The following is a 57,671-nucleotide window of genomic DNA, read 5'->3' on the forward strand; positions in this document are numbered from 1 at the left end:
AATTGGCTTTGAAAAGCAGCGTCAGTCAAAAGCATATATCCAATATTGAAAATGAAAAAGTGATACCAACGATTGAAACGTTAGAAAAGCTGGCTAAGGCATTAGGCTTTGAGATTGCCCTGCAGGTAAAAGTCCGCAGGCCATAAACTAAAAATTAAAATCGGAAAATTCTGTTAAATAAAGGAGGTGGTGTGGAATTCGGGGATGTTTGAGAGTTTGGAAAATCAACGGAAGGAGGTGAACAACGTGATTGGTATTATAATTGCGACACATGCGGATTTAGGACAGGAACTGATTCAGGCAATTACACTGATTCTTGGTAAACAGTCGAATTTAAAAGCCATTGGTTTAAAACACGGGGACAGCATTGAGACATTTGAACAGAAACTGCTTGGCTTATTCGATGAAATCGATACAGGGAATGGTGTATTGGGATTCTGTGATTTTCTGGGTGGTACGCCAGCTAATACGCTGATGCGGTGTATGAAAAAGAAATATTTCCCCTGCATCACGGGCGTTAATATGCCAATGCTGATTGAAGCTCTTACAAATCGAGAGTCTATTTCAGTAGAAGAATTAAAGGATCGCTGCATCATCATCGGCACCAATAGTATTTTGAGCTTGAAAAATGTAATCGAAGAAGCTGAGCAACAAAATACGGAAGAAGAATTTTAAGGAGGTCTTTTAGCATGTATATAAGCGGAATTGTCTTGGTGCGGATTGATGATAGACTCATTCACGGACAGGTTATGACTTCGTGGTTAAATTATACGGGAGCTAATAAAATCATGATTATTGATGATGAATCTGCCGTTGATCCGTTTATGAAAAGTGTATTTAAAACGTGTGTGCCGGATGATGTTAAGGTAGCAGCCTTCACGGTTGCAAAAGCGATTCCTCGTTTGAAAAAAGGTTTTCAAAAAGATAAGTGCATTATACTGGTTAAATTTCCGAAAACTTTGTATGAGTTAATGGAAGCTGGAATTATTTTTGAACATATTAATATAGGTGGTATGGGAATTCGCGGTACGAGAAAGAAATTTTATAAGAATATTTCAGCTTCGGAGGAAGAACGCGGCATGTTAAAAGCATTAATAGAAAAAGGTTCAAAAGTTTCTGTGCGAATTGTCGCGGATGATACGGAAACAGATGTTGCTACGCTGGTATAGTTTTCGGGAAAGCTTCGTTTAGCGAAACATATTTTATTAAAATGGAGTGATAAAAATGACAATTGAATTTTGGCAGGCAGCCTTAATTGGCGTATTCTATTATTTAAGTCAAACTGGATCACTGTTTTTTGGCTGCATCGGCAGTTTATCCATTCTTTATAAACCACTGGTAGCTGGTACAATCGTAGGATTTATTCTGGGTGATCCAGTTAGCGGCTGTATCATTGGGGCAGCGATTCAACTGCCGTATATCGCCTTTATATCTGCCGGAGGCTCTCAGCCGATGGACCCAGGACTTGCTGGATATGTCGGGACGGCCTGGGCTATGGTTGCCGGCGTATCTCCGGCTGCGGCAGTAACCATTGCCTTGCCCTTGGGATTGTTGGGAACTATGATTTGGATCGCCCATATGACGTTAGATGTTACGTTTGTGCATATGGCAGATAAAGCGGCTGAAAAAGGGGATTTGGATAAAATTTGCTTTTTGCATGTTTGGCCGCCACAGATTTTACTGTTCTTTCTTAGTGTGATTCCAGCGACGATTGCTGTTTATTATGGCGCGGATGCAGTCGCTGATATTATTGCTAGTTTATCAAGTACGCCTTTGCATGTTTTAGAGGTTATTGGTGGTTTACTGCCAGCACTTGGTATTGCGATGAATCTTAGGGCTATTGGACGTACGGGAACAATACCGTTTTTCATTTTAGGGTTTATTTTTATCATTTATTTCAAATTGCCTATTACGGCAGTTGCTGTTATAGCGGCAATTATCGCTTTTTTCTATACGCAATTAAGTCATCCGGCAGAAGAAGCTTTGGCCAGTGCCGGGGATAGCACGGAAGAGGAGGACTTTTAAAATGATAGAACAGAAAAGTTTATCCAAAAAGGATTTAGTGATTGCTTATTGGAGATGGATACTTTTTTCAAATTGCAATTATAATTATGAAAGATTAATGGCAACAGCGGTTGTGTTTTCATTTAAGAATGTATTCAAAAAACTGTATGGGGATAACAAAGTGGAATATAAAGCCGCATTGAAACGGCACATGCAGTTTTTTAATACGGAACCGCATTTTGGCAGTATTATACACGGCATTGTTTTAGCGATGGAAGAACAGCGTGCGCAGGGGAAACCTGTTACGGATGAGGCTATTAATGGTATAAAAACAGGGTTAATGGGGCCGTTTGCCGGAATCGGTGATACGTTGTGGCAGGGAACTTTGACGCCAATTCTTTTGGCATTTGGTCTTAGTATGGGGTCACAGGGGAATTTGATGGGACCACTTGTTTATTCCGTTTTGATGGCGTGTATTATGTTTCCAATCGGTTACATGTGTTTTATGAAAGGTTATGGACTTGGTCGTGAAGGAATTGAAAAAGTACTGGGTGGTAATCAGATCAAAAAAGTTATTACGGGGGCTTCGTGTATGGGGGCTGTTGTTTTAGGTGCATTAGCCGCGCAATTTGTTACCGTATCTTGTCCGCAGACCATTCAAATGGGTGCGTTAAGCATGGGCATGCAAAAAGAAGTGTTTGATAAATTATTTTTGGGAATTTTGCCATTAGGTGCTACTTTATTGACTTTGTACATGTTGAAAAATCGTCAAATGAAGCCGACTCTTGTTACCGGAATCATGGTTCTGGTTGGTATGGTTGGCGGTGTATTCTGGATTTTGTAATTTTATAGAGGGTAGAAAAAGAAATAGAAGGTGTTTTTTATGATACAAATATCACCATCCATACTGGCGGCAGATTTTTCCTGTTTGTCGCATGAGGTGAAACGGACAGCAGAGGCTGGTGCAGATTCAATTCATATTGATGTGATGGACGGACATTTTGTTCCCAGTATCACGATTGGGGCAATGGTTACCGCTTCTTTGCGGGATAAGGTGAATATTCCCTTTGATGTCCATTTACAAGTGACGGCACCGGAACGGCAAATTGCAGCATTCGCCGAAGCAGGTGCTGGTATATGCACATTTCAGGCAGAAACAGCATCAAATATGTATCAAATCATCGAAAATATAAAAAAATTGGGTATGAAGGCAGGCATTGCTCTTGCACCGGGAACGTCGTTAGCTTTTATCGAAGAAGTATTGCCGACCGTAGATCGTGTATTGTTATTGTCGGTAAATCCGGGTTACGGTGGACAAAAATTTTTACCATTTGTACTTGCAAAAATTCGCATGCTGCGATCACTGCTGACTGCGCAGTCTTTAGCGACGGAGATTGAAGTGGATGGCGGCATTGATTTTGTGACAGCCAGACAAGCGATTCAAGCAGGTGCAACTATTTTGGCAGTAGGAACAACCGTGTATGAAGCACCGGATATGAAAGAAGCAATTCAAAAATTGAAACGGGCGCAAGATTTACAATGAAAGAAATAGGGAGATGCATGGAACAATGCTTACAGGTTCAAAAGAATTTTTACTTCAAGCGAAACAAAACAAATATGCGATACCAGCGACTGATTTTGTGGATCAGTTGTCGGCGGAGGCTTACACGGAAGTTAGCAGTGAACTGCAATTGCCATTGATTTTATCATGGGCAGAGTCGCATTCGACGTATTTATCATTAGAGGAAGCAGCTATGCTGGGAAAATTTTATGCACAAAAAACAAATACTCCCATTATATTGCATTTGGATCATGGTGTGACTTTTGAGACGATCACAAAATCGATTGATTATGGATTTACGTCGGTTATGATTGACGCATCTACCCAGCCATTCGGGCAAAATATAGAAACCACTAAAAATGTTGTGGAATATGCACATCATAAGGGGGTCACGGTAGAAGGTGAAATTGGTCATGTGGGAGTTGGACTCAGTAAAACGGATGAATCTTTCTATACATCGGTGGAAGAAGCTGTGGAATTTGCACAAAAAACGCAGGTTGACTCGCTGGCAATTTCTATCGGAACCTCTCATGGCGTTTATAAAGGCAGCCCCAAACTTAACTTTTTACGATTAAGTGAAATCGCGGCAAAAGTCGATATCCCTCTGGTTTTGCATGGCGGGTCGTCTTCTGGTGATGAAAACCTGGAAAAATGTGCGCAAAATGGGATTAGTAAGATCAATATTTATACAGATTTTATTTTAGCGGCGAATTCGGCAATGAAAATGGGTCAGCTAAAGGATTATTTTGCTGTAAAATCTTTAGCAAAACAAGGGATGAAGAGTGTACTCAGACGCTATTATAAGGTTTTTCATACACAAGCAATAAAATAGTAAAGGAGCGGTTTACATGAAACCAATCAGAAAACCTTTTTTTATGGTGAATCCTAAATCCTATTTATGTGGTAAAAAATTGTTGAATTTGGCACTTACTGCGGATGCTGCGGCAATGGGAAAAGATTTTGATGTTTTTTTTACGGCGCCCTTTGTTGATCTTACAAGGATCGCGGAAAACACACAAAATCTTATCGTGACGGCACAGCATATGGAGAGTATAAAAATGGGGCGCGGCATGGGCCATATTGTTCCAGAAATGTTAGCGGAAGCCGGAGCGAGAGCGGTATTTTTGAATCATGCCGAAAATTCCTTGAAATTGGTCGATTTGGTTCAAACAATGGAACGGGCAAAAGAGGTTGGTTTATATACCATCGTGTGTGCAGATTCTATCGATGAAGCGAAAGCAATCGCGGTGCTGAATCCAGATATTTTACTATGTGAACCAACCGATCTTATCGGGAAAGCGACGATCAGCCCGACGAGTTATATCCAGCAGACAATTCAGCAGATAAAAGCAATTAATCCGGATATTCTGGTGATGCAGGCGGCTGGTATTCGCACGGGCGAGGATGTTTATCATGTGATTATGGAAGGTGCCGAAGGCACTGGTTGTACGAGTGGTATCGTATGTGCTGACGATCCGCAGGCGATGTTAAGGGAAATGATCGATGCTGTAGAAAAGGCAGGAAAGGCTGGAGGAAAATAAAAAATGGCAGTTTATCAGGAAGAGATTGAAGTGGTGTCTAATGGTAATCGGGTTTCGTATCATGAAGTCACCAAAGAGGTTCGTGAAGCTGTAGTAAAAAGTAAGATTCAAAATGGAATTGTCGTTATTACAACGCCGCATACCACTTGTTCGGTGATATATGAGGAATACTCACATGATCGTGATTTTTGTGGTGATGAGTATCTACAGGTTGATTTAAATGAAACGTTGGAAAAAATATTACCACGCTGTGTTACGGAAGGGCAATACCATCATCCAGGACCAGAACATGTTGCTTTTGGTGAAAAAGATTGTGATGCCGCCCTGGTACCAGATAGAAGATCCTTGCTTAATACCGAAGCGCATTTAAAAGGGTCGTTATTAGGCGAAAGTGTGACTTGCGCAGTGAAAGAGGGGGGCATTCAAATCAATCAGGTTACGGGTTATTTTTATTTTGTTGATTGGGATCAGAATCGTCCACGTACCAGAAAATGCAATATCGTCGTTATGGGTGAATAATTCATAGGCATAGAAGCAACCGTCCTGAAGCCATTGTTTAGGGGAATCAGGACTGATTCATGAAAAAATGAATACAGAAAGAAAATAGCCAAAAGTGCAATCTGGAAAAATAGGATTGCACTTTTGGCTATTTTTGCCCTTTTAGAGTAAATGTATCCTCTTCTACGGAAGAGGTGTTTTTTATGGTATTCGAATAACAAGTATGGTTGTCTGTAAAAAACATGTCTGGAATACCGTCCGGGACATTGTAGCAGCTATGTAAGGTCACTTGTGTATCAAAGCGGCAGCAATCGTATATAGAATCACCAATTGCAATACATTTTGTGCTTTTGTGCTTCTGGCAGACCGTACAATATAGTATAATAAAAGTTGGACATCCATCGTATAAAGTAATAAAATTACAAGAATATCACGGATGCTTTTGCCAGACAAGCATCTATTATTAAAGAAAAGCAGGCGGTATAGTGAAGAAGTTACGACAATTTGATATGGAAAGTTATCGTATTTTAGCAGAATTAAGTAAGGCTATTATGTTTGAATGGGATATTGCTACCGATCGTTTTTATGTGTCATCAAATTGGAAATTGAAATTTGGTACTGAGCCATCATCGGAAAAATTTAGTCATCATATTCCTCAAATTTTTGGTATGCATCCTGAGGATACGGATGAACTCACCTCATATATTGAAAATATTCAAAACAATAATGCAATTATCGAACACACAAAATATTACAAAAAAATCGAAGTGCGGCTTTTAACAAAAAAACATGCCTATAGCTGGTTCCAGCTTCGTCTCCTTTTGCGTTGTAATGCAAAAGGTCTGCCGGAACGGGTTTTTTGCATGATCACCGATATTAATTTGCAAAAAAAAGAATATGAAAAGTTGCTTTATCGAGCACAGATCGATGTCTTGACTGGTCTTTATAATAAAGCAACGGTACAAGCAATGATTATTGATTATTTAAGAAAATCCCGTTTGCAAAATAAGAATCAAGCTTTGTTTATTATTGACATTGACGGCTTTAAAGAAGTCAACGATCACTTTGGTCATCTGTTTGGCGATGCCGTTATATCAGATTTAGCACACTGCATTCAAAATTCATTTCGAAAATCGGATATCGTGGGACGAATCGGTGGGGACGAATTCATTGTACTTTTTAAGAATATAACGACAGAAGAACTTATTGTCAAAAAAGCGCAGGAACTTATAAAGCTGTTGCAACGAACATATAATAGCAACGGCACGAATTATAAAGTTTCCGCTAGTATTGGCATTGTAATATCTCCGTTATATGGGACTCATTTTGATGATTTATTCCAAAAAGCGGATCATGCACTTTATTATGTGAAAGAACATGGGAAAAATAATTTTCATTTTTTTCATGAAAATTTACCAGATCCACAATATATTAGTACACGAACACTTGAAATTACCAATGCAAAAAACAGACCAAATCAAAAAGCTTTTCATGAAAATGTCATTGAATACATTTTTAAAATTTTATATCGTAGTCAAGATGCCAATGTAGCCATTAATCTTATTCTGGAAATGATTGGCCGGAAATATAATATAAGTCGAACGTTTATTCTTGAAAAAAATGCTCGGGAAGAATATTGTAATACGTTTGAATGGTGTAATGAAGGAATCGTTTCTTTGCAAAGTGAACTACAAAATATCGATAAAGCCATGGCTGAGAAATTTTTTGCCCACTTTGATGAAAATGGCATATTCAGTTGTGATAATACCAATCTTCTTCCAGCAGAGTTAAAGATCTATTTCAAGAAAAGTCCAGTCAAGGCATTGCTGGAATGTGCTATGTTAAATGACGGCATAACAGCTGGTGTCATTGGCTTTGAGTGCCATCACCATCCTCGTTTATGGAAAAATGAAGAAATCGAAGTTTTATCCTTTACAGCGGAAATTCTGAGTGTATTTTTGCTAAAAAAAAGAGCTTTTGATAAAATGAAACGGTCCCATATGCAGGCATTAGAAATTTTGGACTATATTGATTCTTTTATTTTTGTTATTGACAAGAATACCCATGAAATTCTTTTTGCAAACAAAAAATCTCTTGATGTTTTTGGTACATATCAACTTGGTAAATCTTGCTATGACTTCATTAGCTGTGAAAAGAAACCCTGCGATTATTGCCCTATGCTTTTACTCACGGAATCGATAGAACAAGCACAGAAAGACATATACTTTCCGAAACGCGATTTATGGGTGCATGCTGTAGCTTCCCAAATACATTGGGACAATACCAGGGAAGTTTGCTTATTGCACTGTCATGATATTCGTAAATCTGACATACATTCGTAAAATAGGTCGTATTGTTTAATACATACTATCTCATACGACACGAACGGTTGATTACATGTCAGGGGAGGCACTTACGTGATTAAAATGAATATTGATAATTGACAGAAGTTACAATAGGTGGTACGTTATAAAAAATAAATAAAATTGTGGGGGGACTCTTTGGAGTTGAGAAGGTAAAACCTGACCCTTTGAACCTGTTAGTTAATACTGACGTAGGGAAGCAGCCATGTGACGCAAAAGATGCTTGCCGATTCGGCAAGCATCTTTTTTAATACGTGTTTACAGGTTTGTGTTCGCTGGGAATGTAAATATAAGATAGAGGGAACGATGTGCAAATGATCGATAAAGAACAAATTCAAAAACAAATGATACAGGCAGTTGAAATGGTAAAACAGACAAACCCCATGGCGGGATCTATCACAAATAGTGTAACGATCAATCTTGTCGCCAATGCACAACTTGCTGTTGGCGGTTCGGCAGCTATGGTTTATTTACCGGATGAAGGGGAGTTTTTAGCCAAAGCTGGTGGTGCTGCCTATATTAATGTAGGTACGCTTTTTCCCATTTACGAAGAGACTTTGCCGCGGACGGTCAAAGCTTTGCAGGAGGCAGGAAAACCGTGGGTGCTTGATCCGGTTGCGATTGGTATTGGTGAACTTCGTACGAAGTTATTGCTCCAGTTAAAGCAATATAAACCAAGTGTAATCCGTGGAAATGCATCCGAAGTCATCGCCTTGGCTGGTCTGTGGGATTTGGCAGGCGGAGTGATCCAATCTAACGTGCGTGGTGTTGATTCGACGGATTCGGTTCTTGCGGCGAAAGATGCTGCCGTAGCGCTGGCAAAATGGACTGGCGGGGCTGTTGCGGTATCGGGGGAAAGGGATTTAATAACGGATGGTTCAGTGATTGCTGTGGCGCATGGCGGGTCGCATTTTTTTGAAAGAATTACGGGAGCGGGCTGCTCGCTGGGGGGCGTGGCTGCCGTTTATTTGAGTGCAGCCTCTCCTTTCATCGCTGCTTTGACGGCTGCAGCTGTTTATAATTTGGCGGGACAGCGGGCAGAACGTAAAGTCGATGGACCGGGGCATTTTCAAACGCAGTTTCTGGATGAACTCTATAAAGCTACAGGAAAAGAGATTGCGGATACTTTATTTGAACTTGAGGAGGTTACGCTATGAATACATTGGTTGCAGTTGCGATTTCTCCGTGTGGCACAGGCGAAGAGCTGTCGGCTGAAGTTGCAGAAGTGGTAAAAGTGATTCGTGAATCAGGCTTACCCAATCACACAACATCGATGTTTACGGAGATTGAGGGGGAATGGGATGAAGTGATGCGTGTCGTCAAAGCGGCAACGTTTGTCCTGGCAGAAAAGGGGATTCGTACGGAAGTTGTTTTAAAAGCGGATATACGTCCTGGGTTTACGAATATGATCCATTCAAAAGTTGAGAAAGTGAATACGATTTTGGAGAAGGTAAAATGAGTATAAAAAAAATTTTAGATATTTCGGCATATCTTGTAATTGGTCCTGAAAATACAAAGGGACGTCCGGTTGGAGAAATTATTAAAGCGGCTATTGTGGCGGGCTTTACATGCATCCAAATTCGTTCCAAGGTGGCTTCGGCGATTGAACTAATTGAGCTGACTCGTGAGGCGGCTGCTGTTATTGCTAGTCTAGGTAAATCTGACAAAGTTGCTCTACTAGTAAATGATCGGTTGGATGTTATTTTAGCGGCAAGGAAAATGGGTATCAAGGTAGATGGAATTCATGTCGGGCAAACCGATATTCCCGTGGATATTTGCCGTGACTATTTGGGGGAAGATTCTATTGTGGGTTTATCGGCAAGAACGGATGAACTGCTCGAATATATTAAAACGGTGGATGTCCGTTCCATTGACTATTTTGGTGCCGGACCTTTACATAAGACTCTGACGAAGCCAAATTGTGGACTGGATTCGACGGGTGCTATCATTACCCGAAGTTTCGCGGAGCTTACCGAGCTGCGAAAACTTAGTCCGATTCCGGTGGTAGTTGGCGGGGGTGTGAAGCTTCTCGATATACCACCACTGGCAAAAACGAAAGTTGCTGGCTTTTTTGTTGTATCTGCCGTAACGGAAGCAGAGCAGCCCGGTATCGCGTCTGCTGAGCTGGTTGAAGCATGGAAAGCGGCGATTGACATATAACATTTCATATCAACTGATATCGTTACTGCATCATCATTCTGCTGTATTGTGAAAATATGGCAGGATGGTGATTTTTTTTGTTTAGGCGGGGTAGTGGTTGATGATTGCTGCTTTTAAAACACCTTGACCACTATTGTGATAGGTATGTTCTGCCGAAGCGATGAAACTGATCGTATCATCCGCCACTAAGGTGAATTGTTCTTCTTTGATGGTTAAGGTTAACGTTCCTTCTAAAATCATAATATATTCGAGTGATTTTTCGGAATGTCCGACCGAGGTATAGGTTTGATTTTCATCCAATTCCATTTGAAAGAGTTCAAAATTCCGGGAGGCATTATTCGCATAATAGCAATAAACACGATAGTGGTGATCGGTCACGTCTTGCATTTTTGTATCGATTTTTTTAATGATGCGATTGTCAGATTGTTGCTGTTCTAAAAGGGATGTATAAGAAACTTTCAAACCTTTGGCGATTTTCCAGACGGTATTGATTGTTGGGTTTGTATCACCTTTTTCAATTTGAGAAAGCATAACTTTACTAACTTCACAGCTTTTGGCAAGCTGCCCTAAGCTCAGATTTCTCTCTAAACGAAGTCGTTTTAAATTTTCAGCAATAACATGGTTGATTTCCATAGTTTATCCTCCACTATCTTTATATTGACAATTATAATGAACGATTGTAAAATATAAAGTGTAAATTATATTTTGTGTTTGTTAAGTATATTATATAAAATTGTAAGATTAAACGCAAGATATGATTCGAACCTTGCCAATAGACAGGGTAACGTTTTAAATAGGAAGGAATAAAGGATACATGAAGAAATCATATTTAAAATACATATTGTCATTGCTTATTTTTGGTTCCAATGGCATCGTTGCCAGTTATATAGCACTCAGTAGTTCGGAAATCGTGTTGTCTAGAACCATTATTGGAAGCTTGTTTTTAGGACTTATTTTTATAATTGGCAGAAAAGACCTGCACATGGAGCAGATAAAGAAACAATGGTTTTATTTACTGGGCGCAGGTGTTTCGATGGGAGCAAGCTGGATTTGTTTATTTCAAGGCTATCAGCTCGCGAGTGTGAGTACGGCAACACTCGCCTATTATTGTGGTCCTGTTCTCGTAATCGCTGCCGCACCGTTCTTATTTCAGGAAAGCATGACAGCAAGCAAAATAATTGGCATTCTTATGGTCATTTGTGGCATGGTATTTGTAAATGGTTCAGATTTTTTGGCAGCCGGGTGGTCCATGGGACTTCTCTATGGATTGCTTTCGGCCCTATTTTATGCGGGAATGATCATTTTTATAAAAAAAGTAACAAAACTTTCGGGGTTGGAAAGTACGTTTATTCAATTGATTATAGCTGGCTTGGTGATCGCTTTATATATGCTCTGTGTACAGCATGGCGCTATGGATATATCCGGCAAAGAAATTATCCCGATTCTGTTTTTGGGGATCGTTAATACAGGAGTCGCCTGCTATTTGTATTTTTCGTCAATGCAAGCGCTTCCCGCACAGTCCGTGGCGATTTGCAGCTATGTTGATCCTTTATCCGCGCTGCTGTTTTCCGCAGTTATTCTCAATGAGCATCTTAGCTTGCTTCAAGTTGTTGGTGCAAGTTTGGTTTTGGGCGGTGCGGCCTTTAGCGAGCTATATCCATTTCGGAAAAATGAAATTTAATGATACAGTACGCCATATAAAATGTTTAATGCGTTCTAATAGCATCGTCTGGACTTATGTTTAGACGATTTTTTTTTGCGCTATGACGCAGCTGTTTTTGCTCGTAAATTCTAAAATATTCTTGACATATTCTTGCCTAATCGTATATCATATAAACAATATATGAATTATATGATATAAACTATAGGAGATGGAAGACCATGTATATTAAGAATTTACAAAAAACAAAACCAGCTGCTACACCAGACAGTTTGACGACCGACCAAATTCCTGTATCGGTACAGTGGCTTTTGGGTGAACCGGAAGGCGCACCGAATTTTGAACTGCGTTATATCACTTTTCCCGTAGGTGCAGCTACCGTCTATCATGAACATGCCTGGGAACATGAAGTTTTTGTTGTGAAAGGCTCGGGGAAGATTAAAACGGAAGCGGGAGAACAAGCCGTCACAGCTAATGATGCTGTTTTGCTCTTACCGAATGAAGGTCATCAACTCATCAATACTTCAACAGATGAAACATTTGATATTATTTGTGTCGTTCCAAAAGGAACACGGACCTTTTCTTGTCAATGCGGCTGATCTGATATGAAAAGAAAATAAAATTTAAGGAGAATCAATCATGAAGCGAAGCAAAGTATTACTCACATTTCTTTTTAGCATTTTGACGGCAGCTGCTGTTTTTGCCGGTTGTGGTTCCTCACCTGCGGACACACAAGCTGCCAAGCCTATAAAAATTGGTGCAACAGCTGGACCAAATGCAGAAATATTGGAAGAGGTTCAGAAAGAGGCGAAGAAGGAAGGCATCAATATTGAAATTGTAGAATTTAATGAATATATTCAACCCAATGTTGCCTTGGCAAATAAAGATTTGGCTATGAATGTGTACCAGCACGAACAATTTCTAAAGAATTCCATTAAAAACAACAATTATGAGTTTACATCGATTGGTGCTACTTATCTGCTGCCGTATGGATTGTTTTCGAATCGTTACAAGTCTTTTACGGAAGTACCAGACGGTTCTAAAGTGGCTATTCCGAATGATCCAACCAATGGTGGACGTGGTTTGGCTCTACTAGAAAAAGCAGGGCTCATTCGTTTGAAACCTGGTGTTGGCGCAGCTGCTGGTATTAACGATGTTATTGAAAACAAGCATAATTTGCAAATCATTGAACTGGAAGCGGCTCAACTGCCACGTGCATTAAATGATTTGGATCTAGTTGCGATACCAGGAAATTATGTTTTAAGTGCCGGTTTGAATTTGAAAGATGCACTTTTAGTAGAGGATAATAAATCACCATTTACGATTGTAGCCGTCGTTCGCAGTGAAGACAAAGACAATGCTGTATATAAGAAGATTGTGCAGATTTATCAATCAGATGCAGTTCGTCAGTTTGTAACGAATAAATACGGTGGGAATGTTGTACCTGGATTTTAAAATATTTGATTTAAAAGTATATAAAACAGAACAAAACCCTTGGAGCAAGTCTTCAAGGGTTTTGTAGTTTTAAGCTGATTTTCGCATGGACTTGCCAAGTTCTTTTAAATAATGGTACACTTTTTAGAGAATGAAAAACGGTAACGTATAGAAGAACGGGAGCAGTACAATATGGAAAAAGCAACAAATGCGCCGCCTTCGTCGGAAGAGAAAATTATTATTCATGGTACGGTTGAACGTATTACCTATCATAACGAGGAAAATGGTTTTTGTGTGCTTCGCATTAAGACCAAAGGCTTTCGTGAACTGGTAACGGTAGTTGGCTTTGCTTCGCTAATTGCCAGTGGCGAATTTGTTGAAGCAATTGGTGTCTGGAAAAATGATGTGCAATACGGCTTGCAATTGGCGGCCACTTCGCTCAAAATTACGCCGCCAACAACGCTTGCGGGGGTGCAGAAATATTTATCATCGGGACTAATCAAAGGGATTGGAGCTGTTTACGGAGAACGGCTGGTAGCTGCTTTTGGAATGGATGTCTTTAAAATCATTGAAACAGAGCCACAGCGTTTACAGGATGTGGAGGGCATTGGCAAAGTGCGCAGCAGCAAAATTACGAAAGGCTGGGAAACGCAGAAAAAGGTCAAAGAAATTATGCTGTTTTTATATGATAATGGTGTCGGTACATCGAAGGCCGTTCGAATCTATAAAACATATGGTGATCGGGCCATTGAGATCATCCAGGAGAATCCTTATCGACTTGCCAAAGATATTTATGGAATCGGCTTTCTTACGGCTGATATCATTGCACAAAAAATGGGGATTGATAAAAATTCCTTGATTCGGGCTAAGGCTGGACTTAGCCATGCTTTGTTTGAGGAGGTTGGCAATGGACATTGCGGGTATCCCAAAGATCTATTGCTGCCAAAGGTAATCGAATTATTAAATATATCGGAAGAAATTCTTGAAACTGCCCTTAACGAAGAGCTTCAACAGGAAAATCTAAGAAAAGACTTTATAGCGGCAGAAGAATGTTTGTTTATTCCTAGTCTTTATTATTATGAAAAAATAATTGCCCAAAGACTTCGGGAACTTTCGGCTGGTAAGGCGGTTTGGAGTGCAATTGATTATAAAGCGGCCGTTTCCTGGGTGGAAGAAAAATTGAAAATTACATTGGCTGAAAGTCAAAAAAAAGCAGTGATGATGGCACTTCAGTCTAAATTCATGGTGATTACAGGTGGACCGGGTGTAGGCAAAACTACGATTGTCAATTCCATCCTGAAGATATTGGAAGCCAAAAACTTACGGATTTTACTTGCGGCGCCGACGGGCCGGGCCGCTAAACGGTTACTTGAATCGACTGGCTTGGAAGCCAAAACACTGCATCGTCTTTTGGAATTTGATCCAATGGAACGGGGCTTTAAACGGGATCAGACGAATCCACTTGAGTGTGATTTGCTCGTGATCGATGAAAGTTCTATGGTGGATGCACAATTAATGTATTCTTTGTTAAAAGCTGTCCCTTTGGCAGCTTCTGTTATTTTAGTTGGTGATGTAAATCAGCTGCCTTCCGTGGGGGCCGGGCAGGTTTTATCAGATATTATTGATTCACAAACGATTCCTGTTGTTATCTTGAATGAAATTTTTCGTCAAGCAAAAACGAGTAAGATTATTACAAATGCACATGCCATTAACAATGGCAGTATGCCAGATCTTTCAAATGATTTAGCGGGTGATTTCTTTTTTGTGAATGCAGAAACGCCAGAAGATGCCCGTCAGAAAATCATAGAAATCGTTAAATATAGAATTCCTAAGCGATGGAAGTATCAGCCAATTACCGATGTTCAAGTTCTCTGTCCAGCCAATGTTGGGGGAATTGGTGCTAAATCTTTAAATATTGAACTACAAAAAGCACTGAATCCATCGGCACTGGAAAAAGTAGAGCGTTTTGGTATAACCTTTGCAACTGGGGACAAAGTGATGCAGGTGCAAAATAATTATGATAAAGAAGTTTTTAATGGTGATATTGGTTTTATAAAAGACATTCAGTCAGAGGATAAAGAACTTGTTATTTCTTTTGATGATCGGGATGTTGTGTATGATTTTGATGAACTGGATGAAGTGGCGCTCGCTTATGCATGCAGCATTCATAAGAGTCAAGGTTCAGAATATACGGCAGTTGTTATTCCTGTCATGGTACAGCATTTTATGATGTTACAGCGTAATCTTATTTATACGGGTGTAACCAGGGGCAAAAAACTGGTTATCCTCGTTGGGCAAAGAAAAGCTTTGAGTATTGCGCTGAAAGGAAAAAGACAAAATCAAGCGCGTTATTCTAAACTGAAAGAATGGCTCGTAAACAATCAAGCGAAAGAGGCAGAATCTTCTTTATTGAGTGTATAAATATGGAAAATAAATCATCGCAAGATTTAGTAATATATTGTAAAAGAGCAGGAGAATCAACCGACAAGCGAGAAATGGAAAATATAAACAAAATTGATGAGGAAAAGGTTTATATATGGAAGGCTAATGAAGTATTTGGCTGAAACTTCGCTTTATAAATATCTAACCGAGGTTAAGTAGAGTTTGCTTCTAATTTGTTCTTTAAAATAAAAAAAAGAAGTATAGGTTTGCTAAACTATACTTCTTCACTGCTTAATTTTTCTACGGTTGTGATATCGGCAGGTGCCCAGTTTAAAGAGAGTAGATTTTCTCTTTTGAGCCAAATAAGTTTCGAGTGCTCTATGGATATTGGCGTACCGACTAAAATATGGCATTTTAGTGTGATCAGATTTATCGTAAATGTATCATATTCATATGTAATATCATGAAATAATTCCTTGCATTCAATCGTGCAATGTAATTCCTCTTGAATTTCTCGTATGATAGCTGTGGGGAGATCTTCACCTTTTTCTACTTTCCCACCGGGAAATTCCCAATAGTTTGGTAAACTCATATGGGGAGAGCGGAGCGCGCAAAGAATTTCATTCTTGTCATTTTCAATAATAGCTCCAACAACTTTAATAAATTTCTTCAAATAAATCACCTCTAGAGGTAGCGTAACATATTGTCACGTATAATTCAAATTAATGTAATCATTATAGAAAGTTTCAGAGTGAGTCAATTGGTTTGGTGTATTTTTGGGATATGTTTCTTAGTATTTCTTTGTTGATAGTCAGGTAATATTAAATAATAGACGGAATATTTAAATAAATTATATTTTAGAATAATTTAAGGTTAATTGTTTAATTGTATTTTAATTAAAAAGATTTTTTCCTATTTGACTTTTATATTTATGTTATTTACAATAAAGGTAAAAATATATAGTTTTGGTAAATAAAAACAAGGAAGCTGTTTTTGCAGCTGCGGGTATTGTGTGATGAAGTTATGTGACTTTGTACCAAATACGTATTTATATCCTTATATCAGCCGATATTGGATTTGGGAAAATGAAGGCTGTTTGCCAAAAGTTTTTGCGGGTACGGGTGCAGAATTGATGTTTACCTATGGAAATCCACTGATTGTCATTCGTGCCGACGGTTCACAAATAAAATTACCAGAGAGTTATTTGATGATGCCTCGTTTTGGTTCTTATAAATTGCAACAGCAAGAGCCTTACGGATTTATTTCGATTCGTTTTCGGGCGGGGGCCTTTCGCCATTTTTGTAAAAATTCGAGTGTGGATTTTATTGATTCTTTTGTCGATATTGAAGATTTATGGGGTTATATAGGAGCAGAGTTTCGGGAACGGGTTGTTTCAGCGAAAACGATTGCTGCGAAGATTCAAATTATTGAGCATTATTTATTTTATTTTTTGGAAAAAAATCGAAAAATGGATGCTGAACTGGATTTAATGACGCGTTTATTATTATATGATTACAATAAAATCAATGTCAGTATGCTGTGCAAGGACTCTTGCTTGAGTCAACGGCAAATTGAACGTAAGCTGAAGGAAGCGGTAGGAGTCAGCCCAAAAACCTTTCAACGAATTTCGCGTTTTGAAGCGCTCATAAAGGAACTTCTTTTGAATCATCAACAAAAATATTTAGAGATCGCTATGGACTATGGCTATTATGACCAGTCACATTTTCTTAAGGAATTTAAAAAATATGTAGGTGAATATCCAAGTGCTTTTTTGCAGGAAAAAAATTTCATGTCGAATTTTTACAATAAAAAACTCCATATATGATGTATAATTTTCATTTGAATTGATATCACGAGATCTCAATTCAGATGAAATTCACAAAATTATAGTATAGTTATAGAAAGTAGTATAGTTATAAAAATTCGTACTATATAAGTGCATTGTTAATAAGGGGATATGTAGATGAAATGGTTTGACCGTTTGCAAGTGAAGCAAAAGTTATGGGTTTTGATTTTGGTTTTTGTTTTTGCCATTATAGGTGTGTCTTTCGTGGGTAGTTTTGATTTACAGCAGAGTAATAATCGAATGGATCAACTTTACACAAGTAATGTGCAGCAAATTCGCTTAGCTTATAAGAATAAAGTAATTATAAATCAATTGGAATCCGATGTTTATGCACTGATGGCTGCTACGGATGCAAGCGACAATCAGAGACTCAGTAAGGATATTATCGCAAAAAGAAAAGAGATGGATGACAATTTTTCACTTTATGAAACCTTGTCATTAAATAAAGAACAGATAGAAGAAATGAATGTTTTGAAGGCTGGTCTGAAGGACCTTCGCAAGGCAGATGATGCTGTAGTTGCTTTGGCAATGCAGAATAAAAATCAAGAAGCATATGCTTTATATCAAAAAGAAGCCGTACCACTCGTTCAAAAAACATTAGCTACGTTAGATAAAATTGCTGATAGCTCAGATCAGGGCGGTCAGGAGATGAATGAGTTTGCAAAAGGTGAAATGCATTCATCGATAAGGGATTATATTATTATTGCTGTAATAGCGATCCTGCTAGGTATGGGGATTGGTGTTTTAACTATCAGGCAGATTGGTAGGCGGTTGCGTATGACGGTGGATTTCCTGATCCGTATAGCGGAAGGGGACTTTGCCCATAATGTTCCAGAAGAAAGCCTGCAAGATAGAAGTGAATTTGGTATATTGTCACGTTCTGTGGATAAAATGAATCGTAGTGTACGTGAGCTCATTCAACAAATACAGGGAGCCTCACAACAGATGGCTTCATCGTCACAAGAGCTTACCGCAAGTGCTGAACAGTCAGCACAAGCTGCTACACAAGTTGCTGAGTCAACGATGCATGTAGCCGATAGTGGTAAAGAACAACTTAAACTTGTTGGCTATACAATGCAAGTTATTGAAGAAATGGGAAAGGGACTTGATGAAGTCAATCAACATACAAAAGCACTAAATGAATCCAGTCAAAAAACTTCGGCCACTACAGCTGACGGTACGAAAGCCATTAAAACGACGGTTGATCAAATGGAACGTATTGGTAAGCGGACCGAAGATGTGGCAGGCGTTATTAACACGTTGGATAATTATTCACAAGAAATTGGGAAAATTGTCGAAATAATTTCGGGTATTGCAGCACAGACCAACCTTTTAGCGTTGAATGCGGCAATTGAAGCGGCCCGTGCCGGTGAAGCTGGACGAGGTTTTGCCGTTGTTGCAGAAGAGGTTCGTAAGCTGGCGGAAGGATCTTCCAAAGCTACGGGTGAAATTACAGAACTTATTAAAAATATTCAAGAGAAAACAACGATGGCAGTTTCGACGATGAACGAAAATAAGAAAGAAGTTAAAGCTGGTAAGGATATTGTGGATATAGCTGGTCAGAAATTTGATCAGATTTTTGCGATGATTACGGAAATACATAACAGAATCAATGAAATTTCAACATCAACACAGAAATTGGATACGGGTGCTAAACGTGTTGTTACATCAGCAGAAAATATCGATAAAGAATCACGTAAAGCAGCCGATGAAACACAAACAATTTCAGCGGCTACACAAGAACAATCCGCATCAATGGAAGAAATTGCAAGCGCAAGTACTCATTTATCGAATATGGCTGAAGATTTGCAAGCTGCTATACAGAAATTCAAGGTATAATCTAGGCCATAACTTAAATATCTAAGCTTTTTTGCTGGCAAAAAAATTCATGTCGAATTTTTACAATAAAAAGTTCCCTATTTGATTTATAATAATAATGTAGTAGGAGATATAAGTTCAATATATAAGGAGGCTTGTGCCTTTTTATGGGTACATTCATTTTTATTGTTCCAGAGACAGATTATGCTTACATATGGTTTTTGTTCAAAGTCTGATAATTGAGTTGCATGAGATTGACGTCAGAAATTATGACGGAGCTGTTTTTGCTGCTGCTAATTTAGCCGCGGAAGGTCTTATCGCTTTTGAACTGTGCCGGTTTTGGTATAAATAGTGCAACACAGATCCAAGCCGTTATTGGAACAGCCTTGGTAGGGGCTGTGGGATTTGATGCACCTCTGGGGTTAAACAATAAAAGTGGCGATGAATTTTATAATTCAAACGCACTCCGCGATACAGGGGAATTAGTCTAGACTTTTCTAGACAACAGCTGATTACACTTTGTCAGCTGTTATTTTTTTGAAATAAGAATGCGTTTGTACTTGACAATATGTCTGTTTCCTGATAAATTAGAAGAATAATTTAATAATGCGATATGGGACTGACGGAAAAATGTGGAGTTAACCACGTGGACCATATTGTTAAAAAGCCGACCGTCTGGGCAAAGATCAATCTACTTTGTTCGGATGGTCTATTTTTATTGCTTTTTTTGATAAAGATAACGGACCGAACTGCTTTTTGGTTTTTATGACAAGAGAAGGAGTGCTGGGAAAATGAAAAATCGGTGGCTTATTGTATTGGCGGCAATTGGAATTCATATCTGCATTGGCAGTGTTTATGCATGGAGTGTTTTAACGAAACCTATTATGCAGGAAATGGGATTTACCTTGAAAGAAACGACGTGGACATTTTCGATTGCAATTTTGTTTTTAGGTCTTTCAGCGGGTTTTTTGGGGAGCTTTGTAGAAAAATATGGTCCTCGTAAAGCGGGTCTTGTTTCTATGGTGTTTTTTGTTTTAGGCATGTTTGGCACAGCTTTTGCTTTGCACATGCATAGTTTGATACTTTTGTATATCTTTTATGGCGTTGTTGGCGGTATTGGTCTTGGTGTTGGTTATATCACACCCGTTTCGACGCTTGTGAAATGGTTTCCGGATAAACGTGGTTTAGCTACGGGGCTCGCTATTATGGGATTTGGGTTTGCTAGTCTCATTGCTGGTCCGGTTATGCAGCTTTTGGTTCGTGAATTTGGTCTTGTAACCAATTTTCTTATTTTGGGATTCGTCTATATGCTGGTTATGGCATCAGCCGCATTTTATTTGGCACCACCGCCTAAAACTGGAACTGAAACAGCGGTGAAAAGCAAAACGATCAAGGCAAATTTGTATCGTCAATTTACGGCGAATGAAGCGATGCATACCTGGCAGTTTTATGCATTGTGGTGGGTGTTTTTTACGAATATTACCTGTGGCATTGGTTTGCTTAGTGTAGCATCGCCGATGGCACAAGAAATCGTAAAAATGTCGCCGGCAGCAGCAGCTTCCATGGTGGGGGTTATTGGACTCTTGAATGGTTTGGGTCGTATTGTCTGGGCATCACTTTCGGATTATTGGGGGCGCGCTTTTACCTACATTCTATTCTTCATTCTTGAAGTTGCAGCGTTTTTTCAACTGGCGGATACGGCGGATGCTTTTCGTTTTCAGATTCTCGTATTTCTTATCATTACCTGTTATGGTGGTGGGTTTTCGTGTATGCCGGCCTATTTGAGCGATTTGTTTGGCACAAAACAATTGAGTGCGATTCATGGCAGGATACTCACGGCGTGGGGGGCAGCTGGTGTTGCAGGTCCAGTGCTTCTTACATGGATTCGTGAAACGACAAATAGTTATGCTGCTACGTTATACTTTTTTTCGGCTTGTTTCGTTTTATCCTTACTCGTTGCTATTATTTTGAAAGTTAAGACAAAGCGTGGAGTGCTTGTTCGTCCACAATAGAAGATACAAAAAAGGCCATCAACTCTTAATTGAGATGATGGCCTTTTTGTATAGATGAGCAGCTTATTTTTCAGATTGCTCAACTGGGGTGGGCGCTGTGTCAGGCATCAGTAAATTTTCGATGTCAGCTTTTAAAAGTGTGACAGCTGTTGCGATTTCGCCTTTTTCCAAATAGTCAACCAATGCTAAATGTAAATCCATCGTTATAGAATTCTTTTTTTGCACGAAAAATATCGTTTGAATATTTAATGCGTCTTCTAAAAGTTTATAGGCATAATGATTGCCGTAGATAGAAAATAATTTTAGATGAAACTGGCAGTTGTATTGCCAGTGTGCCATGAAGTCGTTATCGGGACAATTCATATAGTCTACGCAGGTGGATCGTAGTTCTTTGATCCAAGCTTGGTCAATATAAATACAATAACTTTGTAGAAAAGAAGATTCGAGAGCGGATCGGAATTTTATAATTTCTAATAGCTGCTGTCGGCTGGGCTGCAATATTTTATAGCCTTGACGAGGAATACTGGAGAGAAGCGAAGTTCCTGTCAGCTGGGTAAGTGCTTCTCTTATGGGGGCACGACTGATGTTGTATTTTTCCATCAGGCCTTTTTCTGTTAAAATTGTATCGGCGGGATATATGCCGTTGATGATATCAGAGAACAAAGCATCATATACTTTATTTTTTAAAGAAGCAGAGTGTTTCGTCATAAAAATGTCTCCTTAGATATAGTTGCTTAAGCTATTATGATATAGTAAAAATCAAGGATAGTCAATGTCTTGCGCCGCAGAGCTTATGGTGATTAGACGATTTTAATAAAATTTGTAATCATATTACAATTGTACTTGATTTATGAAATATGGCATAAATTTAATGTTTTTTTTGGATTTATGTCGATAAATAATAATATTGTATACAATTGTTAGAATATATTGTCTTTATTTTAATATCGTGATATGATTAGGTAGAAATTAATCAAGGAAATAAAAACTTTTTAAGATTGATTTTATAGGTACAAGCTAGAAAAAAATGATGATTCTGTGGTCATATTAAAAAGCGGGGAGAGATGATTATGATTGATAACAAAATTACGATCAAAGATGACGAACTCGTAAATGTGCAGCGAGGAGCAATTGGACATCGGGCAATCTGGACTGGGCTAACTTATACCAAGGCAAGAGATGCCGGTATGGCAGATCCCGCGGAGGCTTTTATTCGCGCAGCGATTGCTGAAACAGGTCAGCTGCAGGGAGCCGAAATCAAAGAACAATGTAAAGATCCAAATAGTGTGCGTTCTTTTGCAGATACGTTCTTAACACCAAATGTAGTAAAAACTTTTGAAGTTGAATTTAAAATGAAAAATGAAGATCGCATGGATATGGAATTTCATCATTGTCCACTTTTAAAAGGATGGCAAGACGCTGGGCTTGATGACAAAACTTGCGAGAAATTATGTGATATGGCGATGGATGGCGATCGAAATATTGCCAAGGCTATGGGGTTTGAATTTCATTTAGGTGATACCATTGCCAATGGGGATAAAACTTGTAAGATTTCTTTCTATAAAACTGGTAAATGAGTAAGGCGTTTTAAAAGGAGGAAATTTAATGGATACAATTCAATATGATAATTATATTAAAATATTAAAAGAAGAACTGATTACGGCTATGGGCTGTACGGAGCCGATTGCGATTGCTTTTGCCGCAGCGAAGGCCCGGGCGGTTTTGGGTCAGATGCCGGAGAAAATGCTTGTTCGCTGCAGTGGCAATATTATTAAAAATGTCAAGGGTGTCATAGTGCCAAATTCTGGCGGGCAAAAAGGTGTTGAAGCAGCGGCGATTTTAGGTGCTGTTGCCGGGAATGCGGAACTTGAACTTCAGGTTATCAGCCAAGTGAGTCCAACTGAAATTGAACAGACGCGTGTTTTATATAGTCAGGGTTTGTGTCAATGTGAATTGGAAGAAGGCACTGAAAATCTTTTTATTCGCGTCGAACTTAGTGCAGGTAAAGAAACAGCTGCTGTAGAAATTAGGACGAAACATAATCATATTGCCAGAATTGAGAGAAATGGTCAGATTTTATTTGAACAGCCGGATGTTGTCCTAAAAGGTGCTGGTGATAAATCTAAGCTCAATATACAAGATATCCTGGATTTCGCTAAGATCGTTAATTTGGATGATATAAGAGAAATCATTGGCAGGCAGATTACGTATAATTCTGCTATATCCGCAGAAGGTTTGGCTCATAAATGGAGCTCACAAGTAGGTCAAATGCTTATCCAATCGGGTGGCAATGATGTGCGGACAAGAGCTAGAGCTGCTGCTGCTGCCGGGTCAGATGCACGGATGAATGGCTGCGCGCTTCCAGTTGTTATCAATTCAGGGAGCGGCAATCAAGGGATTACCTGCACCATGCCAGTTGTTGTTTATGCAAAAGAGCGGGGCTGCGATGACGATACATTGTATCGGGCACTTGTTCTTACCAATTTATTATCTTTGCATCAGAAGCGTTATATTGGCAACTTATCTGCTTATTGTGGTGCGGTATCTGCAGGGGCCGCTGCGGCCTGTGGCATTGCTTACCTCGATGGTGCAGATTATGATGTTATCGGCAAAACGCTGATTAATACGTTAGGGAATGTTGGCGGTATTGTGTGTGATGGAGCAAAGGCTTCTTGTGCCGCAAAAATTTCTAGTGCTGTTGATGCCGGAATTATGGGCTATGAGATGGCAAGGCGCGATTTGTTTTTTCCTTTTGGTGAGGGCCTTGTTGAAAAAGACTATGAAACAACAATTCAAAATATCGGGCGCGTTGGTCGTTTGGGTATGAAATCCACGGATGTGGAAGTTCTTAATATCATGATCGGCAAATAAGCGCTTGGTTATGAATATGGGTATAAAAAAGAATAAAGCTGTCGATGAAATAGTTGTCTTCAAAGGAGAAGCCGCTAGGATAAAATTTGTTTTACAACGAATTGCAGCCTAGCGGATCTATATAATTAGATAAAGTCTGAATTTTTAGTTAAATTAAAGAAGAGTAAAACCCCTTACATTCGATTGTTTAAAAATATAAGGAGTGATAATAATGGAAAAAGAATCAATTCGTATAAAAAAAGTAGTGTTGTTGGCAGGCGCGTTGTCCGCCTATTGGATTGGGTCTGGATTTGCAACAGGACAAGAAGTTTTGCAATTTTTTACGACAAGCGGGACAAATGGAATTATAGCAGCTTTGATTTTCCTTGTGTTAATGAGTTTCTTATCCTATGGTTTGTATGGAATCGGTCAAAAAAAGAAATTTGAAAATCCATATGATGTTTTTGAGTATTATTGTGGGAAGTTTTTAGGCTCGATTTATGTATGGTATAGTGTCATACTCGTTTATGCAATTTTTGTTGTTATGCTTGCGGGTGGCGGTGCCACAATTGAACAATATTATGGAGTACCAACGTATATCGGGACTGGCGCTATTGCTATTTTGGCACTGGGAACAACGCTTTTAGGTGTGGAAAAATTAATAGATATTATCGGTGTTATTGGGCCGATCAAAATTGTTTTTGTGGCGATTGTTGGGATCGCCGGAATTGTTACTCTTTTTGGTCAACCAACTTTATTGACAGAAGCAAACACGCTTATGCCAACACTGGGCTTTAAAGCCGCTTCATCGAATTGGGCCTGGTCCGGTGCGCTTTATGCATTTCTTGCTTTGATGGTCAGTATACCATTTCAAGTTGACTGTGGCGCATCGGCAGCAAATTTAAAAGAAGCAAGAACGGCCGGACTGGTTGGAACTTTTGCTTTTACAATTGCCATTATCTCTTTGGTTATTGGTGAACTTGTTTATTATGAATTGATTGTTGGGCAGCAGGTTCCTACGTTAGCCATTGCAAATCATATCTCACCAATGCTGGGATTGATCTTTTCAGTGCTGATTGTTTTATCAATCTATTCAGCGGTAGCTTCCTTCCTTTTAATGACGGTTCGGAAATTTGCGGCTGATAAAACGAAGAAATTTAAGATTATTGCAATCGTTCTTACAGCGATCGGTATGTTCTTTGGCGGTATCATTCCATTTGATAAATTAGTTAATATTTTGTATCCAATAGCCGGATATTCCGCCATTGTGTTTGCTTGTTTCATGCTTTATAAAGAATTGACAGAAAAAACTGTCGTGGAAAAAGAAAAAGCTACCGTTGAAACGAGTAAATAATTCATTTCTATGAAAGAACGCATTAAAAAAATTACATCGGCCTATCAGGGGGAGAGGGCATCGTTTACTTCCTACATAAACGATGTCCTACCCCAGTCTTGACGATTGCCATATAAAATGTTTAATACCATATATATAGGTGCAAAAAACCGCTTAAAAATTTTAGGCGGTTTTTTTGTCTTTGCTATTTGATACTTTATGAATCAAAGACGTTTCAAAGATGTTTTTGCTATATTATTATTAGGTATATAGAGGAGGCAGTTTATATGAAAGAGTTAATAAAAAAAGCCATAGTATGCTCATTGGTAGCAGGTTTTTTACAATATGGATTGGGTACGTCTTTGGTCAAGGCTGCATCACATGATGATCAGCAATTGCAAAATCAGCAGGATCAGCAGCAACAGGACAAAAAACGTCGCGAAGAGCAGGATCGAAAAAATCCACAACATCAAGGGCAGCAACGACCTGATCAGCAACGTCAGGATCAACAACGACCTGATCAACAGCACCAAGACCAGCAACGTCAAGATCGACAACGAAATGATCAACAGCATCAGGATCAGCAACGTCAGGATCAGCAACGTCAAGATCGACAACGACCTGATCAGCAACGCCAAGACCAGCAGCGCCAAGACCAGCAGCGTCAAGATCAGCAGCGCCGAGATCAGCAACAGCAAGATCGACAACATCAGCAGCAACAGCAAGATCAGCAGCGCCAGGATCAACAATTCCAGCAGCAACAACAGCACCGAGATCAACAACGCCAGCAACAGCGGGATCAGCGAAGACATGATTGGTCACAGGATGCTTATCGCAACGATAATTGGCACGGAACATCACGGCAATATAATGAATCGTCACCTTTTAAATGGCATGAATCGCGTTCTTCCATGAATGATCGTTTCTCATCAGATTATCGTATGGACCGGATTGATGATGATGCTTGGAATAATCGTTTCCCGGGATTGCATTCTTATCGCTGGCATGATAGTGATCGTTATAACCAAGGCGATTTTTGGTATCGTGGGGTACGTGTACGCGATGCTGTTTTATTCTATGATGATTCGGATGAATTGGTTGGCACAGGTTTTATGTTTAATAATGAGTTTGTGTTCATCAGGGATGACCAAGAAGTATATCAACGTAATGACTCTTTGCTATTGAGAACGATCAGCCTGTTGCTAAAGCTTTAATCTTCATAAAGGCTATCAATATATATGCATAATAGCATGCTTGTTTTTGTATATTCGTATTTTTAAAACTCACATGCAGTCTAATTTGATTTTTTTCGTAAAATTTGCTAGCTTATGATATATTAGTAGTAAATATCATAAGCTACTTTTTATGGGAAAATCAAATTAAAGGAATCGAGAGGAAAAGATGTCGGATATACAATTGGTGCGAAATGAAAAACAGCTTCAAGTGATTGAGGAATTGAATCGTAATATTCTATTGACTGCTGGTGCGGGAACAGGGAAAACAGATACCTTATCGGATCGGGTAGCCTATATTATCGATCAGGGGCAAGCGATACCAGAAGAGATTTTATGTATGACTTTTACGAATAAAGCTTGTCTTGAATTAAAAGAGCGAATTATTTCGGCTGTTAAAGAAAAAGGTTTGTTTGTTACTGTGAAAACATTCCATAGTTTTTGTTATGATGTCGTAAAAACGGAAGCAAAAAAAAATTCGGATTTGTTTACGGATTTCATTATTTTTGATGAAGATGATTGTAAAGAACTAGTGAGAGCTGTCAGCCCATATCGGGGGCTTGCGAGTTCTTTACAAAATTTTGTGAATCTAGTGAAACAGTATCGGGCTATTTATGATATCTATTCAGAAAGTTCTTTACGTGATTATGGACTGGTTATAGATCGGTTATTCGCTGAAAAAGAAGTTGTGCTGAATGGAGTGTGCCGAAGGTCTGATTATTCGACGGATCAAGTCATGCAGGAAGTGATGCAAAAGAATGGGGCTTCTTTTATTGAAGTATATAATCAGCAGCTGAAGGATATGCATGGTTTGGATTTTAATGATTTGACAACCAATGTATACCAGCTATTTAAAGATGTAAATGTTCGCGATACTTGGCGGGGGAAATATAAGTATATTAATATAGATGAAATGCAAGATACAAGCGAGGTCGAGTATAAGATTTTATCACAGTTATTTACAGGCAATAATATTTTGCTTTGCGGTGATTATTTCCAGACAATCTACGAATGGCGAGGTTCAAGGCCGGCTTCTATTTTACCGCGTTATATTGAAGAATTTCAGCCGCTTACAATTGCTTTTGAAGAAAATTATCGTTCTACAAATATGCTGCTCAATGCATCATACTCCTGTTTACAAAACATGTTTGGTGAACAAGTGCAAATGCTCTATCCAAAGGAAATTAAGTCGGCGGCTAAAACGGTCGGTGAAAAAATCATAGTGAAGCAGGCGGAAACAATCGAACTGGAGGCACGCTGGATCTTTGGTGAAATTAAAAAATTAAAATTGGAAGATATTTCTAGAGCCTGTATCCTTACTAGAAATAATGGCTATAATCAAGAATTGAGTCATTATTTTACGGCACTTAATGATAAACAACCACTGGCGGAACGATTGGATTTTATTTTAGTGGATGAGTTTAAGTTTTTCCGCAGGCAGGAAATTAAGGACGTGCTGTCTTTCTTGAAACTAATTGTCAATCGAAATGATGTGACAAGTCTTAAACGTATTTTGAAACGGTTTGCCAGTGGCATTGGTGAGAAGACAATTGAAACGATCGAGTCGACTGAATTTAGGGAGGCGGGCGTGAAGTTAACCGATTTTATTGACCCGAAAACGCAAGTTGATTGGGATTCATTCTATTGCTTGTTGACGGAATTGGATAAAGGGAATATCGTTGTTTTTGATGTTGAAAGTACGGGAATCAATACAACAGAAGATGAGATCATCCAAATTGCGGCGGTACGCTTGGATCGTTATGGTAAGGTTCAGGCGAAATTTGATCGCTTGCTGCAAACTACGAAACCCGTAGGAAATTCTTATTTTGTACATGGATTTTCTGATGAAATTTTAGCAGAAAAAGGCGAAGATCCGGTTGCGGTGTTGAAAGACTTTTTGTCATTTTCAAATGGAGCGGTGATTGTGGGGCATAATGTTAACTATGATATCAGTATTCTTACCAGCCAATTGAGTCGATTTAACTTAGAACACCCGAAGTTTTTGGCTTCTTATGATACGCTCGATATCTTTAGAAGATTTTATCCTAATTTAGCAAATCACAAGCTTGCTTTTTTGAGTGAGCATTTTGCGCTGTACAACAAACCAACACATAATGCGTTTGATGATATATTGGCTACGGCTGATTTACTGCTCTTGGCAATCGAAAAGAATATTCGGCCAACAGCAATGGTCCGTATGGCTTATATCGAAAAATATCTAAAACAATTCAGTTCTATGGCAGATATTATAGGAAAGCTGACTTCACAAAGTTATCAGAGCAGACCTTGCGAATTGCTTGCTGAAATCGTAAAGGCGGCTCAGATCAAAGAGTTTTATGAAAAAAATGGCGAAGAGCAGAGAATTATTCGCATTCGCGAATTTTATTTAATTGCGAAAGACTATGATGATTTGAGACTGAATCCACGTGATGCTTTATTTGAGCTTTTAAAAATGACGGCTTTATCCAATAGTGAAATGGATCGTATTTTGGTGAAACGACCGAGAATACCAATTATTACGGTTCATCAAGCCAAAGGTACGGAATTTGATTATGAATTTTTAGCAGGCATGCAGGACAATACCTTTCCCTCTTATCAGGCACTGAAAAACGGGAATCTTGAAGAAGAAAAACGATTGTTTTATGTTGCAATCACCAGGGCGAAAAAGAAACTTTATATAAGTTCAAGCAAGAAGGTAAAAGGCAGAATGCAGGCCGTTAGTCAATTTATAAAAAACATTCCGGCAAAGTTTATCGAAGTCGTTTAAGGATGTTTGTTGGCAATCGTTATTTTTGCAAGAAAAAAGAGGCCGTATGATAGAGAAAAATCTTCATCATACGGCTTCTTTAATTTTAAATTTATTATAAATGGCGAAATCTTTCTAACCGATTCTTGTAGGAGAAAAACCATGGTCAGTGGTATTTCGGTAGATTGATTTGCCAGTGTTTTATTTATACTTTAAATTTTTCTACGGAATGACGTAGTGTCATTGCTAAATTTGCCAAAGCTTGACTTGAGGAGGCGATTTCTTCCATGGAAGCGGACTGTTCTTGTGTGGCAGCCGATACGGTTTGTGTTTCTCCCGCTGCATTCCGGCTCGTTTCGTCGATTTGTTTTACGGAGTCAACGATTTTTTGACTGCCAGCGGACATGTTTTGAATTTGAACAGACATGGTTTTGATTTGATCGGATACTTGAGAGATTTTATCGGTGATTTCTTCAAATGCTTTGCCTGAACGATTGACAACTTCCGTACCCGATTTTACTTCTTTGGTACCTTCGGTCATGGCGAGTACAGCTTTGTCTGTTTCAGCTTGAATCTGGCCGATAAGCCCGGCGATTTGCTTGGCAGCTTCTTGTGATTGTTCGGCCAGTTTGCGGACTTCTTCTGCCACAACAGCAAACCCACGACCTTGTTCACCGGCACGGGCAGCTTCAATTGCTGCATTTAAAGCCAACAAATTTGTTTGTCCGGCAATCCCGGATATCGTATCGATGATTTGACCAATTTCTTTCGAACGTTCACCGAGTGTTGCAACGACTTGAGCAGATGAGTTTACCGTTTTTTCGATGGCGTTCATTTGATATACAGCCTGACTTACACTGGTATTTCCTTCCACTGCTTTTGCCGATGCCTGATTAGATTGTTCGACAACTCGATCGGCATTGGCGGAAATGCCCTGAATGGTATTTGTCATTTCGTCCACAATTGCCGATGTGGAGTGCGCAGTGGTAAGCTGCTGTTCCATACCTTGCGCTACACCTGTAATGGCTTGTGCGACTTGTGTGGAGGCTTGAGCGGACTGCTCAGCACTGGCAGTCAGCTGTTCAGAGGAGGCTGCTACTTGTTCAGCCGAGTCGGTAACATTTTTCATTAAAGTACGGATATGATCACGCATTTTGATGAGGGTATCGGACAAACGACCAAATTCATCCTTTTGATTGATAGTTTTTATACTTTTCTGGAAATCTCCCGTTGCTAATTTTTCGCAGAAGGCAACCATAGTATTTAATGGACCAGTAATTCCTTTGGTGATGATTGATCCTGTAATTGCAAGTAAAATGAAAGCAAGTAGAATGATTATAAACATTATTTTTGCCGCTTCAGTAAAGTTGTCATGATTATCCTGATTCATTTTATCGGACAAGGCAGTAAAGTAATCCATAAGTTCACGTAAACTGCCAGTGAGGTTTTTGGTTAAGGGTTCTACTTCTTTGGTATAGACCGTATAGGCTTCGGTGTTTTTCTTTTCCGAAGCTAACTGCACGACTTTATTTCTTGCTGCTTGCTGCTTGGCAAATGCAGTTTTTACATTTTCTGATAATTGTTTACCTTCGGCATTAGGCGATACTTTTTCGATATGATCTAGTGCTTCAGTTATTTTTTGAGAGCGGCTGTCAAGATCTTTCAGCAAAGCTTTTTTCTTTGTATCGTCTTGCGTTACCATGAGTTCCATAATAGAGGCTAGAGATCCTCTTACATTCGTTGCACATTCATTTACTTCTTTAACAGGAAGTAATCTTTCATTATACATGGTATTCATTTTTTGATCGGAATCATTTAAATAATGATAGCCAGTATAACCAATGATACTCATGCAAAAAATGCTGAAGCAAAGTAATGAAATTAATTTTGTACGGACGTTGATATTTTTTATGAAATCCAAGATAAAACGCTCCTTATAATATTGATTTTCTAGAGTGGGGTTATTGATAAATGGCAAAGATGATAATGCTGCCGACGACTGATGCAGTTAAACAAAGCGGAACCGCGCGAAATAATAACTTGGGGAATAAATCCGTGCGATCTTCATCACTTGAGCAAGAGCCTAAAACAAGGCTTCCACCCGATGAAAATGGAGAAATAGCGGTAGCTTGAGCACCGATTACGACACAAACAAATAAAATGATTGCCGGAATCTCGCTGGCAGCAGCAATTGAAGGGATGATTGGAAATAAAGCGGGACATACAACACCCAGGGTACTGCTGAAAAAAGACATGATGCCGCCAACCAGGCATAATGCAATCGGTATCAATAATGTAGGGATGTTTGAGCCGATCCAGCCAGCTAAAAGAGTTATCGTACCAGCTTTAATAGCAACGGAAATCAGCATGCCTACGCCACAGATCATAATCAGTGTATTCCAGGGAACCTTGGCAATGACTTGTTTTTCATCGGCTAATTTGAGTAAGAGAGCAATGGTAGAAAATGCAATGGATAATAAACCAATATCGATTTTTGCGTTCATAAAGGCAATTGTCTGATTTTGCGGGGATAAAATATGCAAAACTGGAAAAACGACAGCAATTAAAATCATTAGGGCAATTAACCAAAGTGTTGTTTTTTGTTTTTGATCAAAAGGATCTGGCAAGTCGATTTGCAGATTACTTAAAGCTTTTGCCTGATTGGTAAAAAATAATAGACAGGCAATCACAATAAGGGGGATGATCAAGGTCGTTATAAAAATAGTGGTCGTATAAACAAGCGACAGATCTTTGACACCAGCTGATTCGATAAGTGTCTTGAAGATGATACCACTTTGACTGGTCATGAAATTTGCTCCAGCCAAAGCACCGTAATTGACGGCAATCGCACCTAGTAAGGGATGCAAACCGGTTTTTTTACATAAGATCAAAGTGAGTGGTGCCATTAAGGCCATCACTGTGAAAAAACCGGCACCAAGTGCCGCTAAGATCGTTGATGCAAAAAAAATCGCAAATGGCAGCATCTGTGGGAAATTTCTACAACCATATAATAGCTGGGTAGATAATTTTTCGAGTGTTCCATTCACCAGTGCAAAATTATAAAATAAAGATACAGCAAAAATAATGAAAAAAATGTTAAGCGGCCACATGGCAATGATTTCACCAGCTTTTAAATTTAAGATGAAACAGCCAATGAAATAAGAAAAGAAGATAGCAAAAAATCCTGTATTGATTTTAGTTTTATATCCTAAAAAAATTGAAATGGCGATAGCTAATACGACAATTAAACTAATCATGCAAATCCTCCAAGTATCATACTTTTTTATTTTTTTTATAATCCTAATAACATAGACGGAATGGCTTTTGTCATGATGTCAAGCTGCTGCTGGGTTATCCCATGGTCGACAAGATATTGCAAATACTCCTGAAGTGCTAATTCCCAATGTGGATTTTCGACTTGCCCGCCATCCGTTGATATGAGTACATGTTCACAACCAACTGCTTTTATGATTGCAAGATTGTCAGCGAGGTTGCTGCGGTAGACACCATGCCCCATAGGCTGTGCATAACAACGTTCAAGGTATACACCGTAATCTCTGGTGTAGCGTATTTGATCATTTTTGGGCACACCAACTACCCAAAATTCAGGATGGGTTACGACGATTTTTCGAAGGCCCATTTCTTTTGCTTGTTTAATGATGGGTTCAATTTCGTGTGGAGCTAAATGGCCCGTGCCCAAAACGGCATCATATTCTTTCATTAGGCTGAATATATCTTCCAGCGGCTTTACGATGCGATTGTTTTCCAAGCATTGGATCCCACCGGATTTGCCGTATTTTTGTAGATGATTCGCAGCGTGTGTGGTAGGCAGCCAGACTACTTTTGCCCCCATTTTTAGGGCGCTTTCAACAGCAACTGGATTTAAGCCGCCGATATCATAGTTCAGGGTAATACTGCCAAACATGGTGAAGTTATTTGTTTGTTTATGTACCAATTCATTGTGCTTATTCACAAGAAAGGCTCGGTTCATGGTTGTTCCATGATGTGATTTCAACACGATGGCTCGTGCACCAGCTTGAATTCCGGCTTCCATTAATTCAAAATCATCATAGGCTCTTTCACGAATATCTGGTGCGGAATGTACGTGCATGTCAATAATACCTTGCAAAGAAATAGTACTCATGTAAATGTGCTCCTTATTATCTTCGTTTCGTTGCTATGTGTTATAAAGACTTAATGGTAAAATAAAACAAAAGTCCTAACCCATAATAGGTATAAATACCTATGGTTATACTGTTTTGGTTAATCTGATAATTTTTAATTTTCCAAACCAAAAATTGATTTGAGTGTAGATAATCTGTTTTTTTTTTGTTCAAAAATCATGATATTTAGCATTGTTATGCCGATTTTGAATCTTAGTTTAAAACATACATAAAAATAGGTTAATTGGAACTATTGTTTATATTTATAAGATCATTATATAATAGGCATATGGTCTACTCAATTACTTATTCTTTTATGCCCCGTATAGCTTTTGGCTATATAGGTATTATTGTAGACAGGCGAAACGTAATTTTAAATAAGGAAGATGAAGTGTATTGACAGAACGAGAGTTATTATATGTAAAAACGATTGTTGAGGAACACAGCATTTCAAAAGCAGCTCAAAAATTATATGTGAGCCAGCCTTCCTTAAGTACTTGTATCCAAAAAATTGAAAAACATTTGGGTACAAAGCTTTTTAACCGTACCAATAATGGACTCGTTCAGACTTTTGCTGGTGAACGATATTATCAACTTGCCTTGGATGTTATGAAGATTTACAGAAATTTCGAAATAGAAATGAGTGATATTAATAATTTAAAAAAGGGAAGAATCGTCTTTGGTATTACGGTATATCTGGCTACACATGTGTTACCGATTATTTTACCAGCATTTAAAAAACAATGTCCTAATATTGAGGTACAGATTATTGAGCAAAATTCTACGAATCTTGATAAAGCTTTGTTAGCTGGGGATATTAATTTTGCTGTGATGCATGCATTTCCCAATCATGAACCAGAACAAAATATGCTCGTGGATATTTACCCTTTGTTCAAAGATCCATTTTTACTGGTAACGCAAAAAGATCATTTTTTTAAAAAATATGCTCAACAAGATTCAGGGAGTGAATATCCGAAGATTGATTTGGCATTGTTTAAAAAGGAACCGTTTATTTTACTAAATGAAGGACAGAAAATACGGCAAATATCCGATTTGATTTTGCAGCAGGCTGCGTTTGAACCCGATGTAATTTTAATAACAAAAAGCTTTGAAACGGCGCGAAGATTGAGTAGTGAGGGGATGGGGGTTACTTTCATTCCACGGCAATATATAGGAATTTTCCCGAATGCTTATGAGGCAGATTACTATTATCTCGATCAAAAATATATGCCCTATTGGACTTTGTGCGTAAAGGTTCAACAGCACGCGTATATGTCAAAAGCCGAACGACTGTTTATTCGCATGCTGGGCAGTCAGTTTGGGGCAAAAGGTCTGATGGACTGAGCGATCTGAATCGGAGAATAAGAAAGGCAGACGTAATCGTTACGTCTGCCTAAATGCATTATTAAAATTAATCGTCGTAATCTTGTTTATAAGCGATCTGAAGTACATCGTCAGGTAATTCTTTTTCCCAGCGAGCCACAACAACGGCGGCAATACAATTCCCGGTAACATTGCAGGCTGTACGCGCCATATCAAGGATTCTATCTACGCCAAGAATAATGGCAATCCCTTCCACGGGAAGACCAAAGGCGGCAGCTGTGCCAGCAATAACGATAAGGGAAGCACCCGGTACGGCGGCGATTCCTTTTGTTGATAACATCAAAGTAATCAGCATCAGGACTTGTGTTTCAATTGGAAAAGGCATTCCATACACCTGAGAAATAAATACGACGGCTAAAGCACTATATAAAGTAGAACCATCCAGATTGAAGGTATAGCCGAGCGGCAGAACAAAAGTTACAATGTGTTTTGGTACACCGAATTTTTCGAGCTTGTCCATTGCAATCGGTAAGGCAGCTTCACTGGCAGCTGTTGAAAATGCCAGAATAAGCGGTTCTTTCAATGCACGAAGCAGGTGAAAGAAGTTGACCCGTACCGTAATGGAAGCTATTACAATGACAAGTGTAATAAAAATAATTAAAGCTAAATATAAAGATAGGATCAGTTTTCCTAATGGGAAAAGCATTTCTAATCCATAGGTGCTAACGGTATATGCAATCGAACCAAAGATCCCGATCGGTGCCAATAACATAACATAATGTGTAAACTTAAACATTACGTTTGCGACAGTCGTAGCAAAATCAATGACAGGACGGCCATTTTTGCCAATCGCAGCGGCAGCTACACCAAAGAAGCAAGAAAAGACAATAATTTGCAGCATATCTTGACGTGCCATCGCATCAATGATATTTGTGGGAATAAGGTTGACTAGCATATCAATGTGGTTGATGGATTTTTTTGCAGCTTCAGCAATTGCATCACTGTTGCCATTCGTTATAACAACACCGAGACCTGGTTTTAAGACATTTACAACGACTAAACCGACAACCAGGGCTAAAGTAGTAGCAAATTCAAACCATAAAATTGCTTTACCGCCTAAACGGCCTAGTTTTTTAAAATCACCAGTACCGGCAATACCCATGATCAATGAGCTGAAAATTAATGGAACAACGATCATTTTGATCATGCGGATAAAAGCATCGCCAAGTGGTTTTAAATTTTTCCCGTATTCAGGGAAGAAATAACCGAAAGCAATACCTAAAATAAGTCCAATAAAAATTTGTGTTGCAAGCCCTAGGCCTTTTTTTTGTTCTGACATAAAATTTAAAAACCCCTTTTATTCATTTTTAATGAGACAGTCCTTTGTAACGGGACATCAATTGTGATAATGTAACTACACAACTATAAAATATTCGTTATAAAATGTCAATAGGAAAGTCATTTGACAAGGGGTGTGTTCACTGTAGAAATACAAAGGATTTTTATAAATGGATTTTACGGTGCAGAAGTATAAAGTTGCTTTCGTACATAACAAAACATTCTGGATTGCAAAAGTTTTTATTCGTAAGATAATGAGGTGCGTTTGCATATAAAAAAAGTAAGTATAAAATAAATTTATACTTACTTTTTGCATTTACTTTTTAATATTAGGTGTTTTTAGCGATAAGTGCTCCAACTACAGCACCTACGATACCGGCAGTATTAACTTCACCTTGTGAATGAGTGTCTTCTTGTGATTGGTCTTCGTGATAACGATGATGGGCTTCAGAAATACCACCAAAAAGACCGGCAAACATTAAGCTGCAAAGTGCAAGTGAAACAATTTTAGTTGATTTATTTTTCATCATGAGGAAAGCCTCCTTATATTCTCTAGAACAAATTCTCTACAAGTCATAGTATAAGGTTTTATTATTTGAAATAGGTTTGATTTTGAAATATATGTAAGGAATATCTTATTTTTATTTAACAATTGAAGTGACAACTGCGAGGCGGCAGGGCTATAGCGTGATTTACGATATAAAAAAGGCAGATTCTCGAGGAATCTGCCTTTTGCTTTAGCAAAAATTTTGTTAGGCGGATCTGCGGCTGTTATGAAAGACAGAGGTCTATCAGGCGAGTCCAACATAAATTTTTACGTCAATATTGTCGCAGGTGAAATCTATGATAATAGCTTGTGGAACAGGCAGTGTAGCCTGACCTTGCCCCATCATAAGTGTTGGTGGTGAAATATCCAAACCGCCTACGTCGATTTTACTAAATTGTGTGCAGGCATTCGCACAAACCATATTTCCCATTTCGGAAATAGCACTTTGGGCTAATTTGTCAAATTCAGCTACTTCCATGCCCATCATCATTTTAGAAGCGAAGCTTTTGGCATCATCAATACTCATGCCAATTAAAATTACACCTTTTATGGAACCGATCATAGCAATGTTGAGCAAAATGCCATCATAATCAAAGGTCGAACCAACAAGGGCAATCTTCTTTTTTTCAATTTGCTGAAAACCGATTTGCGGTAGTATTTCTGTAAATGCGGATAAGATTGGGTTTATAATGTTTACATCCATAAAGTCGACCCCTTTTTAAAACCAACGCCTAAGAAGATTACGCCATACTCTGTTTGGGCTAAAGATTTGTGTATTTTAACGCTAGGACTTACAAGCTCAGCTGAATTGCCATGGAACATGCTTGGCGGTGATACACGCAGACCCAATGCTTTTTCTCTTTTATTGAGCATTGAACAGGCAATACCGCCGATAATATTCGCAAGTTCAGAAACCATAGCCAGTACTTCTTCAGGATTTTTGGCGGGGCGCCGTAAGATCGTTTCAGCAATTTTTTCAGCAACTTCAAATGATAAATCCAAAATCATGGTCCCGGTGTATTGACCGATAATACCAATGATTGTAGTGACACCTTTCGATTGATAAGGGTCGTCAATTTCGGCATCTTCAATGAAACTTACGGATGTTTTGGCCATGCGGGTAATGTTTTGCGACAAAGCTTCCTTGAACGTATCCAATCCACGAGATAGCAATTCTTGGAAAAGTGTATCTGGTGATAAGACTTTACGGATTACTTCAAATAAATTATCTGCTTCTACTGGTTTTTGAACGTAGCCGGAAATGCCAACACGTTTTGCCTCTAGTTCAGTTTCTTCGTCTTTCATCGAACTTGATAGGATGATCTTGGCTTTCGGATCATTCCTTAATAGGGCGCGGCTTACCTCAAAGCCATCTGCTTCGGGCATAGCTATATCCATCGTAACAATATCAGGTTTCGTTTTATTATACGTTTCGAGCGCCGTTTCTAGTGAATCAGCTTCACCAACAACTTCATAACCTCCATCTGTTAAAGTTTCGGCAATAATTGTTCGTGAAAATGGAGAATCGTCAACAATCATAATTTTAATCGCCATGCAATTCACTCCTTTTTATATTATATTTAGTATCTTTTTATAAGATTCGACAAAAAATATTAAAACCTTTCAAAATAAAATAGCTTTTTATGAGGATATATGTAAGAGCAGCCTTAGTATATTGTAGTTGCTGTTTTTCACTTAACGAACAACGACTCTGTTGCGACCCGCTGTTTTTGCTTCATATAATGCTTTGTCAGTGCGTTCAAATAACGCAGCTTCATTATCTTGAGCAGTAAGTGTTGAGATGCCGATACTTACTGTAACTTGAACGGTTTTTTTGTTTGTGGGTCTAAATGTTTTAGCAGCAAAATCACGACGAATATTTTCCGCGATTTTGCTAGTTTCGACTGCGTCAAGATTGGGGAGTAAGATAACAAATTCTTCACCACCAAAACGAAATGCGAGTTGAGTATCATTCAGGTTCTTTAATAAAACGTCGCTAAAGCCTACCAGTACCTGATCACCCTGCCAATGCCCGTAAGCATCATTATATTTTTTAAAAAAATCAATATCCATGATCATAAGTGAGAGTGAGATACCTTCGGTGAGTGCCTGCCTGATTTCTTTTTGCATTTTACTATTCAGGCAGCGGCGATTATATAGTCCGGTTAATGCATCCGTCAAACTTAAATCACGATAATAATGTAAATTGCGAGTCAGTGTCAGCTGTGTAAGCCGCAAATCACGGAAGCGTGCGGATAACGCAAGTGACAACAAAATAGATTCTAGTGCAGTTGCCAGCATGAGTACATTGGAGCTTGTTGTACGATCCGGGAGGAAGATCCAGCCCAAAATTCCACAAGATAGAATCCCCCAAGCGAGAAGATAATAAATGGCCGAGCGAAATCCATTGCGAAATCGGTAGAATGCTAAACCTATGAAAACTAGTGGCTGGATAAGTCCTAATCCATGAGACAGCCAATTTGCGGGAATTGAGCAGCCTAGTATTCCCAAAATACCAATGAGAATTGACAGGAGTAGAATTAAATTAAAAATTCGTTTCAAAAATATCTCATCTGAATGTATTTGTAAAAATTTAGCGGAAAATAAAGCAGCGAACGAAAATGCGGCTGATAAGCAGAACCAAAATAGAGCATTGTAAAGTCGATAATCGATATCCAGCCATAACCTTAAATGCCCATGTGAGTTGAATTGATAGATCAGCATGAAAGCGATATATAGGACATAAAATAAATAGGTTCGATCTTTGAGTACAAAAACAATAAATAAATTATAGAATACCATGGAAAGCAAAATGCCATAAAATAGCCCGTAGGCGATGTTCTTTAGTAAAGCAGCATGGATAAAATCTTTTTCCTGCCAGATCATAACGGGCAGGTTCATAACAGAAACACTTTGCAGGCGTAAATAAATATACTCGCCTTGAATATATTGATGCGGCAGAGGAAATGTCCAGTCAGCGTCCCAAATCTCGCGTGCTGTACCAGGTCGCTCTGCGCCAGCTTGTTTTAGAATGTAGTTTCTGCCTTTAGCGATTGTCGAGTCTTTAACAGGAATATACACATCTAGTTTATTGATGCTGGGATTGGTAAAATTCAATAAGAGAGGATCGGATTCATCAAAATAATTTTCTGCCGGGGGAATAAAACGTACCCAAAAAACAGAAGGCGAGATGCCCAGTGAAATGTTTTCCTGCACATGCTGGTGAAAAGCTTCATCAAAATCAGGTGAGCTTACGATCGAAAAATCGTATTGCCCATCGACATCTTCCAAAATTTCAAAATTTTTTATTGTAAAACTGCTGGCTTCAGGCGATTTTACTTCGGCTAAAGTTGTAGCTGTGTTCAAAATAAATAAAAAGGAAAGAATTGCGAATATCCTCTGTAGAGATCTCTGCATATAATCCACCAACTGACATCGTATTTAATGCATTGTAGTATATTTAAACTTCACAGCTAAAGGTGTTTCTATAGCTAAAAAATCTCCAAGCACTTTGGTCTGAAATCGTATGAAGCAGAATAACTGGCATTTATGCAAATTATAGCACAAAAGTACTAGATTACAAAAATTATTTTATGCAGGTTAAGCTAGTTATGAGGCTAATTTATTACAAAAAAAGGATACTTAGATATAAAATCTAAAGTATCCTTTTTTTGTTCCATTTATGGTATATTTAGTATACTTGTATTTTTATTGGGCAAGTATACTAGATTATCTTAGGATAATAGGGGAGATGGCCATTATAGCTGTATTGCAGCATATGAAATTAGCAATTATACTTTTAGCCTGTGTCGTTGTAGGCGGTGTTTCTGGATATATGGCATTGGAGGATTTATCAATTTATGATGCAATATACCTTGTGGTGACAACGATTTCTACGGTCGGATATGGAGATATTACACCGAAAACTATAGCTGGTCGTATTTTCACAGTTTTCTTGATTATTTTTGGTGTTGGTATTGTATTCTATACTTGGACTTTAGCCGTGAGCCTGGTTGTTGAAGGACGCATGAAAGATATTTTTGGGAGGCGTGAAATGAAAAAGCGAATTGGAAAATTAAGTCAGCATGTTATTATTTGCGGTGCGGGAAAAGTTGGGTCGAATGCGATTCTTCGATTGCAGCAAGAAAATGAAAAATTTGTCGTCATTGACAATAATCCAGTAATTTGTGAACGATTGGAACAAGAAAGAGTTCCGGTTATCCAAGGTGATGCTACGATGGATGACGTTCTCTTAGAAGCAGGTCTGTTACAGGCAAAAGGTGTTATTGCGGCTTTGTCGGGAGATGCAAACAATGTGTATATTACATTGACTGCCAGAAACATACGCCCAGATATTTTTATTGTAGCTAGAGCGGACCGCCCTGAGGCAGAAGATAAAATGCGTCGCGCTGGAGCAACATCAGTTGTTTCGCCAGCGGTGATGGGGGGGCGCCATATGGTCAATGCCTTGACAAAACCGTTAATTATGGATTTGCTTGAAAATGTCTTTTATAATCAGGAAATCCATCTGGATATGGCTCAAATTACCATTCACAACGGTTCAAGTCTGATTGGTAAAGATTTGACAAATAGCGGGATTAAGACCGTATATGGTGCTATTGTTATTGCGATCCAACGCGGCACCGAAATGGTGGTAACACCAACGGCCGAAGAAAAAATTCGCTGTGATGATGTTTTAATTTTAATGGGAGAACGTGAAGCTCTGAATAAACTCAATCGATTGGCTGGTAATGAAGCATAAAATTAATTTTCATAAAGCCATTCGAAGATAGCCGCATAGGTTTTGCTTTGAATTGAATTCGCATTTACCACACTTTTGTTTTCATCGTTTATTGTCGCGATCAGATTATTATCACCATCGAAAAAACGATAATTTTTTGACAACAGGGTTTTATCTTTTTGATTATAGACCGTATAGATAACGCTGTACTTGATTTTATTCCAGTTGGCTGTATCATAGCTGGCTTTATACTTGGCAATTATTTCTTGAAGCATCGTTTGTGATAAATCTGTTTTTAAATCTACACCAAGGATATCAGGAGAACCAATGGTTTTAACGGTGTTTGTATCGAAATAAACTGTGGCATCATTGTCCTTATAAGCTGTTTGCCAATTTGATTGTGTGTCTGCCGCCGAAGCGGTCGTGAAAAACAACATAAAGAGACAAGTAATTAATAATAGTTTTCTTTTTATCATAGGTAATAAGCTCCTTTATTTTTCGCTTCCAATATTATGGGGACTATACAAATTTATCGTACGGATATCATTCGTATTTTGTTGTACTTGCATGGAAAGGGTCGATAGTTTCTGCTCAATCGAATCCGTTTTTGATTTAGAGTTTGTGTAGGTTTGCAGGGCTGCTGTTTGTGTTTGCAGATCAACAATACTGGACTCAGTATCTGATAACCGCTTTTCAACGGCAGACATATCATGCTCGGCAGAAAGTTCTGTCTGAATTTGTTGTATTGTGGTATTTTGCTGCCAGATCACAATACTTAAGGCAATAATAATGATAAGAACCAAACAGTTTTTTATTATGTTGAAAATTTTAATACTAACACGACCTTATCTGTTGATAATAGATGCGGGGCTGATTTTTGCTATATGGGAAACTACTGAAAATATTATAGCATATCATCTGCTGGATTACATGCATCGTTGTATAACGGAATGCAGTTTATGCAAGCTGGTTTTTATAGTGTTATTTGTGTTTTAAAAGCAATAACTGCTGTTCCGCCTATTTGCACTTGCGTTGGTTCATTATTTTGGATTTTTACTTTTACATGTACTGTGCCTTCACGCAAAATGGTTTCTCCTTGTATTCCGGTAAATACAAACATAGAATGGTCATGTTTTACAATTTTGTGTTTAACCAGGTAGGCCCCGAGGGGACCGTTGGCATTGCCTGTTACCGGATCTTCTTCAATGCCAATTGCTGGGGCAAACATTCTGCCATGGGTTACTATTTCAGGGGTGTCATCCAGCGTAAAAACAAAATATCCATTACAGGCAATCTGTGCACTAAAATTACGCAGCATACCCATGTCAGGAGATAGTGCATTGAGCTTGGCACGTGACTTGATGCCAATCATTACTTTAGAGTGCCCAGTGGAAACAATTTGTGCTGGGCAGCGTGGGTCCATATCAGCTTTTGTTAAGCCTAATGCGGTCAATAGCTGTTTTTCTTCTGTGGCTGAAAACAGTTCAGAAAACTCAATCTTTCCCTGTGTCATCCAGATGATATAATCCTTTGCTTTTATAATATCTACGGGCAAAAGACCAATGCCAATTTTTTGTATGAGCTGGCAGGAGCGAAGCTGCTTTTCAACGGCACGAGCATAGTGAGCGGCAATTGTAGCATGACCGCAAGACGGAACTTCGGTCGTTGGCGTGAAATATCTAAGCTTGACGTCATGTGAGGAATCTTCGGGTGCGAAAATAAAGGCTGTTTCCGAGTTGTTTAATTCGCGAGCAATCTTTTGCATTGTTTGTTCAGATAATCCATCAGCATTTGTGACAACGCCGGCAGGGTTTCCTTTGAACTTTTCTGTAGTAAATGCATCAACTTGATAGATGGTATAGGTTTTCATTGAACAGGTCTCCTTATAAAACAAATAATTATGAATTTCTCTTCTGTTATAATAGTGCAAAATTTAGGATAAGTAAAAGAAAATTTAGAGATATAATAAAAATGCAGTTTGCTTTATTTTTGATAGATTTTATTTATGATATAAAATGCTTTTGATTATGCATTATATTTGTTAAAATGTACATGTTAACAAATATACATAGATTATAAAAAATAATAGAGCTGCATTTTGAATTTGAAATAAAATTTGTAATGGAATGCATGATGTTTAAGTAAGGGAGAGAAAATGGTATGTTAGTACGAGATTTTATGACGCCTAATCCTCATGTTTTAAACAAAAAAGCAAAATTAAAAGATGTTGTGAATTTATTTTACAAGTACAAGTTAGAAGCTGTTCCCATTTTAGATGAAGCTGGAAAACTATGTGGTCTTGTAACGAGAACCGACATTATTGACACAATGGTGGATCATTTGCCAACGTCGATTAGTATTGAGTGTATTATGACCAAAAGTGTAGTTACCGTGCATCCTGACAATACGCTGGAGGAAGCTTGGCAGATACCGATCACACATCTACCAGTTGTTGATTATGATGATAAAATCATAGGTTTATTAAACAGACAGGATTTTGTTGAAATCTTTTATAAAGAGTTGAGTAAATATAAGAATTCGGTACAGCAGTTAAGTGAATTATCATATAGCGGCGTTATCGGCATTAACCTCTATGGAATAATCAATCAGATTAATTCGGTCGCCGCGTGTTTGCTTGGTGTACCGCAAGAGTGTGCTTTGGGAAAATTTATCCATGATGTTATTCCGAATACACGACTTATGGAGGTTGTACATACGGGCAAAAAAGAATTAGGTGCCACTATCGAAATTAATGGACAAAAATTGACGGTGAATCGAGCTCCTATTTGTGAAGGTTATAAAATTGTTGGTGCAGTCGTAATTATTCAGGATGTCTTTCCCAAGAATACGCTTGAAAAAGAAAATTTACTTAAATTAGAGGCAAAAGCAGAAGTATTGGAGCAAGTCTTTAGTAGTTTGAAGCAAGGATTAATTATTGTTGATACGGATAACATCATTCGTTTTGTTAACGATGCCTATGAAGAAATAATGGGGATTCCCCGTGAAAAGCTGTTAAATCATAATGCGCAGGAGGCGGTTGAAAATTCAAGGATGCATATTGTATTGAAAACAGGAATTCCTGAACTGGATGCGATGCAATCCGTGCAAGGTCGTCAAATTATTGCGGATCGTGTACCATTTTTTAAAAATGGAAAAGTGGTTGGTGCGATTGGCGAGGCGATTTTTAAAGACATTAGTGAGGTTGAACAATTATTAAAAAGAAATAAAAGACTGATGGAAGAAAATCCGGCGAATAAAAGGATAAAGAGTAATGATTTACAGCCCAAATTGATGACTTTTGAGAATATTATTGGGCAATCAAGGAATATGATCCAGGTAAAAAGTCTGGCAGCTAAAATAGCTGCAACGGATACAACGGTGTTAATTCAAGGGGAGAGTGGAACGGGTAAGGATCTTTTTGCCCAGGCCATTCATAATGCCAGTAATAGAAATAATAATAAATTAGTAGCAATTAACTGTGCGGCAATTCCCGCAGATTTACTTGAATCAGAATTGTTTGGCTATGATGAAGGGGCTTTTACCGGGGCAAAGAAAGGTGGGAAAAAAGGTAAGTTTGAAATTGCTGAGGGTGGAACTTTATTTTTGGATGAGATTGGTGATATGCCAATGGTTATGCAGGCGAAATTGCTTAGAGTTATACAGAATAAAACATTCGAGCATGTAGGCGGGGAAAATGTCCATGTTTGTAATGTACGATTTATTGCTGCAACAAATAAAAATTTACAAGATTTAGTAAAAAAAAGGTTGTTTCGTGAAGATCTGTACTATCGTTTAAATGTCGTTTATTTAAAAGTTCCGCCACTTCGGGAACGGAAAGAAGATATTCGTGAAATCATTGAAATGATGATGCCGGTTATCTGTAATAATTTAAATATAACAATTAAGCAATTTTCAGAAGAAGCAATCGATAAAATGCTTTTATATAAATGGCCGGGAAACATACGCGAATTGATTAATGTATTAGAACAGATTGCGGCAACCGTTAGCAGCATGATCATTCAAGTAAAGGATATTCCAGCCTTTGTTTTGGAAAAAGAAAAGAGTGAGTATTTCGAAAATGAAAATATCGATGAGGCATCACAGCTGCGGTCTGCTTTGGATAAAACACACGGAAATAAAGCACTAGCCGCTAAAATGCTGGGGATTCATCGATCAACATTATATGAAAAATTAAAGAAGTATGAAATATGAGATATATATAATATTTAATGCAACTTATATGGAAAGAGTATTTATTTTTAAAAGTGTTGGGAAAGTGTCGGAATAGACAATCGCTGTCTGTTGATCCGACACTTTTTTTGTTTGAAGTGTCGGAATTACGTGTGGTTTAAAAAGTAGTCATAACTTTTTTTTATAATAAAATAACCTTTAAACATCAATGTTTTGATATTTTTTGATAATTTAATTTGATAAAAAGATAAGGTTTGGCATGTGAGTTGCATTAATAAAAGATGACACGGAAACTCAATTCAATGTTCAGGGTCATATAAAAACGTGTCGGTTATAAAAAATTATTGTAGGGGGATTTATTATGGATTTTCAACTTACAGAAGAACAAACTTTATTACAACAAAGTGCCAGAGAATTTGCTGCTGCGTACTGTGAACCAATTGCAGCAGAAATCGATAAGACTGGCAGGTATCCGGCAGAAACAATTGAGCAATTGGCAAAACATGATTTTATGGGGATGCCTTATCCAGAAGAATATGGTGGAGCTGGTGCAGATTATCTAAGTTATACGCTTGCCGTAGAGGCAATTTCAAAAGTATGTGCTTCAACGGGAATTATTTATTCCGCGCATTGTTCTTTAGGATTATGGCCAATTTATAAATGGGGATCGGAAGATTTGAAAAAAAAATATCTAGTTCCTTTATGTAAAGGTGAAAAATTAGGGGCTTTTGCATTGACTGAACCTGGTGCAGGGACGGATGCAGCATCTGGAACTTGTACTGCGTCATTGGTGGATAATGAATATATATTGAATGGTACGAAATGCTTTATTACAAATGGTGGACTAGCCGATGTCTATATCATTTTTGCTTTAACAGATCCATCGAAAGGTATAAAGGGGTTAAGTGCTTTTGTCGTAGAAAAAGGATTGGCTGGTTTTGAAATTGGTAAGCACGAAGATAAAATGGGAATTCGTGGTTCGCAGACAACTGAGTTGATTTTTAAAGACTGTCATGTAGCGAAAGAAAACCTTATTGGTGAAGAAGGCAAGGGCTTTAAGTATGCCATGCAGACTTTGGATGGTGGTCGTGTTGGTGTTGCTGCACAAGCAATTGGCATTGCTCAGGGAGCTTTGGATGAGGCTGTTAAGTTTGCGAAGGAAAGAGTTCAGTTTGGTAAACCAATTGCTACCAAACAGGCTATTCAGTGGATGCTGGCAGATATGGAAACACAGATACAAGCTGCTCGTTTGCTGGTATATAATGCTGCTGCAGCAAAAGACAGAGGGGAATCCTTTAGTAAAGAAGCGGCCATGGCAAAATTATTTGCGGCGGAAACAGCAGATTATGTTTGTACAAAAGCAATTCAGGTTCATGGCGGGTACGGGTATATTAAGGATTTTAAGGTAGAACGTTGTTATCGTGATGCAAAAATTTGTTCATTGTATGAAGGTACGAGTGAAGTACAACGAATGGTTATTTCTGGAGCGTTATTACGCTAATTTATAGCTGAAGAAAATAAGGATGTGATAAGGTTGAAAATTATTACGAAAGAAGCAGCGATACAGCTGATCAAAGATGATTCTTTTGTTGGTTTGGCTGGGTTTGTTGGATGTGCGCATCCTGAAACTTTAACGGCAGCCTGTGAAGAAAGTTTTTTAAAAAATGGACACCCTAAAAATTTGACCATTCAATTTAGTGCTGGCATTGGTGATGGCAAAACAAAAGGATCAAATCACTTTGGAAATGCAGGAATGGTTAAGCGAATTATTGGTGGTCATTATGGTTTGGCACCGCGCCTGGGTGAATTGATTTCCAAAAATCAAACGGAAGCATATAATCTTCCACAGGGGATTGTCGCGCATCTTTGGCGTGCGGCGGCTGGTAATAAACCAGGTGTTCTGAGCAAGGTTGGTTTAAAGACTTTTATTGATCCTCGCTTAGAAGGCGGCAAGCTTAATGAAAAAACAACAGAAGACATTGTAAAACTGATGCCGATTGATGGAGAAGAGTATTTGTTTTATAAGGCGTATAAACCAGATGTGGCTTTGATTCGTGCAAGCACAGCGGATGAAAACGGAAATTTGACGATGGAACGTGAGTCTGTGATAACAGAAGCTTTTGCTATTGCTGGAGCAGCAAAGGCAAATGGTGGTATTGTCATTGTGGAAGTGGAACGAATTGCGGTAAAGGGAACTTTGAAACCGATGGATATAAAAATTCCAGGGGTACTAGTTGATTATGTAGTTATGGGAGATAAAGACAAATTTTTGCAAACAAATGGTGAATATTACAACCCTGCTTATACAGGCGAAGTCAAGTTTCCATTAGGAAATGTGGTTCCACTGCCACTTACAGAACGCAAGGTTATTGCCCGCAGGGCCGCCATGGAATTAAAGCCTCATTGTAAGGCAAATCTGGGTATCGGGATGCCGGAAGGTATCGCAACGGTAGCTGCTGAAGAAGGCTTTGGTGATACGTTGACAATGACAGTTGAATCTGGTGGCTTTGGTGGAGTACCGGCTGCTGGGGCAAGCTTTGGCGCAACAGTAGATGCAGAAGCGATGATTTGTCAGACTGATATGTTTGATTTTTATGATGGAGGGAATTTGGATGTTACTTGTCTTGGCATTGCTCAGGTTGATAGCTTTGGCAATCTAAATGTCAGCAAGTTTGGACCGAAAATTCCCGGCTGCGGTGGATTTATTAATATTTCGCAAAATGCAAAAAAAATTGTTTTTTGTGGAACTTTAACGGCAGGCGGACTTAGGGAAACAATAAAGGATGGCAAGCTGGTTATTGAACAAGAAGGCAGATCTAAAAAATTTGTTCAAAAGGTAGAGCAGATTACGTTTAGTGCAGAATATGCAAAATCGATTCACCAACCCGTGATCTTTATTACGGAAAGAGCTGTTTTTGAATTGCAGGATGATGGACTTGTATTAACGGAGATTGCCCCAGGTATGGATTTGCAAAAAGATATATTAGGGCAGATTGATGCTAAGGTGAAAGTGGCGGCAAATCTTAAAGTTATGGATGAAAGAATTTTTAAAGAGAAAATCATGGGCCTGGCGGCTGATATGATAAATGCGTAGAGGAGTGGATGGAAATGAAAGAATATAATAATGCAATCGTAGAAATAGAAAATGGAACAGCAGTCGTGACCCTGAACCGGCCGCAAGCTTTGAATGCTTTGAATGATGAGTTAATGTCAGAAATTAATGATATCTTTACAGATTTAAATCAAGATAACAGCGTAAAGGTTATTATTCTTACTGGTGCTGGTGAAAAATCTTTTGTTGCTGGTGCAGATATTAAAGAAATGAAAGATTTAAATGCGGATGAGGGAAGACGCTGGGCGGAAAAAGGTGAAACGACTTTCTTAAAAATAGAACAGTGTGAAAAGCCAGTGATTGCAGCAATTAATGGTTTTGCCCTTGGCGGCGGCTGTGAAATTGCAATGGCTTGTGATATTCGAATTGCCGCAGAAAATGCAAAATTTGGGCAGCCTGAGGTTGGATTGGGTATTATCCCTGGCTTTGGTGGAACACAGCGCATGAGCCGTTTAGTTGGGCGTGGTATGGCGAAATATCTTATTTATACAGCCAATATGATTAAAGCAGATGAAGCGTATAGAATCGGTTTAGTACAAAAAGTAGTTCCTTTGGCAAGTTTATTAGAAGAAGCTAAAAGTTTAGCGCAGACAATTATAAAAAAGAGTCAGACGGCAGTTTGTTTTGCTAAGGATGCAATTAATCGTGGTGCAGAAATGTCTATGGCAAATGCTATGGCCTATGAAGCTTATATTTTTGGTATGTGTTTTGGCGGTGAGGATCAAACGGAAGGTATGAACGCTTTTGTTACTAAAGCAAAACCAAATTTTACAGGAAAATTTTAAAAGAAAAAGTGCTGTTGCAGCCATTGAAAACAGTATTTTCTGATAATCGTGGCCAAGCAAAGCCAGAGGAGTTGAATCACATGGATATAGTTGCCTGTTATAAATGGGTATTAGATGAACAAGATATAAAAATTGTCCCGGGAAGTCTTTTATTGGATACGAGTCGGGCTAAAGGGAAAATCAGTGACTATGACAAAAATGTCATTGAAGAAGCTGTACTTCAGGCAGAGAAAGATGATACTGTCACGGTAACAGCACTTACTTTTGGTAATGCGAAAGCAAAACAGTCCTTAAAGGATGCTTTATCGCGTGGTCCGGTAAAAGGATATTGGGTGAATGATGTAGCAGCCGATATTGCAGATGGATTTGTAACAGCAAATGTACTGACTGCAGCACTCAAAAAAATAGGGACATATGATTTAATTCTATTTGGTGAAGGATCTTCTGATGCATATGGTCAGCAGGTTGGCCCGCGTGTTGCCGCTTTATTGGGAATCCCGGTAGTTACGTTTGTAACGAAATTAGAAATTTCAGAGGGGAAGGTTATGGCTACGCGGAAAATCGGTGATTGCACAGAAGATGTAACGGTGAATCTTCCGGCAGTTATTACCCTGTTGCCAGAAGTATGCAAACCTCGTATTCCAGGATTGAAGCAAGTTTTAGGTGCTTCAAAAAAACCTGTTCAAGAATTTAAATTAGTCGATTTAGATCTTGCTGCAGAGAATACACTCCCTAAAAATAAAATAAAATCAATTCAGGGATATGCTATGGATCGTAAAAATGAAATTTATACCGATGGTACGGTTGATGAAAAAGTAAATACATTAATAGCAAGTCTTACAAAAGAAGGCCTGTTATAGGGGGTGGAAGTATGAATGGGATTTTTGTATATTCAGAAGATATAGCCGTGACAAAGCAATTGTTGAATATTGGGCGCAGTCTGGCGGATGTATTGCAGGTAAATGTAACGGCATTGGCTTTGAATGAAACGGAAACGGATACAGCGGGTTTGATCGCATGCGGTGCAGAAAAAGTTATTGCATTGAGTGGCAGCAATCCATGGGTGGAAAGTTATGCCGAATCCATTGCCGAATGTATTGCAAAAGAAAATCCGTTGCTTGTACTGATTGGCGGTACAATGCGGGGTAAGGATGTTGCAGCAAGGATTGCTGCCTGGCATAGCCATGGTTTGGTAAACAGCGCCATGTCGATTGAGGTCGTTGAGCGTAAGCTGGAAACAAAACGAATGCTGTATGGCGGGTTGGCTGTTTGCACGGAAGAACTCAGTGAAGGCTGTATCGTTACCATTGATCCACGGACTTATGAGGAAGCTGCAGCAGATCCGCTGCGGAGCGGTGATGTGGTTGCCTGTACAGCACAGTCCAATGATGCAGTGCTTGTTGGTGGTGTTTGCCCTATTGTTCGAGAACGAGCAGATTTGGCAAATGCTGAAAAAATAATTTGTGTAGGCCGTGGGCTTAGTTCACAATCCGATATGAAACTAGTGGAAGACCTTGCAGAAAAAATTGGCGCAGAAATTGGCTGCTCACGGAGCATCGCCGAAGATTATCATTGGTTACCGACTGAATCTTATATTGGCCTTTCTGGGCAAAAGGTAAAGCCTCAATTGTATTTGTCTATCGGTATATCGGGGCAGGTACAGCATATTGTCGGTGCACGTGATGCAAGAATTATTGTTGCAATTGATAAAAATGAAAAAGCACCAATTTTTTCTGCAGCTGATTATGGTATTGTCGGTGATTTATATGAAATTGTACCAAAGCTTATTGAAAAATTGGGGAAATAAGTTAGTGACCGGGGAGATGTGAAAAATGGAAGATGAAAAATTTGATGTTATTATCGTTGGCGCCGGTCCGGCAGGGAGTGCCTGTGCATATATTCTGGCTCGTGAGGGCAAGTCGGTTTTAATGATTGAACGCGGTGATACAGCTGGTAGTAAAAATGTCACGGGTGGTCGTCTGTATACGTATGCTTTGGAATTAGTTGAATCTAATTTGTATAAAGAGGCCGTATTAGAACGTGCTGTTGTGCGAGAACAAATTATGATGCTCTCTGATAAAACGGGTCTTACAATGGATTATTTCGCCGGGACAAATATGGAAGAACGCATGCCGCAGTCTTACACGATTTTACGGGCACCATTTGATGAATGGTTTGCTGGCAAGGCCGAAGAACAAGGAGCAATGATTGCGGCTGGTATCTTGGTAGATGAACTGATCGAAAAAGATGGTAAAATTGTTGGCGTAAAAGCTGGTGGTGACGAAATGTATGCGGATCTTGTCATAGCAGCCGATGGTGTTAATTCGTCTATGGCAAGGCAGGCTGGGTTGAAGAAGGAATGGAATGGACATGAGGTCGGTATTGGGGTAAAAGAAGTCATCGAATTAGATCCGGAAACAATACAACAGCGGTTTAATGTTGAACCGGATGAAGGCGTTGCACGAGCCATTCTTGGTGGCACAGATTCTGTAATGGGCGGGGGCTGTTTGTATACAAATAAGGACACTATTTCATTGGGGGTTGTCTTAAGCCCGGCATCTCTTGCGGCACAAGAACGTTCTATTGCTGATATATATCAAGATTTTAAGATGCATCCTGCCATTTATCCATTGATTAAAGATGGAACAACAGTAGAATATAGTGCTCACCTTGTACCGGAAAACGGATGGAACAGTGTGCCAGAAAAATTATACCGTGATGGCTTTTTGATGGTGGGGGATGCTGCTGGATTTGTCATAAATACCGGGACAATGATACGAGGCATTGATTTGGCTATTGTTAGTGGTGTAGCAGCAGCTCGTGCTGTTTTGAAAGCTGCTGCACCAGCAGATGTCGGGCAGCTTTATATGAAAGAATTAAATGAGTTGCAGCTCATTTCAACTATGCAGTTATTTGCTGGCTGGCCGCAAATTACGGGGCTGCCTCGTATGTCTTCTGTGTATCCGGATTTGGCCAACGAAATGATAGGGTCATTGTTTTATGTTGATGGTAAACTTCCCAAACGCATGGATAAATCAATGCTGCAGATTTTGAGAAAACATGTTGGCATTGGCCAGGTTTTGGCGGATGCATGGAAGGGGTTTAAGGCACTATGACAGTACAAAAGCAAGGAACAGATGAACTATTAGGTTTGGATAAATTTACGGTAGATGAAGAAAATGCGCATATTGTGCTGGATAAAACGGCTTGTGCTGTTTGCAATGATAAACCTTGTCTGGTCGTTTGCCCAGCCGGGCTTTACAAATTAAATGATAAAGGTGAAGTCCTTTTTGATTACGCGGGATGCCTCGAATGCGGCACGTGCAGAATCATGTGCCATCAGCTTAAACAATGGAAATATCCAGCAGGGACTTTTGGCGTATCATTTCGATTTGGTTGATTCAAAAATAGTACAAAGATTTAGTGTAGTGTCTGCGTTATATTGTTACAATAGATATATTGATTTTGTAGGGTGGATGCTGCACTAGAAAAAAATTCGATACCATTCAATTATAATAATATGTTTCAATAATAGTAACAGAATTTTCAGCTAATGGTAACAAACAGAAAGATAGGGAGATGGATTTTGTATGAGCAGTCATGATCTAAATCAATCAGGCAAAAAAAAGATAACAGACTATTTTACGGAATTTGCGGAGCGCTGGGTTCCGGATTCGTATGTTATTGCTCTTGTTTTAAGTGTTGTAGCCTTTGGACTTGCGGCGATTTTTACACCAAATAATCCATATCAAATCGTACAGGCATGGGGAAAAGGGTTCTGGACACTACTAGAATTTTCGATGCAAATGTCGTTAATTGTTATTACGGGATATGCTTTGGCGACAACACCTCTTTGTAAAAATTTAATTGCTGGTGTTTGTAATAAGCCGAGCACAGCACCGCAGTTTTATGTGTGGGCAGTTATTATTTCTTCCATTGGTTATTATCTTAATTGGGGGTTTGGCTTGGTTTTTGCAGCACTCATTACAAAAGAATTAGCCAGACAGGCAGCCAAGAAAGGGATTTTAGTTGATTATCGTTGTTTATGCGGCGCCAGCTGGACAGCATTTTATATTTGGCATATGGGACTTTCCGGGTCGGCACCGCTGTTGGTTGCTACTGCAAATCATTTTATGGTGAAAGAAATTGGCATTATTCCAATCACACAAACCATTTTTCATCCATATACTTTAATTTTACTTGGTATTTCCGTGCTGGCAATTGTCATATTATTTTGGAAAGTGTTGCTGCCAACCGACGCTGGCAAAATTAAAACGTTTGCGGATTTAAGGCCTGATTTGGCAATTGATGAAAAGGTTGAAGTCGTTCAAAATAAAAAAATAACCACACCAAGTGAATGGTTTACCTATACACCATGGTTTTCTTATATTATTGGTATCATGTTTTTAGTATATCTGTATTATCATTTTGTTGAACTGGGCAAATCGCTTGATATTAATGTGCTGAATTTTATCTTTTTGATGTTAATTATCTTTTTGTACAAAAAACCAGCTGATTTAATTAAAGCAATTAAGGCCTCTACATCGGCATCGTGGGGCGTTATTTTACAGTTTCCATTTTATGCTGGTATATTTGGTATTATGAAATACACTGGCTTGGTGGATACTCTTTCACAATGGGTTATCAGTTTTAGCACAGAGTTCACTTTTCCCGCAATTGCGGCAGTACTGACGGCAGGAATCGGATATTTTATCCCGTCTGGTGGAAGTAAATGGGTTATAGAGGCACCATTTCTTATTCCGGCAGGTCAGGCATTAGGGGTTCCGGATGCAAAAACAATTATAGCGTATATGTTTGGTGGAGATTTAGTGGCATTAATTCAACCGTTTTTCGCAGTACCATTTATGGCCGTAGCGGGGCTTGAATTTAAAGATTTTGTTGGCTATTCATTTGTTGCATTTATTGTTTTGGGCATTATCATGGTTTTAGGGTTAACTTTTATCCCATTTGCACTATAAAGAAAATAAAAAGATAAAGGAAAGAGGTCATTTTATGAAAACGGAAGATATTAAAAATATTTGTAACTTAGGAACGGGAACTATGGGATTTGGTACAGCGCTGCTATTTGCTAAAAAGGGGTATACTGTGCGGATGTTTGGACGCTCTGACGCGAGTATTGAGCGAGGCTTTCACAGTATAAAAGCTACATTGGAAACATATAAAGAAAATCAATTGGTAACAGAAGAAGAAATACCAGAGATTTTAGGCAGAATTAAAGGTTGTACAACCATCGAAGAAGCAGTCCAAAATGCGGATTTTGTTATAGAATCGATTGCCGAGGATTTGGCTATAAAAAGAGAAGTATGGAAAAAAGTTGAAAGCTTAAGCGGTCCTGATACCATTTTTGCAACAAATACCTCAGGACTCAGTCCAACTGAGATTGCGGAAGCATTAACAAGAAAAGATAAATTTGTCGTTGCTCATTTCTGGAATCCACCCCATCTGGTACCGTTGGTGGAAATTGTACCTGGGAAATATACTTCACAAGAAACGGTGGATGTGACCTGGAAATTAATTGAGAAAATTGGCAAGAAACCAGTAGCATTAAAACGCGAAGCACTTGGCTTTATTGGCAATCGTTTGCAGCTCGCCTTACTGCGTGAAGCCTTATACATTGTTGAATCAGGGATTGCAACACAAGAAGCCGTTGATACGGCTGTAAAATATAGCATTGGTCGCCGCCTGTCAACAACGGGACCATTGGAAACAGCAGATCTGGGTGGGTTGGATATTTTTCATAATATAGCAGCTTATTTGTACGCTGATTTATGCGATGTAAAAGAACCTTCTGAACTATTAAAGAAAGCAATGAAGGAAGGAAATCTTGGAGCAAAAACCGGTACGGGACTTTATGACTGGACGCCGGACGGGTTGCAAAAAATCAAGAAGACTCGAGAAAATATTTTAATTGAATGGTTACAAAAAGATAAAATCATGACGTTCTGATTTTAGAATGTACAATCACTTTTCGTAGAAAGACAGTATGTCATATCCTTGGTAGTTGAGGGGTGATGTACTGTCTTTTAATATATCAAGAAAATTTAGAGTCGGTGGAATTTCAAATGGGATTTGAGGGGGTTATTTTTATGCCAGAAAATATACTGGAAAGAGTATTAACAAGAGAATTAGCACGGCAAATTGATGGAATTTTAAGTAACTATCAATATGATGCATCGCATTTGATCGGAATTTTATTGGATATACAGCAAATTATACCTAAACATTATATTCCAGAAGAAATAGCTTATTATTTAGCACAAAAACTTAATGTAAAAATTACCAATATTTACGATTGTATCACTTTTTATAGCTCAATCTATAGTAAAGCCAGAGCCGAGTACCCCTTGCAAATTTGTAATAGCATTGTTTGTAAAGTGAAAAAAGAGGAACGGTTAGCGATGGATCTGAAAAAAATTTTAAAGGTAGAAATCGATCAAGCAACTGCAGATGGTAAATTTATTATTGAAATGGTACCTTGTTTTGGTGCCTGCGATGTGGCTCCAGCGGTCAAGGTAAATGGAAAAGTATATGGTAATTTAAACAATGAAGAAAAAATAAAAGCAATGCTTCAAGAACTTGTGTGAGGAGATAAAATGATGACAATGGCAGTTAAGTTTATGACGAAAAATTTTGGCCGTTATGATATCCGTTCGCTTGCTTCTTATATGGAAATTGGTGGATTAACAGCCTTAAAAAAAGCGATTCAGATGCCAGGCGATGATATAGCAGCATTGCTTACCGCAGCAGGCATTAAAGGACGGGGTGGAGCCGCGTATCCAATGGGAAAAAAATGGCTGCAGGCAAGAGCTGTAAAAGCGGCAGAAAAAGTGATCATTTGTAATGCCGATGAAGGGGAACCTTGTACATTTAAAGATAGAACTCTTATTCAAAATGATCCTTTCAATTTGTTGGAAGGTATGATTATTGCTGGATATGTCATTGAGGCACAACATGGTTATATTTATTTGCGTGAAGAATACAGTTATTTGAAATCTATCTTGTTAAACGCGATCGAGCAGCTTACGGAAAAAAACTTTTTGGGAAAGAATATTCTTGGTAAAAAAGGCTTTGATTATGAATTACATCTTTGCAGTGGTGCCGGGGCATATGTATGTGGTGAAGGGACGGCGCTGATTGAATCTATAGAAGGTAAAAGCGGCAGGCCTAGAATGAAACCACCTTATATAAAACAGTGTGGTTTGTATAATCATCCGACATGTGTACAAAATGTTGAGAGCTTATCACTTGTTGCAGCTATTGTGAATGATGAAAATAACATATATCAGACGTATGGAACGAAAGGAGAAAAAAATTCCATTGGAACGAAACTGATTAGTGTTGCCGGGAATGTAAAGCAGCCGGGCGTTTTCGAAATTCCTTTTGGAATAACAATAAGAGATATTATTTATGGACTTGCCGGGGGGCTGGAAGATCAGCCAATTAGGCTTATACAATTTGGCGGAGCATCCGGTAAAGTTGCTAGTAAAGATATACTTGATACACCATATTCTTATGAACATTTGATAAAGGCTGGTGTGGGGATAGGATCAGGAGCTATCTTAGTTGTCGATGAAAGTACAAGTGTAATTGATTTTTTAATTACAACACAGGCATTTTTCAGTCATGAAAGCTGTGGACAATGTGCTCCCTGCCGTGAAGGCAATCGACAGATTCGGTTATTGCTGCAAAAGATTAAAGATGGAGTACATACGCAGGCAGATATCGAAAAACTTAACTCAATTGCAGATATTATGACAGTATCTTCTTTGTGTGGACTGGGACAGGCATCGCAAAATGCTCTTAAAACAGCTATGAAAGTATTTCCTGATGAATTTAAAATCATGGAACGAGGTGTGGAAATTGGCTAAAATCAATGTGAAAATTAATGGAGTTTTGATTGAAGTTGAATCAGGGACCCGAATTATTGAAGCGGCAAAAAGTTTAAATATAGAAATTCCTCATCTATGTTATCATCCGGACCAAAGAATCAAAGCATTATGTCGTATTTGT

The 57,671-nt window shown here is 38.7% G+C and carries 57 protein-coding genes and 2 riboswitches (2 of these 59 cut by a window edge); of the genes, 42 read left to right on the top strand and 15 right to left on the bottom strand.

Going from position 1 to position 57,671, the window contains the following annotated elements; genetic code table 11:
* The 13 genes from F606_RS0104535 to F606_RS0104595 all read left to right on the top strand — a co-directional run.
* Positions 1-146 carry the 3' portion of a type II toxin-antitoxin system RelB family anti-toxin gene (locus tag F606_RS0104535; protein WP_019552689.1) on the top strand. 64 nt of this gene lie to the left of the window's left edge, so 146 of the gene's 210 nt are visible here — the last part of the coding sequence; its start codon lies off the left edge, out of view; it ends in the stop codon at positions 144-146.
* 100 nt (positions 147-246) lie between these two features.
* Entirely contained in the window at positions 247-675 is a 429-nt protein-coding gene (locus F606_RS20575; RefSeq protein WP_019552690.1) for a PTS sugar transporter subunit IIA, read from the top strand.
* A 14-nt stretch (positions 676-689) separates the two neighbouring features.
* A complete protein-coding gene (locus tag F606_RS0104545; RefSeq protein WP_019552691.1) occupies positions 690-1,169 on the top strand; it encodes a PTS sugar transporter subunit IIB in 480 nt (159 codons plus the stop codon).
* A gap of 55 nt (positions 1,170-1,224) precedes the next feature.
* Complete coding sequence (locus tag F606_RS20580) at positions 1,225-2,025, top strand: PTS mannose/fructose/sorbose/N-acetylgalactosamine transporter subunit IIC (protein WP_019552692.1); 801 nt, start codon at positions 1,225-1,227, stop codon at positions 2,023-2,025.
* Position 2,026: 1 nt separating this feature from the next.
* Positions 2,027-2,848, top strand: a complete 822-nt coding sequence (locus F606_RS0104555; protein ID WP_019552693.1) for a PTS system mannose/fructose/sorbose family transporter subunit IID — start codon at positions 2,027-2,029, stop codon at positions 2,846-2,848.
* A 39-nt stretch (positions 2,849-2,887) separates the two neighbouring features.
* A complete protein-coding gene (gene rpe / locus F606_RS0104560) occupies positions 2,888-3,547 on the top strand; it encodes a ribulose-phosphate 3-epimerase (protein WP_019552694.1) in 660 nt (219 codons plus the stop codon).
* A gap of 25 nt (positions 3,548-3,572) precedes the next feature.
* The gene (locus F606_RS0104565; protein ID WP_019552695.1) at positions 3,573-4,397 is read left to right on the top strand and encodes a class II fructose-bisphosphate aldolase; all 825 of its coding nucleotides are present in this window, start codon (positions 3,573-3,575) and stop codon (positions 4,395-4,397) included.
* Positions 4,398-4,413: 16 nt separating this feature from the next.
* Positions 4,414-5,106: a triose-phosphate isomerase gene (locus tag F606_RS0104570; RefSeq protein WP_019552696.1), complete on the top strand. Its 693-nt coding sequence runs from the start codon at positions 4,414-4,416 to the stop codon at positions 5,104-5,106.
* A 3-nt stretch (positions 5,107-5,109) separates the two neighbouring features.
* Complete coding sequence (locus F606_RS0104575; protein ID WP_019552697.1) at positions 5,110-5,625, top strand: YjbQ family protein; 516 nt, start codon at positions 5,110-5,112, stop codon at positions 5,623-5,625.
* A 464-nt stretch (positions 5,626-6,089) separates the two neighbouring features.
* The gene (locus F606_RS0104580; protein ID WP_019552698.1) at positions 6,090-7,946 is read left to right on the top strand and encodes a diguanylate cyclase; all 1,857 of its coding nucleotides are present in this window, start codon (positions 6,090-6,092) and stop codon (positions 7,944-7,946) included.
* A gap of 138 nt (positions 7,947-8,084) precedes the next feature.
* Positions 8,085-8,183: riboswitch (TPP riboswitch) on the top strand.
* A 98-nt stretch (positions 8,184-8,281) separates the two neighbouring features.
* Positions 8,282-9,124 carry a hydroxyethylthiazole kinase gene (gene thiM / locus F606_RS0104585; RefSeq protein WP_026329248.1) on the top strand — a complete coding sequence of 281 codons (843 nt, stop codon included), beginning with the start codon at positions 8,282-8,284 and terminating at the stop codon, positions 9,122-9,124.
* Positions 9,121-9,426 carry an MTH1187 family thiamine-binding protein gene (locus F606_RS0104590; RefSeq protein ID WP_019552700.1) on the top strand — a complete coding sequence of 102 codons (306 nt, stop codon included), beginning with the start codon at positions 9,121-9,123 and terminating at the stop codon, positions 9,424-9,426. Before thiM ends, F606_RS0104590 begins: the two co-directional genes overlap by 4 nt.
* Positions 9,423-10,127, top strand: coding sequence for a thiamine phosphate synthase (locus F606_RS0104595; protein WP_019552701.1), 705 nt, complete (start codon positions 9,423-9,425; stop codon positions 10,125-10,127). The genes F606_RS0104590 and F606_RS0104595 overlap by 4 nt, the downstream gene beginning before the upstream one ends.
* 81 nt (positions 10,128-10,208) lie before the next feature.
* Here F606_RS0104595 and F606_RS0104600 read toward each other — a convergent pair whose 3' ends face one another.
* Positions 10,209-10,760 carry a helix-turn-helix domain-containing protein gene (locus tag F606_RS0104600; RefSeq protein ID WP_019552702.1) on the bottom strand — a complete coding sequence of 184 codons (552 nt, stop codon included), beginning with the start codon at positions 10,758-10,760 and terminating at the stop codon, positions 10,209-10,211.
* Positions 10,761-10,941: 181 nt separating this feature from the next.
* Between F606_RS0104600 and F606_RS0104605 the strand changes: the two genes are divergently transcribed.
* From F606_RS0104605 to F606_RS23110, 5 genes are all read left to right on the top strand, one after another.
* Complete coding sequence (locus tag F606_RS0104605; RefSeq protein ID WP_019552703.1) at positions 10,942-11,808, top strand: DMT family transporter; 867 nt, start codon at positions 10,942-10,944, stop codon at positions 11,806-11,808.
* Positions 11,809-12,008: 200 nt separating this feature from the next.
* Positions 12,009-12,386 carry a cupin domain-containing protein gene (locus F606_RS20585; RefSeq protein WP_019552704.1) on the top strand — a complete coding sequence of 126 codons (378 nt, stop codon included), beginning with the start codon at positions 12,009-12,011 and terminating at the stop codon, positions 12,384-12,386.
* 40 nt (positions 12,387-12,426) lie between these two features.
* Positions 12,427-13,242: a MetQ/NlpA family ABC transporter substrate-binding protein gene (locus F606_RS0104615; protein WP_019552705.1), complete on the top strand. Its 816-nt coding sequence runs from the start codon at positions 12,427-12,429 to the stop codon at positions 13,240-13,242.
* A gap of 171 nt (positions 13,243-13,413) precedes the next feature.
* Entirely contained in the window at positions 13,414-15,642 is a 2,229-nt protein-coding gene (recD2, locus tag F606_RS0104620; protein WP_019552706.1) for an SF1B family DNA helicase RecD2, read from the top strand.
* Between the two features lie 2 nt (positions 15,643-15,644).
* Positions 15,645-15,785 carry a hypothetical protein gene (locus F606_RS23110; RefSeq protein WP_019552707.1) on the top strand — a complete coding sequence of 47 codons (141 nt, stop codon included), beginning with the start codon at positions 15,645-15,647 and terminating at the stop codon, positions 15,783-15,785.
* Positions 15,786-15,877: 92 nt separating this feature from the next.
* Here F606_RS23110 and F606_RS0104630 read toward each other — a convergent pair whose 3' ends face one another.
* Positions 15,878-16,276, bottom strand: coding sequence for a (deoxy)nucleoside triphosphate pyrophosphohydrolase (locus F606_RS0104630; RefSeq protein ID WP_019552708.1), 399 nt, complete (start codon positions 16,274-16,276; stop codon positions 15,878-15,880).
* Positions 16,277-16,618: 342 nt separating this feature from the next.
* Here F606_RS0104630 and F606_RS22190 point away from each other — a divergent pair, with 342 nt between their 5' ends.
* The 4 genes from F606_RS22190 to F606_RS0104650 all read left to right on the top strand — a co-directional run bounded on the left by F606_RS22190 (position 16,619) and on the right by F606_RS0104650 (position 21,279).
* Entirely contained in the window at positions 16,619-17,428 is an 810-nt protein-coding gene (locus F606_RS22190; protein ID WP_019552709.1) for a helix-turn-helix transcriptional regulator, read from the top strand.
* Between the two features lie 138 nt (positions 17,429-17,566).
* Complete coding sequence (locus F606_RS0104640) at positions 17,567-19,288, top strand: methyl-accepting chemotaxis protein (RefSeq protein ID WP_019552710.1); 1,722 nt, start codon at positions 17,567-17,569, stop codon at positions 19,286-19,288.
* A 302-nt stretch (positions 19,289-19,590) separates the two neighbouring features.
* Entirely contained in the window at positions 19,591-19,758 is a 168-nt protein-coding gene (locus tag F606_RS23115) for a hypothetical protein (protein ID WP_019552711.1), read from the top strand.
* A 114-nt stretch (positions 19,759-19,872) separates the two neighbouring features.
* Positions 19,873-19,955, top strand: a riboswitch (ZMP/ZTP riboswitch).
* A 103-nt stretch (positions 19,956-20,058) separates the two neighbouring features.
* A complete protein-coding gene (locus tag F606_RS0104650) occupies positions 20,059-21,279 on the top strand; it encodes an L-lactate MFS transporter (protein ID WP_019552712.1) in 1,221 nt (406 codons plus the stop codon).
* 63 nt (positions 21,280-21,342) lie between these two features.
* Here F606_RS0104650 and F606_RS0104655 read toward each other — a convergent pair whose 3' ends face one another.
* Positions 21,343-21,987, bottom strand: coding sequence for a GntR family transcriptional regulator (locus tag F606_RS0104655; RefSeq protein ID WP_019552713.1), 645 nt, complete (start codon positions 21,985-21,987; stop codon positions 21,343-21,345).
* Positions 21,988-22,349: 362 nt separating this feature from the next.
* Here F606_RS0104655 and F606_RS0104660 point away from each other — a divergent pair, with 362 nt between their 5' ends.
* The 3 genes from F606_RS0104660 to F606_RS0104675 all read left to right on the top strand — a co-directional run bounded on the left by F606_RS0104660 (position 22,350) and on the right by F606_RS0104675 (position 25,483).
* Positions 22,350-22,856, top strand: a complete 507-nt coding sequence (locus F606_RS0104660; protein WP_019552714.1) for an L-2-amino-thiazoline-4-carboxylic acid hydrolase — start codon at positions 22,350-22,352, stop codon at positions 22,854-22,856.
* Positions 22,857-22,884: 28 nt separating this feature from the next.
* A complete protein-coding gene (locus F606_RS0104665) occupies positions 22,885-24,150 on the top strand; it encodes an L-cysteine desulfidase family protein (RefSeq protein WP_019552715.1) in 1,266 nt (421 codons plus the stop codon).
* Between the two features lie 211 nt (positions 24,151-24,361).
* Positions 24,362-25,483: a YkvI family membrane protein gene (locus F606_RS0104675; protein WP_019552717.1), complete on the top strand. Its 1,122-nt coding sequence runs from the start codon at positions 24,362-24,364 to the stop codon at positions 25,481-25,483.
* 345 nt (positions 25,484-25,828) lie between these two features.
* Here the strand turns inward: F606_RS0104675 and F606_RS20595 are convergent, their stop codons facing one another.
* Positions 25,829-26,344: a hypothetical protein gene (locus F606_RS20595; protein WP_154651099.1), complete on the bottom strand. Its 516-nt coding sequence runs from the start codon at positions 26,342-26,344 to the stop codon at positions 25,829-25,831.
* A 29-nt stretch (positions 26,345-26,373) separates the two neighbouring features.
* Between F606_RS20595 and F606_RS0104685 the strand changes: the two genes are divergently transcribed.
* Together F606_RS0104685 and F606_RS0104690 are read left to right on the top strand one after the other, a co-directional pair.
* A complete protein-coding gene (locus F606_RS0104685) occupies positions 26,374-26,676 on the top strand; it encodes a hypothetical protein (protein ID WP_019552719.1) in 303 nt (100 codons plus the stop codon).
* Positions 26,677-26,863: 187 nt separating this feature from the next.
* Positions 26,864-29,461 (top strand): 3'-5' exonuclease, encoded by a 2,598-nt coding sequence (locus F606_RS0104690; protein WP_019552720.1) that lies wholly within the window; start codon positions 26,864-26,866, stop codon positions 29,459-29,461.
* Between the two features lie 184 nt (positions 29,462-29,645).
* Here the strand turns inward: F606_RS0104690 and F606_RS0104695 are convergent, their stop codons facing one another.
* The 3 genes from F606_RS0104695 to F606_RS0104705 are packed head-to-tail and all read right to left on the bottom strand — an operon-like array spanning position 29,646 to position 33,584.
* Positions 29,646-31,418 (bottom strand): methyl-accepting chemotaxis protein, encoded by a 1,773-nt coding sequence (locus F606_RS0104695; RefSeq protein ID WP_322786207.1) that lies wholly within the window; start codon positions 31,416-31,418, stop codon positions 29,646-29,648.
* The gene (locus tag F606_RS0104700; RefSeq protein WP_019552722.1) at positions 31,402-32,697 is read right to left on the bottom strand and encodes an SLC13 family permease; all 1,296 of its coding nucleotides are present in this window, start codon (positions 32,695-32,697) and stop codon (positions 31,402-31,404) included. The genes F606_RS0104695 and F606_RS0104700 overlap by 17 nt, the downstream gene beginning before the upstream one ends.
* Positions 32,698-32,732: 35 nt before the next feature.
* Positions 32,733-33,584 carry a DUF6282 family protein gene (locus tag F606_RS0104705; RefSeq protein WP_019552723.1) on the bottom strand — a complete coding sequence of 284 codons (852 nt, stop codon included), beginning with the start codon at positions 33,582-33,584 and terminating at the stop codon, positions 32,733-32,735.
* A gap of 415 nt (positions 33,585-33,999) precedes the next feature.
* Between F606_RS0104705 and F606_RS0104710 the strand changes: the two genes are divergently transcribed.
* On the top strand, positions 34,000-34,947 hold the full coding sequence (locus tag F606_RS0104710) for a LysR family transcriptional regulator (protein ID WP_019552724.1): 948 nt from the start codon (positions 34,000-34,002) through the stop codon (positions 34,945-34,947).
* Between the two features lie 67 nt (positions 34,948-35,014).
* Here the strand turns inward: F606_RS0104710 and F606_RS0104715 are convergent, their stop codons facing one another.
* The 5 genes from F606_RS0104715 to F606_RS0104735 form a co-directional block, all read right to left on the bottom strand.
* Positions 35,015-36,265, bottom strand: a complete 1,251-nt coding sequence (locus tag F606_RS0104715; protein WP_019552725.1) for a dicarboxylate/amino acid:cation symporter — start codon at positions 36,263-36,265, stop codon at positions 35,015-35,017.
* A 328-nt stretch (positions 36,266-36,593) separates the two neighbouring features.
* The gene (locus F606_RS0104720; RefSeq protein ID WP_019552726.1) at positions 36,594-36,794 is read right to left on the bottom strand and encodes a hypothetical protein; all 201 of its coding nucleotides are present in this window, start codon (positions 36,792-36,794) and stop codon (positions 36,594-36,596) included.
* Between the two features lie 261 nt (positions 36,795-37,055).
* Positions 37,056-37,514: a chemotaxis protein CheX gene (locus tag F606_RS0104725; RefSeq protein ID WP_019552727.1), complete on the bottom strand. Its 459-nt coding sequence runs from the start codon at positions 37,512-37,514 to the stop codon at positions 37,056-37,058.
* Positions 37,505-38,365, bottom strand: coding sequence for a response regulator (locus tag F606_RS0104730; RefSeq protein ID WP_019552728.1), 861 nt, complete (start codon positions 38,363-38,365; stop codon positions 37,505-37,507). Before F606_RS0104730 ends, F606_RS0104725 begins: the two co-directional genes overlap by 10 nt.
* Positions 38,366-38,506: 141 nt before the next feature.
* Complete coding sequence (locus F606_RS0104735; protein WP_211210029.1) at positions 38,507-40,177, bottom strand: sensor domain-containing diguanylate cyclase; 1,671 nt, start codon at positions 40,175-40,177, stop codon at positions 38,507-38,509.
* Between the two features lie 412 nt (positions 40,178-40,589).
* Here F606_RS0104735 and F606_RS0104740 point away from each other — a divergent pair, with 412 nt between their 5' ends.
* Positions 40,590-41,573 carry a potassium channel family protein gene (locus tag F606_RS0104740; protein WP_211210030.1) on the top strand — a complete coding sequence of 328 codons (984 nt, stop codon included), beginning with the start codon at positions 40,590-40,592 and terminating at the stop codon, positions 41,571-41,573.
* A gap of 2 nt (positions 41,574-41,575) precedes the next feature.
* On the opposite strand, the gene F606_RS0104745 is transcribed toward F606_RS0104740, so the two are convergent.
* The 3 genes from F606_RS0104745 to F606_RS0104755 form a co-directional block, all read right to left on the bottom strand.
* A complete protein-coding gene (locus tag F606_RS0104745; protein WP_019552731.1) occupies positions 41,576-42,028 on the bottom strand; it encodes a hypothetical protein in 453 nt (150 codons plus the stop codon).
* A 15-nt stretch (positions 42,029-42,043) separates the two neighbouring features.
* Positions 42,044-42,355, bottom strand: coding sequence for a hypothetical protein (locus F606_RS0104750; RefSeq protein ID WP_019552732.1), 312 nt, complete (start codon positions 42,353-42,355; stop codon positions 42,044-42,046).
* Between the two features lie 170 nt (positions 42,356-42,525).
* Positions 42,526-43,422: a PhzF family isomerase gene (locus F606_RS0104755; RefSeq protein ID WP_019552733.1), complete on the bottom strand. Its 897-nt coding sequence runs from the start codon at positions 43,420-43,422 to the stop codon at positions 42,526-42,528.
* Positions 43,423-43,712: 290 nt separating this feature from the next.
* On the opposite strand from F606_RS0104755, the gene F606_RS0104760 reads away from it, so the two are divergent.
* The 13 genes from F606_RS0104760 to F606_RS0104820 all read left to right on the top strand — a co-directional run.
* Positions 43,713-45,764 (top strand): sigma-54-dependent Fis family transcriptional regulator, encoded by a 2,052-nt coding sequence (locus F606_RS0104760; protein WP_019552734.1) that lies wholly within the window; start codon positions 43,713-43,715, stop codon positions 45,762-45,764.
* A gap of 340 nt (positions 45,765-46,104) precedes the next feature.
* Entirely contained in the window at positions 46,105-47,244 is a 1,140-nt protein-coding gene (locus tag F606_RS0104765; protein WP_019552735.1) for an acyl-CoA dehydrogenase, read from the top strand.
* Positions 47,245-47,277: 33 nt separating this feature from the next.
* The gene (locus F606_RS0104770) at positions 47,278-48,837 is read left to right on the top strand and encodes an acyl CoA:acetate/3-ketoacid CoA transferase (RefSeq protein ID WP_019552736.1); all 1,560 of its coding nucleotides are present in this window, start codon (positions 47,278-47,280) and stop codon (positions 48,835-48,837) included.
* Positions 48,838-48,851: 14 nt separating this feature from the next.
* Positions 48,852-49,640, top strand: coding sequence for an enoyl-CoA hydratase-related protein (locus F606_RS0104775; RefSeq protein ID WP_019552737.1), 789 nt, complete (start codon positions 48,852-48,854; stop codon positions 49,638-49,640).
* Between the two features lie 80 nt (positions 49,641-49,720).
* Positions 49,721-50,500, top strand: a complete 780-nt coding sequence (locus F606_RS0104780) for an electron transfer flavoprotein subunit beta/FixA family protein (protein WP_019552738.1) — start codon at positions 49,721-49,723, stop codon at positions 50,498-50,500.
* Positions 50,501-50,511: 11 nt separating this feature from the next.
* Positions 50,512-51,447 carry an electron transfer flavoprotein subunit alpha/FixB family protein gene (locus tag F606_RS0104785; RefSeq protein WP_019552739.1) on the top strand — a complete coding sequence of 312 codons (936 nt, stop codon included), beginning with the start codon at positions 50,512-50,514 and terminating at the stop codon, positions 51,445-51,447.
* 25 nt (positions 51,448-51,472) lie between these two features.
* The gene (locus tag F606_RS0104790) at positions 51,473-52,756 is read left to right on the top strand and encodes an FAD-dependent oxidoreductase (RefSeq protein ID WP_019552740.1); all 1,284 of its coding nucleotides are present in this window, start codon (positions 51,473-51,475) and stop codon (positions 52,754-52,756) included.
* Positions 52,753-53,040 (top strand): ferredoxin family protein, encoded by a 288-nt coding sequence (locus F606_RS0104795; RefSeq protein WP_019552741.1) that lies wholly within the window; start codon positions 52,753-52,755, stop codon positions 53,038-53,040. Before F606_RS0104790 ends, F606_RS0104795 begins: the two co-directional genes overlap by 4 nt.
* 190 nt (positions 53,041-53,230) lie before the next feature.
* Positions 53,231-54,619, top strand: a complete 1,389-nt coding sequence (locus F606_RS0104800) for a short-chain fatty acid transporter (protein ID WP_019552742.1) — start codon at positions 53,231-53,233, stop codon at positions 54,617-54,619.
* A gap of 34 nt (positions 54,620-54,653) precedes the next feature.
* Positions 54,654-55,607: a 3-hydroxyacyl-CoA dehydrogenase family protein gene (locus F606_RS0104805; protein ID WP_019552743.1), complete on the top strand. Its 954-nt coding sequence runs from the start codon at positions 54,654-54,656 to the stop codon at positions 55,605-55,607.
* A 140-nt stretch (positions 55,608-55,747) separates the two neighbouring features.
* Complete coding sequence (locus F606_RS0104810) at positions 55,748-56,245, top strand: NADH-quinone oxidoreductase subunit NuoE family protein (RefSeq protein ID WP_019552744.1); 498 nt, start codon at positions 55,748-55,750, stop codon at positions 56,243-56,245.
* 12 nt (positions 56,246-56,257) lie between these two features.
* On the top strand, positions 56,258-57,529 hold the full coding sequence (locus tag F606_RS0104815; RefSeq protein WP_019552745.1) for a complex I 51 kDa subunit family protein: 1,272 nt from the start codon (positions 56,258-56,260) through the stop codon (positions 57,527-57,529).
* A protein-coding gene (locus tag F606_RS0104820) for an NADH-dependent [FeFe] hydrogenase, group A6 (RefSeq protein WP_051083318.1) crosses the window boundary here: on the top strand, positions 57,489-57,671 show its start. Its footprint extends 1,599 nt past the window's final position; the window shows 183 of its 1,782 coding nt (coding positions 1-183); the start codon lies at positions 57,489-57,491; the stop codon falls past the right edge of the window. The genes F606_RS0104815 and F606_RS0104820 overlap by 41 nt, the downstream gene beginning before the upstream one ends.

This window comes from Propionispira raffinosivorans DSM 20765 (assembly GCF_000381065.1).
In the GTDB taxonomy this organism is placed as follows: Bacteria; Bacillota; Negativicutes; order Selenomonadales; family Selenomonadaceae; genus Propionispira; species Propionispira raffinosivorans.

Excerpts from the sequence above, each read along its gene's own strand:
- F606_RS0104795 (WP_019552741.1), top strand. The coding sequence starts at position 52,753 with ATGACAGTACAAAAGCAAGGAACAGATGAACTATTAGGTTTGGATAAA.
- F606_RS0104605 (WP_019552703.1), top strand. The coding sequence starts at position 10,942 with ATGAAGAAATCATATTTAAAATACATATTGTCATTGCTTATTTTTGGT.
- F606_RS0104775 (WP_019552737.1), top strand. The coding sequence starts at position 48,852 with ATGAAAGAATATAATAATGCAATCGTAGAAATAGAAAATGGAACAGCA.
- F606_RS0104715 (WP_019552725.1), bottom strand. The coding sequence starts at position 36,265 with ATGTCAGAACAAAAAAAAGGCCTAGGGCTTGCAACACAAATTTTTATT.
- recD2 (WP_019552706.1), top strand. The coding sequence starts at position 13,414 with ATGGAAAAAGCAACAAATGCGCCGCCTTCGTCGGAAGAGAAAATTATT.
- F606_RS0104755 (WP_019552733.1), bottom strand. The coding sequence starts at position 43,422 with ATGAAAACCTATACCATCTATCAAGTTGATGCATTTACTACAGAAAAG.
- F606_RS0104790 (WP_019552740.1), top strand. The coding sequence starts at position 51,473 with ATGGAAGATGAAAAATTTGATGTTATTATCGTTGGCGCCGGTCCGGCA.
- F606_RS0104780 (WP_019552738.1), top strand. The coding sequence starts at position 49,721 with ATGGATATAGTTGCCTGTTATAAATGGGTATTAGATGAACAAGATATA.
- F606_RS0104815 (WP_019552745.1), top strand. The coding sequence starts at position 56,258 with ATGACAATGGCAGTTAAGTTTATGACGAAAAATTTTGGCCGTTATGAT.
- F606_RS0104590 (WP_019552700.1), top strand. The coding sequence starts at position 9,121 with ATGAATACATTGGTTGCAGTTGCGATTTCTCCGTGTGGCACAGGCGAA.
- F606_RS0104665 (WP_019552715.1), top strand. The coding sequence starts at position 22,885 with ATGGATACAATTCAATATGATAATTATATTAAAATATTAAAAGAAGAA.
- F606_RS0104800 (WP_019552742.1), top strand. The coding sequence starts at position 53,231 with ATGAGCAGTCATGATCTAAATCAATCAGGCAAAAAAAAGATAACAGAC.
- F606_RS0104545 (WP_019552691.1), top strand. The coding sequence starts at position 690 with ATGTATATAAGCGGAATTGTCTTGGTGCGGATTGATGATAGACTCATT.
- F606_RS0104785 (WP_019552739.1), top strand. The coding sequence starts at position 50,512 with ATGAATGGGATTTTTGTATATTCAGAAGATATAGCCGTGACAAAGCAA.
- F606_RS0104640 (WP_019552710.1), top strand. The coding sequence starts at position 17,567 with ATGAAATGGTTTGACCGTTTGCAAGTGAAGCAAAAGTTATGGGTTTTG.
- F606_RS0104575 (WP_019552697.1), top strand. The coding sequence starts at position 5,110 with ATGGCAGTTTATCAGGAAGAGATTGAAGTGGTGTCTAATGGTAATCGG.
- F606_RS0104660 (WP_019552714.1), top strand. The coding sequence starts at position 22,350 with ATGATTGATAACAAAATTACGATCAAAGATGACGAACTCGTAAATGTG.
- F606_RS0104555 (WP_019552693.1), top strand. The coding sequence starts at position 2,027 with ATGATAGAACAGAAAAGTTTATCCAAAAAGGATTTAGTGATTGCTTAT.
- F606_RS0104600 (WP_019552702.1), bottom strand. The coding sequence starts at position 10,760 with ATGGAAATCAACCATGTTATTGCTGAAAATTTAAAACGACTTCGTTTA.
- rpe (WP_019552694.1), top strand. The coding sequence starts at position 2,888 with ATGATACAAATATCACCATCCATACTGGCGGCAGATTTTTCCTGTTTG.
- F606_RS0104565 (WP_019552695.1), top strand. The coding sequence starts at position 3,573 with ATGCTTACAGGTTCAAAAGAATTTTTACTTCAAGCGAAACAAAACAAA.
- F606_RS0104745 (WP_019552731.1), bottom strand. The coding sequence starts at position 42,028 with ATGATAAAAAGAAAACTATTATTAATTACTTGTCTCTTTATGTTGTTT.
- F606_RS23110 (WP_019552707.1), top strand. The coding sequence starts at position 15,645 with ATGGAAAATAAATCATCGCAAGATTTAGTAATATATTGTAAAAGAGCA.
- F606_RS0104765 (WP_019552735.1), top strand. The coding sequence starts at position 46,105 with ATGGATTTTCAACTTACAGAAGAACAAACTTTATTACAACAAAGTGCC.
- F606_RS0104690 (WP_019552720.1), top strand. The coding sequence starts at position 26,864 with ATGTCGGATATACAATTGGTGCGAAATGAAAAACAGCTTCAAGTGATT.
- F606_RS0104730 (WP_019552728.1), bottom strand. The coding sequence starts at position 38,365 with ATGGCGATTAAAATTATGATTGTTGACGATTCTCCATTTTCACGAACA.
- F606_RS0104685 (WP_019552719.1), top strand. The coding sequence starts at position 26,374 with ATGAATGATCGTTTCTCATCAGATTATCGTATGGACCGGATTGATGAT.
- F606_RS0104655 (WP_019552713.1), bottom strand. The coding sequence starts at position 21,987 with ATGACGAAACACTCTGCTTCTTTAAAAAATAAAGTATATGATGCTTTG.
- F606_RS0104810 (WP_019552744.1), top strand. The coding sequence starts at position 55,748 with ATGCCAGAAAATATACTGGAAAGAGTATTAACAAGAGAATTAGCACGG.
- F606_RS22190 (WP_019552709.1), top strand. The coding sequence starts at position 16,619 with ATGAAGTTATGTGACTTTGTACCAAATACGTATTTATATCCTTATATC.
- F606_RS0104615 (WP_019552705.1), top strand. The coding sequence starts at position 12,427 with ATGAAGCGAAGCAAAGTATTACTCACATTTCTTTTTAGCATTTTGACG.
- thiM (WP_026329248.1), top strand. The coding sequence starts at position 8,282 with ATGATCGATAAAGAACAAATTCAAAAACAAATGATACAGGCAGTTGAA.
- F606_RS0104595 (WP_019552701.1), top strand. The coding sequence starts at position 9,423 with ATGAGTATAAAAAAAATTTTAGATATTTCGGCATATCTTGTAATTGGT.
- F606_RS0104650 (WP_019552712.1), top strand. The coding sequence starts at position 20,059 with ATGAAAAATCGGTGGCTTATTGTATTGGCGGCAATTGGAATTCATATC.
- F606_RS0104720 (WP_019552726.1), bottom strand. The coding sequence starts at position 36,794 with ATGATGAAAAATAAATCAACTAAAATTGTTTCACTTGCACTTTGCAGC.
- F606_RS20585 (WP_019552704.1), top strand. The coding sequence starts at position 12,009 with ATGTATATTAAGAATTTACAAAAAACAAAACCAGCTGCTACACCAGAC.
- F606_RS20580 (WP_019552692.1), top strand. The coding sequence starts at position 1,225 with ATGACAATTGAATTTTGGCAGGCAGCCTTAATTGGCGTATTCTATTAT.
- F606_RS0104705 (WP_019552723.1), bottom strand. The coding sequence starts at position 33,584 with ATGAGTACTATTTCTTTGCAAGGTATTATTGACATGCACGTACATTCC.
- F606_RS0104725 (WP_019552727.1), bottom strand. The coding sequence starts at position 37,514 with ATGGATGTAAACATTATAAACCCAATCTTATCCGCATTTACAGAAATA.
- F606_RS0104700 (WP_019552722.1), bottom strand. The coding sequence starts at position 32,697 with ATGATTAGTTTAATTGTCGTATTAGCTATCGCCATTTCAATTTTTTTA.
- F606_RS0104675 (WP_019552717.1), top strand. The coding sequence starts at position 24,362 with ATGGAAAAAGAATCAATTCGTATAAAAAAAGTAGTGTTGTTGGCAGGC.
- F606_RS0104760 (WP_019552734.1), top strand. The coding sequence starts at position 43,713 with ATGTTAGTACGAGATTTTATGACGCCTAATCCTCATGTTTTAAACAAA.
- F606_RS0104740 (WP_211210030.1), top strand. The coding sequence starts at position 40,590 with ATGAAATTAGCAATTATACTTTTAGCCTGTGTCGTTGTAGGCGGTGTT.
- F606_RS0104805 (WP_019552743.1), top strand. The coding sequence starts at position 54,654 with ATGAAAACGGAAGATATTAAAAATATTTGTAACTTAGGAACGGGAACT.
- F606_RS0104570 (WP_019552696.1), top strand. The coding sequence starts at position 4,414 with ATGAAACCAATCAGAAAACCTTTTTTTATGGTGAATCCTAAATCCTAT.